53 protein-coding genes and 3 pseudogenes (2 of these 56 only partly in view) are annotated in these 56,777 nt (G+C 68.7%); 39 read left to right on the forward strand and 17 right to left on the reverse strand.

Going from position 1 to position 56,777, the window contains the following annotated elements; genetic code table 11:
• Window positions 1–1,160: the 3' portion of a pentapeptide repeat-containing protein gene (locus IR170_RS16600; protein ID WP_193665924.1), read on the forward strand. Its footprint begins 640 nt before the window's first position; only the last 1,160 of its 1,800 coding nucleotides appear in the window; its start codon lies off the left edge, out of view; it ends in the stop codon at window positions 1,158–1,160.
• Between the two features lie 442 nt (window positions 1,161–1,602).
• On the opposite strand, the gene IR170_RS20060 is transcribed toward IR170_RS16600, so the two are convergent.
• Window positions 1,603–1,731, reverse strand: coding sequence for a hypothetical protein (locus tag IR170_RS20060; RefSeq protein WP_264674844.1), 129 nt, complete (start codon window positions 1,729–1,731; stop codon window positions 1,603–1,605).
• A gap of 174 nt (window positions 1,732–1,905) precedes the next feature.
• Between IR170_RS20060 and IR170_RS16605 the strand changes: the two genes are divergently transcribed.
• From IR170_RS16605 to IR170_RS16650, 10 genes are all read left to right on the forward strand, one after another.
• Window positions 1,906–4,218, forward strand: coding sequence for a P-loop NTPase fold protein (locus IR170_RS16605; protein WP_193665926.1), 2,313 nt, complete (start codon window positions 1,906–1,908; stop codon window positions 4,216–4,218).
• Window positions 4,219–4,803: 585 nt separating this feature from the next.
• Window positions 4,804–6,873 carry a hypothetical protein gene (locus IR170_RS16610; protein ID WP_193665928.1) on the forward strand — a complete coding sequence of 690 codons (2,070 nt, stop codon included), beginning with the start codon at window positions 4,804–4,806 and terminating at the stop codon, window positions 6,871–6,873.
• Window positions 6,874–7,198: 325 nt separating this feature from the next.
• Window positions 7,199–8,218 (forward strand): phosphate ABC transporter permease subunit PstC, encoded by a 1,020-nt coding sequence (pstC, locus tag IR170_RS16615; protein ID WP_319805131.1) that lies wholly within the window; start codon window positions 7,199–7,201, stop codon window positions 8,216–8,218.
• The gene (gene pstA / locus IR170_RS16620; protein ID WP_193665930.1) at window positions 8,218–9,471 is read left to right on the forward strand and encodes a phosphate ABC transporter permease PstA; all 1,254 of its coding nucleotides are present in this window, start codon (window positions 8,218–8,220) and stop codon (window positions 9,469–9,471) included. The genes pstC and pstA overlap by 1 nt, the downstream gene beginning before the upstream one ends.
• A 77-nt stretch (window positions 9,472–9,548) precedes the next feature.
• The gene (locus tag IR170_RS16625; protein WP_193665932.1) at window positions 9,549–11,183 is read left to right on the forward strand and encodes a phosphate ABC transporter substrate-binding protein PstS; all 1,635 of its coding nucleotides are present in this window, start codon (window positions 9,549–9,551) and stop codon (window positions 11,181–11,183) included.
• On the forward strand, window positions 11,180–13,855 hold the full coding sequence (locus IR170_RS20065) for a hypothetical protein (RefSeq protein ID WP_193665934.1): 2,676 nt from the start codon (window positions 11,180–11,182) through the stop codon (window positions 13,853–13,855). The genes IR170_RS16625 and IR170_RS20065 overlap by 4 nt, the downstream gene beginning before the upstream one ends.
• Before the next feature lie 170 nt (window positions 13,856–14,025).
• Window positions 14,026–14,820 (forward strand): sortase domain-containing protein, encoded by a 795-nt coding sequence (locus IR170_RS16635; protein ID WP_193665936.1) that lies wholly within the window; start codon window positions 14,026–14,028, stop codon window positions 14,818–14,820.
• A gap of 135 nt (window positions 14,821–14,955) precedes the next feature.
• Complete coding sequence (locus IR170_RS16640) at window positions 14,956–16,497, forward strand: Ig-like domain repeat protein (protein ID WP_193665938.1); 1,542 nt, start codon at window positions 14,956–14,958, stop codon at window positions 16,495–16,497.
• 123 nt (window positions 16,498–16,620) lie between these two features.
• The gene (locus IR170_RS16645) at window positions 16,621–17,493 is read left to right on the forward strand and encodes a phosphate ABC transporter ATP-binding protein (protein ID WP_227489464.1); all 873 of its coding nucleotides are present in this window, start codon (window positions 16,621–16,623) and stop codon (window positions 17,491–17,493) included.
• 134 nt (window positions 17,494–17,627) lie between these two features.
• Window positions 17,628–18,236 (forward strand): lytic murein transglycosylase, encoded by a 609-nt coding sequence (locus IR170_RS16650; RefSeq protein WP_319805132.1) that lies wholly within the window; start codon window positions 17,628–17,630, stop codon window positions 18,234–18,236.
• Window positions 18,237–19,249: 1,013 nt separating this feature from the next.
• On the opposite strand, the gene IR170_RS20445 is transcribed toward IR170_RS16650, so the two are convergent.
• Window positions 19,250–19,957 carry an Ltp family lipoprotein gene (locus IR170_RS20445; protein ID WP_319805133.1) on the reverse strand — a complete coding sequence of 236 codons (708 nt, stop codon included), beginning with the start codon at window positions 19,955–19,957 and terminating at the stop codon, window positions 19,250–19,252.
• Window positions 19,958–20,059: 102 nt separating this feature from the next.
• A pseudogene (locus IR170_RS20540) lies at window positions 20,060–20,167 on the reverse strand (DUF2510 domain-containing protein); the annotation flags it as partial.
• Between the two features lie 400 nt (window positions 20,168–20,567).
• Here IR170_RS20540 and IR170_RS16660 point away from each other — a divergent pair.
• The 4 genes from IR170_RS16660 (at window position 20,568) to IR170_RS16675 (ending at window position 23,891) form a co-directional block, all read left to right on the forward strand.
• Entirely contained in the window at window positions 20,568–21,068 is a 501-nt protein-coding gene (locus IR170_RS16660; RefSeq protein ID WP_319805134.1) for a SigE family RNA polymerase sigma factor, read from the forward strand.
• Window positions 21,069–21,418: 350 nt separating this feature from the next.
• Window positions 21,419–21,724, forward strand: a complete 306-nt coding sequence (locus tag IR170_RS16665) for a hypothetical protein (protein WP_193665944.1) — start codon at window positions 21,419–21,421, stop codon at window positions 21,722–21,724.
• Window positions 21,725–22,314: 590 nt separating this feature from the next.
• On the forward strand, window positions 22,315–22,809 hold the full coding sequence (locus IR170_RS16670) for a SigE family RNA polymerase sigma factor (protein WP_193665946.1): 495 nt from the start codon (window positions 22,315–22,317) through the stop codon (window positions 22,807–22,809).
• Complete coding sequence (locus IR170_RS16675; protein WP_193665948.1) at window positions 22,806–23,891, forward strand: hypothetical protein; 1,086 nt, start codon at window positions 22,806–22,808, stop codon at window positions 23,889–23,891. Before IR170_RS16670 ends, IR170_RS16675 begins: the two co-directional genes overlap by 4 nt.
• Before the next feature lie 735 nt (window positions 23,892–24,626).
• On the opposite strand, the gene IR170_RS16680 is transcribed toward IR170_RS16675, so the two are convergent.
• From IR170_RS16680 to IR170_RS16690, 3 genes are all read right to left on the reverse strand, one after another.
• On the reverse strand, window positions 24,627–25,115 hold the full coding sequence (locus tag IR170_RS16680; protein ID WP_193665950.1) for a hypothetical protein: 489 nt from the start codon (window positions 25,113–25,115) through the stop codon (window positions 24,627–24,629).
• Between the two features lie 475 nt (window positions 25,116–25,590).
• Window positions 25,591–26,031 (reverse strand): hypothetical protein, encoded by a 441-nt coding sequence (locus tag IR170_RS16685; protein WP_193665952.1) that lies wholly within the window; start codon window positions 26,029–26,031, stop codon window positions 25,591–25,593.
• A gap of 68 nt (window positions 26,032–26,099) precedes the next feature.
• Window positions 26,100–26,366, reverse strand: a complete 267-nt coding sequence (locus IR170_RS16690) for a hypothetical protein (RefSeq protein WP_193665953.1) — start codon at window positions 26,364–26,366, stop codon at window positions 26,100–26,102.
• A gap of 57 nt (window positions 26,367–26,423) precedes the next feature.
• Between IR170_RS16690 and IR170_RS16695 the strand changes: the two genes are divergently transcribed.
• Window positions 26,424–27,068, forward strand: a complete 645-nt coding sequence (locus IR170_RS16695) for a hypothetical protein (RefSeq protein WP_193665954.1) — start codon at window positions 26,424–26,426, stop codon at window positions 27,066–27,068.
• Between the two features lie 122 nt (window positions 27,069–27,190).
• On the opposite strand, the gene IR170_RS16700 is transcribed toward IR170_RS16695, so the two are convergent.
• The 3 genes from IR170_RS16700 to IR170_RS16710 all read right to left on the reverse strand — a co-directional run bounded on the left by IR170_RS16700 (window position 27,191) and on the right by IR170_RS16710 (window position 29,031).
• The gene (locus IR170_RS16700) at window positions 27,191–27,658 is read right to left on the reverse strand and encodes a hypothetical protein (protein ID WP_193665956.1); all 468 of its coding nucleotides are present in this window, start codon (window positions 27,656–27,658) and stop codon (window positions 27,191–27,193) included.
• A gap of 289 nt (window positions 27,659–27,947) precedes the next feature.
• On the reverse strand, window positions 27,948–28,232 hold the full coding sequence (locus IR170_RS16705) for a hypothetical protein (RefSeq protein WP_193665958.1): 285 nt from the start codon (window positions 28,230–28,232) through the stop codon (window positions 27,948–27,950).
• Between the two features lie 127 nt (window positions 28,233–28,359).
• On the reverse strand, window positions 28,360–29,031 hold the full coding sequence (locus IR170_RS16710) for a DUF6226 family protein (protein WP_193665959.1): 672 nt from the start codon (window positions 29,029–29,031) through the stop codon (window positions 28,360–28,362).
• A gap of 212 nt (window positions 29,032–29,243) precedes the next feature.
• Here IR170_RS16710 and IR170_RS16715 point away from each other — a divergent pair, with 212 nt between their 5' ends.
• Window positions 29,244–29,513 (forward strand): hypothetical protein, encoded by a 270-nt coding sequence (locus IR170_RS16715; RefSeq protein ID WP_193665961.1) that lies wholly within the window; start codon window positions 29,244–29,246, stop codon window positions 29,511–29,513.
• Window positions 29,514–29,706: 193 nt separating this feature from the next.
• Here IR170_RS16715 and IR170_RS16720 read toward each other — a convergent pair whose 3' ends face one another.
• Entirely contained in the window at window positions 29,707–29,928 is a 222-nt protein-coding gene (locus IR170_RS16720; RefSeq protein ID WP_193665963.1) for a hypothetical protein, read from the reverse strand.
• Window positions 29,929–30,639: 711 nt separating this feature from the next.
• Window positions 30,640–31,185 carry a hypothetical protein gene (locus tag IR170_RS16725; protein WP_193665965.1) on the reverse strand — a complete coding sequence of 182 codons (546 nt, stop codon included), beginning with the start codon at window positions 31,183–31,185 and terminating at the stop codon, window positions 30,640–30,642.
• 1,400 nt (window positions 31,186–32,585) lie between these two features.
• On the opposite strand from IR170_RS16725, the gene IR170_RS16730 reads away from it, so the two are divergent.
• The 4 genes from IR170_RS16730 (at window position 32,586) to IR170_RS16745 (ending at window position 34,893) form a co-directional block, all read left to right on the forward strand.
• Window positions 32,586–33,266: a DUF2975 domain-containing protein gene (locus IR170_RS16730; RefSeq protein ID WP_193665966.1), complete on the forward strand. Its 681-nt coding sequence runs from the start codon at window positions 32,586–32,588 to the stop codon at window positions 33,264–33,266.
• Window positions 33,263–33,532, forward strand: a complete 270-nt coding sequence (locus IR170_RS16735) for a helix-turn-helix domain-containing protein (RefSeq protein WP_193665968.1) — start codon at window positions 33,263–33,265, stop codon at window positions 33,530–33,532. Before IR170_RS16730 ends, IR170_RS16735 begins: the two co-directional genes overlap by 4 nt.
• Before the next feature lie 599 nt (window positions 33,533–34,131).
• Window positions 34,132–34,335 carry a hypothetical protein gene (locus tag IR170_RS16740; RefSeq protein WP_193665970.1) on the forward strand — a complete coding sequence of 68 codons (204 nt, stop codon included), beginning with the start codon at window positions 34,132–34,134 and terminating at the stop codon, window positions 34,333–34,335.
• Window positions 34,336–34,605: 270 nt separating this feature from the next.
• Window positions 34,606–34,893: a hypothetical protein gene (locus tag IR170_RS16745; RefSeq protein WP_193665972.1), complete on the forward strand. Its 288-nt coding sequence runs from the start codon at window positions 34,606–34,608 to the stop codon at window positions 34,891–34,893.
• A gap of 208 nt (window positions 34,894–35,101) precedes the next feature.
• On the opposite strand, the gene IR170_RS16750 is transcribed toward IR170_RS16745, so the two are convergent.
• Complete coding sequence (locus tag IR170_RS16750) at window positions 35,102–35,629, reverse strand: hypothetical protein (protein WP_193665974.1); 528 nt, start codon at window positions 35,627–35,629, stop codon at window positions 35,102–35,104.
• Window positions 35,630–36,288: 659 nt separating this feature from the next.
• Complete coding sequence (locus IR170_RS16755; RefSeq protein ID WP_193665976.1) at window positions 36,289–36,696, reverse strand: DUF6228 family protein; 408 nt, start codon at window positions 36,694–36,696, stop codon at window positions 36,289–36,291.
• Window positions 36,697–36,809: 113 nt separating this feature from the next.
• On the opposite strand from IR170_RS16755, the pseudogene IR170_RS19660 reads away from it, so the two are divergent.
• The 4 genes and pseudogenes from IR170_RS19660 to IR170_RS16770 all read left to right on the forward strand — a co-directional run.
• Window positions 36,810–36,938, forward strand: a pseudogene (locus IR170_RS19660) (IS3 family transposase); the annotation flags it as partial.
• Window positions 36,939–38,057: 1,119 nt separating this feature from the next.
• Entirely contained in the window at window positions 38,058–38,354 is a 297-nt protein-coding gene (locus IR170_RS16760; protein ID WP_193665978.1) for a transposase, read from the forward strand.
• A complete protein-coding gene (locus tag IR170_RS16765) occupies window positions 38,351–39,217 on the forward strand; it encodes an IS3 family transposase (RefSeq protein WP_193665980.1) in 867 nt (288 codons plus the stop codon). The genes IR170_RS16760 and IR170_RS16765 overlap by 4 nt, the downstream gene beginning before the upstream one ends.
• A 2,177-nt stretch (window positions 39,218–41,394) precedes the next feature.
• Window positions 41,395–41,592 carry a hypothetical protein gene (locus IR170_RS16770; RefSeq protein ID WP_193665982.1) on the forward strand — a complete coding sequence of 66 codons (198 nt, stop codon included), beginning with the start codon at window positions 41,395–41,397 and terminating at the stop codon, window positions 41,590–41,592.
• 886 nt (window positions 41,593–42,478) lie between these two features.
• Here IR170_RS16770 and IR170_RS16775 read toward each other — a convergent pair.
• Window positions 42,479–42,844, reverse strand: coding sequence for a winged helix-turn-helix transcriptional regulator (locus IR170_RS16775; protein ID WP_193665984.1), 366 nt, complete (start codon window positions 42,842–42,844; stop codon window positions 42,479–42,481).
• Between the two features lie 73 nt (window positions 42,845–42,917).
• Between IR170_RS16775 and IR170_RS16780 the strand changes: the two genes are divergently transcribed.
• The 5 genes from IR170_RS16780 (at window position 42,918) to IR170_RS16800 (ending at window position 48,388) form a co-directional block, all read left to right on the forward strand.
• On the forward strand, window positions 42,918–43,328 hold the full coding sequence (locus IR170_RS16780; RefSeq protein WP_193665986.1) for a RidA family protein: 411 nt from the start codon (window positions 42,918–42,920) through the stop codon (window positions 43,326–43,328).
• 104 nt (window positions 43,329–43,432) lie between these two features.
• The gene (locus IR170_RS16785; RefSeq protein ID WP_193665988.1) at window positions 43,433–44,971 is read left to right on the forward strand and encodes an MFS transporter; all 1,539 of its coding nucleotides are present in this window, start codon (window positions 43,433–43,435) and stop codon (window positions 44,969–44,971) included.
• 5 nt (window positions 44,972–44,976) lie between these two features.
• Window positions 44,977–45,603 carry a TetR/AcrR family transcriptional regulator gene (locus IR170_RS16790; protein WP_193665990.1) on the forward strand — a complete coding sequence of 209 codons (627 nt, stop codon included), beginning with the start codon at window positions 44,977–44,979 and terminating at the stop codon, window positions 45,601–45,603.
• Between the two features lie 151 nt (window positions 45,604–45,754).
• Complete coding sequence (fdhA, locus tag IR170_RS16795) at window positions 45,755–46,966, forward strand: formaldehyde dehydrogenase, glutathione-independent (RefSeq protein ID WP_193665992.1); 1,212 nt, start codon at window positions 45,755–45,757, stop codon at window positions 46,964–46,966.
• A gap of 129 nt (window positions 46,967–47,095) precedes the next feature.
• On the forward strand, window positions 47,096–48,388 hold the full coding sequence (locus IR170_RS16800; protein WP_193665994.1) for a DUF3500 domain-containing protein: 1,293 nt from the start codon (window positions 47,096–47,098) through the stop codon (window positions 48,386–48,388).
• Between the two features lie 307 nt (window positions 48,389–48,695).
• Here the strand turns inward: IR170_RS16800 and IR170_RS16805 are convergent, their stop codons facing one another.
• Window positions 48,696–49,493: a MerR family transcriptional regulator gene (locus IR170_RS16805; RefSeq protein WP_193665996.1), complete on the reverse strand. Its 798-nt coding sequence runs from the start codon at window positions 49,491–49,493 to the stop codon at window positions 48,696–48,698.
• 79 nt (window positions 49,494–49,572) lie between these two features.
• Between IR170_RS16805 and IR170_RS16810 the strand changes: the two genes are divergently transcribed.
• The 4 genes and pseudogenes from IR170_RS16810 to IR170_RS19665 form a co-directional block, all read left to right on the forward strand.
• On the forward strand, window positions 49,573–49,914 hold the full coding sequence (locus IR170_RS16810) for a nuclear transport factor 2 family protein (RefSeq protein ID WP_193665998.1): 342 nt from the start codon (window positions 49,573–49,575) through the stop codon (window positions 49,912–49,914).
• Window positions 49,915–50,002: 88 nt separating this feature from the next.
• On the forward strand, window positions 50,003–50,632 hold the full coding sequence (locus IR170_RS16815) for a hypothetical protein (protein WP_193666000.1): 630 nt from the start codon (window positions 50,003–50,005) through the stop codon (window positions 50,630–50,632).
• A 162-nt stretch (window positions 50,633–50,794) separates the two neighbouring features.
• Entirely contained in the window at window positions 50,795–51,853 is a 1,059-nt protein-coding gene (locus tag IR170_RS16820; RefSeq protein WP_227489466.1) for an AMP-binding protein, read from the forward strand.
• 15 nt (window positions 51,854–51,868) lie between these two features.
• Window positions 51,869–52,093: pseudogene (locus IR170_RS19665) on the forward strand (hypothetical protein); the annotation flags it as partial.
• A 25-nt stretch (window positions 52,094–52,118) separates the two neighbouring features.
• Here the strand turns inward: IR170_RS19665 and IR170_RS16825 are convergent.
• Window positions 52,119–52,430 (reverse strand): EthD family reductase, encoded by a 312-nt coding sequence (locus IR170_RS16825; protein ID WP_193666002.1) that lies wholly within the window; start codon window positions 52,428–52,430, stop codon window positions 52,119–52,121.
• Between the two features lie 132 nt (window positions 52,431–52,562).
• On the opposite strand from IR170_RS16825, the gene paaA reads away from it, so the two are divergent.
• From paaA to paaE, 5 genes are read left to right on the forward strand one after another with little or no spacing between them, the layout of a single operon-like run.
• Window positions 52,563–53,525, forward strand: a complete 963-nt coding sequence (gene paaA / locus IR170_RS16830; RefSeq protein WP_193666004.1) for a 1,2-phenylacetyl-CoA epoxidase subunit PaaA — start codon at window positions 52,563–52,565, stop codon at window positions 53,523–53,525.
• Complete coding sequence (paaB, locus tag IR170_RS16835) at window positions 53,522–53,818, forward strand: 1,2-phenylacetyl-CoA epoxidase subunit PaaB (RefSeq protein WP_193666006.1); 297 nt, start codon at window positions 53,522–53,524, stop codon at window positions 53,816–53,818. Before paaA ends, paaB begins: the two co-directional genes overlap by 4 nt.
• A gap of 12 nt (window positions 53,819–53,830) precedes the next feature.
• Window positions 53,831–54,745, forward strand: coding sequence for a 1,2-phenylacetyl-CoA epoxidase subunit PaaC (gene paaC / locus IR170_RS16840; RefSeq protein ID WP_193666008.1), 915 nt, complete (start codon window positions 53,831–53,833; stop codon window positions 54,743–54,745).
• Window positions 54,742–55,257 carry a 1,2-phenylacetyl-CoA epoxidase subunit PaaD gene (gene paaD / locus IR170_RS16845; protein ID WP_082502637.1) on the forward strand — a complete coding sequence of 172 codons (516 nt, stop codon included), beginning with the start codon at window positions 54,742–54,744 and terminating at the stop codon, window positions 55,255–55,257. Before paaC ends, paaD begins: the two co-directional genes overlap by 4 nt.
• A complete protein-coding gene (gene paaE / locus IR170_RS16850) occupies window positions 55,257–56,321 on the forward strand; it encodes a 1,2-phenylacetyl-CoA epoxidase subunit PaaE (RefSeq protein WP_193666010.1) in 1,065 nt (354 codons plus the stop codon). The genes paaD and paaE overlap by 1 nt, the downstream gene beginning before the upstream one ends.
• Here the strand turns inward: paaE and IR170_RS16855 are convergent.
• Window positions 56,279–56,777, reverse strand: the 3' portion of a protein-coding gene (locus IR170_RS16855; protein WP_319805135.1) for a TetR/AcrR family transcriptional regulator. 122 nt of this gene lie beyond the right edge of the window; 499 of the gene's 621 nt are visible here — the last part of the coding sequence; its start codon lies off the right edge, out of view; the stop codon is at window positions 56,279–56,281. The genes paaE and IR170_RS16855 overlap by 43 nt on opposite strands.

The raw sequence follows: 56,777 nt of genomic DNA on the forward strand, positions 1-56,777 counted from the left end.
GGTCGGGATTGAATGCTATGAATCTGGGTCGTTACGATGACGGATGGGATTATCTGCCGCCGCCTCAACCTCTGAGGGGGGAAGAGGTTGGTGGGCCTGATCAAGGACGATGGGCGCGAAAAATGGTAGAGGTTCTACGGCGCTCCGGCATTGGCATCTTCGACGGAACTTTAATCTTACTTACTGCCTCGTTGTTCGCTCTAACCGTACTTTATTACGTGCCGGATCAACTGGTTGCTAACAGCAACCTCACCGCGGCCGATGCCGCGACCGCTCGAACAAACGAACGACGGACGGTTCTGGCCCTGCTTGCGTCCATTGGCGCTGCAATCACCTTGGTTTATACCCACCTTCGTCATCAACTCGATCGAGAGTCGGCCTCCAACGCGCGATTTGCCGACGGCGTCGCACAACTCGCTACAGAGACATTGAGCACTCGGCTTGGCGGGCTCTATGCGCTTGCCCAGATCGCGCGCGAGTCCCCGCGAGACGCGAATAACGTTGTACAGATCCTCGCTGCTTATGCGCAGGAATCGACCCGAGTGCGAGCTGAGGCCCCTGAGGAGACGCCTCTTACGCAAGTCACGACAGCCGCGCTAGCCGTGTTGAGCGAGACGCCATCGACGGCGATGGGGCCAAATCTTCGTGGGCTGATTCTCAGTCAGTTAGTAATGGACGAGACCCTCCGCTTTCGGCCGTGGACCGACCTGCAGGACTCAGATTTTCGGGGCAGCACGCTAACCCGCGGTGTCTTGCGTCGAGTGTCCCTTGTTCGGGCCAAACTCCAAGAGAGCCATTGGTTGGACTCCGACCTATCCGACTCTGATATGCGTTTGGCGGATTGCTCGCACGCGACATTTCGCGACAGCGTCTTGCGTAATACCTCGTTTAGCGACAGTAATTGCGAGTGGTCGCGATTCCGAAACGTCACCTTCGATGGTGCGACATTTGACGGTTCGAGCCTGAGGGGGGCTCAATTTGTTGACTGCAGTTTCCGCGGTGCGTCCTTTTTCCGATGCGACCTCCGAGGTGCTGATCTGTCATCGTCCGACCTGTCTGAGGTAAACTTCATCGACGTAGGTTTCGACGCAGGCACCCGATGGCCGCGTGGCTTTGATCCGTCGAGCATTGGCCGAACGAGAAGGCGACCTAGGCAATAGCGAAGTGATGTACAAGAAATCCCGAACTCCTGCTTAGGCGTCCTGCCGACCTTCAGTTAACGGGATGAACTGAGTGCCTGAACCGTGTTCGAGCAGACGTCCAGTTTTCGGTGGGCCAACTAGGGGCGTAGGCGCCGGCGGTGCGCGACTCTTTGCCTATGAGTGGAGGCGACTTCGCCCGAGTATTGACAGCGTGTTCGGTCACGATCGCGTTGACGTCGCTCGCGTGGGCGGTGACGTCCTGGTGTTGGGCCGGATCGTCGCTGCGTTTCCACTGCGTCATGTATCGAGACGCTCTGGTGATCCGTGTCTTCGACGCGGGGCGGGTCGCGGTTACAGTGGAGTAATTTGAGCTTGGGCACAGTGATCGGTCGCCGCTGACCCAACTTGCGAAGGATGTCGCGTTCGACCTTGAGATCGGCGACTTCCTTGCGCAGCCGCTTCAACTCGAGACGCTCATGCCCGCTGGGCCGCTCGGCAGGGCGTCGAGCGTCTTCTGCTCGCGTTCCCTGCGGACCCAGGCACCGAGGATCTTGTAGTTGATGCCGAGGTCGCGAGCGACCTCGGCCACCGGCTCTCTCGGAGGCTCTCATGTGTCCTGCCGATCGTGGCAACGACCGCGCGACGTGTTCCCGGTCGTCTTGCTTGATGGAGTCGGCGGATCAGCGAACTGTCAAGGAGTCTTGGGAACACAGGTGGAACACGCGGCGTGCTAGCAGGGTCGTCGATCGCGGACAATGAAGGCGTGACGACGACCTGGGCGGACGAACCACTGATCTCATCGTGTGCGGACACTCTTGACCGCAAGCAGTACGCCGGACAGGCCGCAGAACTCATCGCCTCGACCCACTCGCCCGACTCGAGCGTCGTCTTCGGCCTGGCTGGCGCATGGGGTAGTGGCAAGACTTCCGTGGTCAACATGCTGGTTGAGCACTTGAAGAAGCACCACAAGCAATGGGTGGTCGCCCGGTTCACGCCGTGGGCGACCAGCGACATCACCGGCCTACTGTCCGAGTTCCACGCGGCCGTTTCCGAAGCACTTCCGAAGAAGCGCGGCAAAGCGTTCACCAGAGCACTCGCGACCACCGCAGGGCTGGCTGCGCCGGTAGCGAACGTCATCCCCGTCGCTGGTGCGGCGGCGGCCGACGTAGTCAAAGCCGGTGCTGAACGCCTAACGCGGGACCCGTCATGGCAAAAGGCCTTCAACGACGCCGCGAGCGAACTGCGCAAGCTCCGCATCCCGGTCCTGGTCGTAGTCGACGACATCGACCGCCTGCACGGCGACGAACTCGCGGCACTCCTCAAGGTCGTCCGGTTGCTGGGCCGGTTCGACGGGATGTCCTACCTGCTGGCCTACGACGAAGACACCCTCCTGCGGACGGTCGTCGGCGGCCACTTCGCCGGACCAGGGGCAGGGGTGGCCGGACCGGTCGCCGGATCAGTGACCTGGGGCGGCTCTCGGGCAGAAAGCGACGCAGCCGCCACATTGTTCCTCGAAAAGATCGTCCAGTACCCCCTAACAGTGCCGCCACTTCTGAAGCACCAAGCAGTCGTACGCCTCAACGCCGGTCTGGCGCCGATCCTCACTGCGCGTGGCGGAACGAGACGGTCGAGCGACCCCGGACGTTTGCCTGCGATGGTTGAGTGCTTCACCGACCTGTTGCGCACACCCCGAGCGATCGATAGGTACGTCGCGCAAGTCCGCCATCACCTGCCGCTGCTCGACGTCGGCGAGATCGACGACGACGACGTCCAACTGCTTCTGCTACTCCGTGTCGCCGTACCGCAGCTCTACCACCAACTACCCCGATACAAAGACCGGCTCGTCTCCGGCGGCACCGGGCAACTAGAATTTGAATCACCTGACCTCGCGATGCAGAAGTTCAACCCGGCCCCTTTGCTGGAACGCGTGCCCGCGGACCAACAGCAATCGGCGCGACTCGTCCTCGGATCACTGTTCCCGAAGGTCACGTTCACCGGCCACTACGGCACCTACGCCTCCGAGACGGGCGTCGGTGTTCGTGTGGAGGATTACTTCGACCGGTACTTCGCCATGGGGATCGTGACCCATGATGTGCGGGACTCCGACGCGCGCGAGGCGGTGCAGGCTGCTGCGGCCGGCGACGCGAGTCCGCTGGTGCGGTTGCTGACGGGGCAGGCCCCAGATGCGACTCCGTCGCCGGGCGGTCCAGCGATAACAACTACGCCCCCAAGCGGGCCAATTGACCCGAGCCGGCAGATGCTCGCCCTGAGAAAGTGCATGCACCGCGCGAATCAACCGTCCACCGACCCCGGTCAGGTCCTCGACAAAGCCAGGATACGGCTCGCTTCATCGATCGTCACGACGATAGCGCTGGTCCCCGAGGAACACGGATCCATGTTCAGCGCACACTCGCAACTGCTGCGTTGGCTGGCCTCGACAATCGCAGGCCTAGACGACAATCAACCGGCCGTCGACATCATCGCGCTGGCCGAGCCTTTGGACGTCAGCACTCGCATGCGCCTGTGGCGCGATACCGAGCAGGCCATGCCTGAAGTCAGGCGCAATAACACCGCCCCATCATGGGCCGGCGCCGTCGAGACTGACATCCTCGACCGCGCCGTCGCCGCAATTATCGACAACCTCACCGACGGCGACTACGCCCCGGAGGCCCTCGGCATCGGATTCGTCCTCCACTCTGCCCTGTCCAGGAACCGCGTGGGTGAGCTCCGTCAGAAGATCCAGGCGGTCATCGCGACGGGCGCAGTCACGTTGGAGACCCTCGCGTCACGACTGGTCGGGATCCACGGCTCCGTCGGGGTCACGACCACCTGGTACCTCGCGACCGACGAATTCGACCAGAGCATCTACGACCAGCTTGCACCGCCAGGAGACGACCCCTGGTACCACCAAGAAGTGGTCGACGTCGACGCGTCCGACCTGACCTGGTCAAATCGTCGCGCCTTCGTGCGAGGAAGAGTCACGCCACCGCCGAACGCCACCACCGCGCCTGAGAGCGAACCTGATGACGGCCAGCGCGTCGAGCCGTCAGGACCGGCCCAAGGCGATGAGGGCTGACGAACCCGACTTCCGATGGTGGGTGCGGCGACCCTCATCCGAAGAATTCGTCGAGTGTCGGGCGAAGGTCGGGGGCGTCTTGGCTGGAGCACCGCTGCCCGCGGGGTCGCCGGTGGTGGCCCGGGACCGGGCGGGGTGCGCGTCAGCGCGACGACTCCGGCTCGTATGTAAGGAGGCCTCGCTTCGCTCGGCTGGTCCGGATCGGGTCTGCTCGTCGTCGGAATCGTGGGGTCTGCGTCGTGACCGGATCGTCCCTGCTCGTGTGCGTCATGGTGCTTGTCGCAGTGGTCTTGCAGTTGGGGGGTCCGACTTCAACGTTGGCTGTGACTGAACCACTGCATGACCTGCGACGTAGGAGCAGGCCCCCCACCTCCGAGTGGCTCCTACAAGGTGACAAAGCAGCCGTGTGTCCTGGGGGGAGTGCGCGTCAGGGGCTATGTCATGCCGATTTCCCAAGGGACATAGGCGTGCGGGACAAGGCGACATTGGCGCCGAATTTCGGCGGGGTCGTCGATTTTCGCCCCGCAGATCCACCCCCGGAATCTGCGAAGTCGGCCCTCCCTGACGCAGCGGCACAGCCCCTGCATGACCCAGCCCTTCGGCAACGCCATCCACGACCCCCACATGATCCGACCTCGCGCAGCTCGCACGGTGGCGGCTCGACAACGGGCCGAGACCCTCGCCGACATCGAGGCTGACCCCGCCCACCTGCACAACGTCGTCCGGAACGTGTGCGAGCGCCGGGAGTTCCGGTATCTGACGAGCCTCACCCTCGTCGACGTGCTCCGTGCGTCAGGGGTGAGCCCGAGCCGAAGTCGCAGGCTCGTCCGCAAGCTCTGCCGCATTCTCGGAGAGCCGGAAGCAGCGGTGGAGACCCTCACCCTGGGCTGGCTGCGGGACGGTCGTTCACGAGGCCGCCGGCTCCAGATCTGGAACGAGCTCCACGCGACCCTCGACGACATCCCCACCACCTTTCCGTTCTCGCATCACCCCCATCACGAACCGCCAACGAGCCCGCTCTCGCACGAGCCCCTAGCGGAAGGAAGGTGGATGGCCAACGCAGTCGGGCCAGGAACTGCAGCGGGCATGAGTCGTTCCCAGGCCCTCGGCCTGTTGAGGGAGAGCGAGGTCTGCGACCTCGCGATAGCCGGGGCTCAGTGGAGCGAGATCGAGTGGTCGCCCGCCGCTTCTCGCCGCGACCCGTACTACCGATTCGGCCTGCTCCGCGGCTCCTCGACGTCCGTGCGACCGCACCCCCCTCTGCCGAGCCGGGACCGTCGCCGCCCCACAGCGGAGGGTGAGCTCGGCACGCCGCAGGACCGCCGCATGCTGCTTGGTTCGCTCGAGCTCATGCAGCGCGTGCTCGGTGTCGTGCACTCCTTCCGCGCTGTCACGGAGGAGCAGTTGCTGGCGCTGGTCGGGCCCGGCACCGAACCCCGCGCCCTGCGTGAGGTTTTGCAGGCCGCCTGGAGCGCAGGTGTGCTTGCCCTCAGCGTCGATGACGGCATCTATCTCGGACCCCGCATCATCGCTCCGGGGCAGAACGGAGCGGAGTTCATCGCCTCGTTCTGCACGCCGGCCGCCGAGCTGGCCATCCTCGGCAAGACCCCCTGGACGGGCGACGCCCGGCACCACCACCACAGCATCCTGGCCGCCGAGCTCCTGCTCCGCATCGGAGAGCTCTGCGACGCCGTCGCGCTCATCGGCGAGCAGCACTGCGCCCTGGGCAACCTGACTCGGAGGTCTCCGTCGCCTCTCGACGCACGGTGGGCCGAGAAGAGGGCCGACGGCGCCGTCGTGCGAAGCGACGGACTCCCCATCGCCATCGAGATGACCCGTAACGTCAACCGCAACGTCATCGACAAAGTCGACGCGTGGGTCGACTACCTCGAGAGAGTCCAGCCCTCGGCGGGCGGAGCCACCGTCCTCTTCGTGGCAGCACCTGATCCGTACCACGGGCATCGACAGCGCTCGCACGACATGACCAAGCGTCTGCAGAGGATCATCGCCGGAAAGGCGCGTGCGCTGTCGCCGAGCAATGCCGCACGCCTGTGCGTCGTCTCCTGGGCCGACTGGTTCCCGACAGCGGACCAATGCCGGTGGGAAGCCTTCGAAGGACTTCGGGCCCTCTGCCCTGATGGCGAGGGGAGGTGGAACGTCGTCGAGCTCCTCGAGCAGACCTACTCCTGGCCGTCCGATAACGCAGCGGCCTACGACATCGTCGCCAACGCCAGCATGCTCGGCCAGACCCCTCCCGCCCTCGCTCGGCGCGGCTTTGAGAGAACCAGCGTCCCGCGCGACACCGCCCCAGGGAGTGACCCGTTGAACCGTCCCTGGCGCAGCGTCCCCGTCGTGCTGGCCGGCCGCACCGACCGACCCACTCTCGGGGCGGGAGCCGTGGTACAGCGCAACGTCACCGTCCCTGGAGCCGCCGGCATCGCGTGCGGTGCGGAGCTCTGCGGCGGCCCCGCCCTACCACGCAAGCCCGCGCCCGCGGACAACAGACTCGGCCCTCCCGATGCTCCGAACGTACAGGCGCGAATCACCCCGGTCGCGCGGTCGGTGGGGGCTCCCCCGAGAACCGGAGCACCGGCGACCTCGCCGGTTCCTGTGGTCGCGCGCCGACGACCGGCTGCTGCCGGCCGGGAGAGCTAGGTCGACATCGGTGACCCAGCCGACTGGTTCGACCGCACAAGCTGTGGACGGTCTGTAAACGTCCAGCCAGCCGCTGCTTCGGGGGAGGCCGCTCGCACGTCCTGATTCTGCGCGGTCAGTGGATGTGCCATATGGACTATTCCGGAGCGGGTCGGCCTAGTCCGTCGTGACTACGTCCTTTGCTTCCTGATGGCCTGTTGGGTGAAGCCAGCCCGGGCGTTCCCAGATCGTTCACTCAAGTCGCCGTTCCTCGTTCCCGTGGCCTCCCGATGCTTACGTCGCTCCGCCACCCCGGGGCCCTGACCAGTGAGGAAACGGCTCGACGGTGACTACCCTGCCCACGTTCGACCGCCCGACCATCGAGGGCGACGTCAGACCACGACGTGTTTCCCGCACACCTCGCGGGGCCGACGCCGTCTTCGCCCACGCGATGCGGGCCGTGGGGGCCTCCGTGCTGGTGATCACCGGTGGCGTCGGACTGTTCCTGGGCTGGCAGGCCTTCCCGACCCTCCAGCGCTACGGCCTGTCCTTCTTCACCACCGAGGTCTGGGAGCCTGACACCGACGTGGTCGGCATCGCCGGCATCCTCGCCGGCACGGTCTCGGTGGCCGCGGTGGCGATGGTGATCGCCTTCCCGCTGTCGCTGCTGACCGCGCTCTACATCAGCGAGTACGCCCCCGCCCGCATCAGGCCCACGCTGGTGTCGCTGGTCGACCTGATGGCGGCCGTCCCCTCGATCGTCTACGGCCTGTGGGGGTTCTTCCTGGTCATGCCCCACGCCGCCGAGCTCGCGTTGTGGCTGCAGCGCAACCTCGGTTGGCTGCCGTTCTTCCAGGTCCGCGACACCGACCCCGACGCCGCGGTCTGGGACACCAGCCGCTACGTCGGCAGCGCCTTCTGCGCCGGGATCGCGGTCTCGATGATGGTGATGCCGATGGCGTGCGCGGTGATGCGTCAGGTCTTCTCGCAGACCCCGGTGGGGGAGAAGGAGGCGGCGCTGGCCCTCGGGGCGACCCGCTGGGGCGTGGTGCGGTCGGTCGTGCTCCCCTTCGGACGCGGCGGCATCATCGGCGGCACCATGCTCGGCCTGGGGCGCGCCCTGGGCGAGACCATCGCCGTCGTCCTCATCATCTCGGTGGCTTTCGAGGTCAAGCCCAACCTCGTCGAGATCGGCACCGCCACCGTGAGCTCGACCATCGCCGGCCGCTTCGGCGAGGCCGGCCCGGCCCAGCTCTCTGCGCTGCTGGCCGCCGGCTTCGTCCTGTTCCTCATCACCCTGGCCGTCAACACCGTGGCCGCGGTGGTGGTCAACCGCGGGCGGTCCGGCGCCGGGGTGGAGGCCTGATGACGACGACCCACGACACCGCGCCCGCCCACGACGTCACGGTGCGCCTCACCGCGGTCGGCACGACCCGGTTGCCGGGAGAGCGCGCCGACCTCGACGCCGCGCCCGCGCTCCCGCGACCCGGTCTCGGACGTCCTACGCCTGCGGAGCGCTTCCTGCGCTGGGCGCCGTGGCTCTCCGGGCTCGGGGCGGCGTGGCTGGTGACGCAGCGCCTCCTGCCGCTCTCGGGCGTCCCGTGGTTCCTGATCGCCTGGTTCGTGGCCGGGGTGCTCCTCACCGCCGTGGTGACCGCGATGACCACGGGTGTCACCGACATGCGCGACCGCGTCGCGGAGTCTGTCGTCACCGGTGCGGCCCTCCTCGTGGGCGCGGCCCTGCTGAGCACGGTGCTCTTCGTGGTCGTCCGGGGCTGGCAGCCCCTCACGCACCTCAATTTCTTCGTCGACGACATGAGCGGCGTCGGCCCGAAGGAGTCCCTCGACCGGGGTGGGGTGCTGCACGCGATCGTCGGCTCGTTGATCCAGCTCGGGATCGCGCTGCTGATCACCCTGCCGCTGGGCATCGGCACGGCGGTCTTCATGACCGAGGTGGGTGGTCGCTTCGCCCGCGTGGTGCGCACGGTGGTGGAGGCGATGACGGCGCTGCCCTCGATCGTGGCCGGACTCTTCGTCTACACCGTGTGGATCGTGGCGCTGGGCCGCGACCGCTCGGGACTCGCCGCAGCCTTCGCCATCGCGGTGATGATGCTGCCCATCATCGCCCGTGCCGCCGACGTCGTGCTGCGGGTGGTGCCCGGGGGGCTCCGCGAGGCAAGCCTCGCCCTCGGCGCCAGCCGGTGGCGCACCGTGTGGCACGTCGTCCTGCCGACCGCTCGTCCCGGCCTGGCCACGGCGGTCATCCTCGGAGTCGCTCGCGGCGTCGGTGAGACCAGCCCCGTGCTGCTGACCTCGGGCGCGGCTCCGTTCTTGGTGAAGGGGCCGACCGACGGGGTGATGAACTCGCTCCCGCTCTTTATCTACACCAATGTGCGCAGCGGCGAGCCCACCGCGATCAACCGCGCCTTCGGGGCCGCCACGGTCCTGCTCCTGCTCGTGCTGCTCCTCTTCGTCCTCGCCCGCCTTCTGGCGCGCCCCAAGCGGGCCCGCTCGCGCCCCGGCCTGCGCCGCTCGATGGGCGCGTCGGTGCGCGCCCTGGTGCCCAGGCGCACCCCCGCCCCGCCTGCCCCGCCCGTCCCGTCCGAGGAGAACCGGTGATCCCCGCCGCCCGCCCGTCCCGCCCCGCCGTCCGAGGCCTCCGTCGTACGCCGCACCGGGCTCCGCTCGGCCTCGTCATGCTGGTCGCAGCGGCGCTCGCCGCCGTGCTCGCTCCGGCCACGACGTCCTCCGCCGCCGGTGGCGATCTCGGCGACCCTGCCGCGCGCGTGGCCTATGCCCAGATCGAGGGCACCGGCTCCACGTGGTCGGAGCTGATCGTGCAGCAGTGGATCGCCGACGTCGACGCCAACGGACTCAAGGTCGTCTACACCGGAGGCGGGTCCTCGAAGGGTCGCAAGGACTTCGCCCAGGGCTCCACCGACTTCGCCATCTCCGAGATCCCCTACCAGGGCACCGACGAGACCGGTCAGGCCGACACCAGCAACGGTCGCGACTTCGCCTACCTGCCGATCGTGGCCGGAGGCACGGCCTTCACCTACCAGCTCAAGGTGGGTGACGAGCTCGTGCGCAACCTGAGGCTCTCGGGCGAGACGCTGACCAGGATCTTCACCAACCAGATCACCAACTGGAACGACCCGGCCATCACGAAGGACAACAACGGGCGCGCCTTCCCGTCGCTGCCCATCACGCCCGTGGTGCGCTCCGACGGCTCCGGCACGACGGCCCAGCTGACGTCGTGGATGGACCGGGAGTACCCCTCGATCTGGCGTCCGTTCTTCGGTCGGTCAGGGCTGACGTCCTACTACCCGCGAGAAGGTCGGGCGATCAGCCAGGCGGGCTCCGACCAGGTCATGAACACCATCGCCAGCTTCGCCGGCAACGGGACCATCGGCTATGTCGAGTACTCCTACCCCGTCAACAAGGACTACCCGGTGGTCAAGGTGCTGAACCGGGCCGGCTACTTCGTGGAGCCGACGCAGTACAACGTGGCGGTCGCCCTGACGAAGGCGTCGATCAACCCGCAGACCCTCACCCAGGAGCTCGGCGGGGTCTACGCCAACAGCGACCCGCGCGCCTACCCGATCTCGTCGTACTCCTACATGATCCTGCCGACCGGCGCGAAGGACCCGCGCATGACCACCGCCAAGCGGCAGACGGTGGCCGACTTCCTCTACTACTCCTTGTGCGCCGGACAGGCCAAGGCCGGTCCCTACGGCTACTCGCCGCTGCCGCTCAACCTCGTCCAGGCCGGCTTCGACCAGGTAGCCAAGCTCAAGAAGGCCGATCCCGCCGTCGACCTCACCGACCGCGACGTGCGCTCGTGCAACAACCCCACCTTCGACGGCAAGAACCTCAGCAAGAACAAGCTGGCCGAGATCGCCCCGCAGCCCGCGTCCTGCGACAAGGTCGGCGAGGGTCCGTGCGGCACCGCCACCGGCACCAACCAGCCCTCCACCGACGAGGCGACCGACGGTGGCGCCGGAGCGGCGCCGGCGAGCACGTCGGGTAACGGCGCCGACGGCGGGGGAGGCGGTGAGGGTGCAGGCGCTGGTGTGCCGAGCTCCGGGGGCGTCCCCGGTGCGGGAGCGGGGGGTCTCGACCCGGTGACCGGTGAGCCGGTCTCTGCCGCGGCGGCGACCACCGGCGACGCGCTTTACGCCGATCCGAGCACCGTGCTCAGCGCTGACCGCCCCGGTGACCGACGCGCCTTCGGGTGGCTCTCGGGGCTGCTCCTACTCGCCCTGGTCACCGTGCCTGGCGTCTACGTCACGGCGGTGCGTCGCCGTCGCTCGAACGGAGGCCTGCGATGACCCGGCGCCACGGGGCGTCCTGCGGTGCCCCACTCCGCGGCCTCACCCGTCTCCGAGCCCGCGACCCGCGACCGCTGCTGGTCGCCGCGCTCGCCCTGGCGCTGGCCGGGGTGGTGCTCGTGAGCTCGCCCGCCACTGCCGACCCGACGGTCACGGCGCGGCCGAAGCCGGCCTTCAGCCAGACCAAGACCCTGCAGCGGGTCTTCGACAACGGCGACGGCACGACGTACGCCTTCCCCGAGCGGCAGGTGACGGTGACTGCGGACCAGACGCAGGACCTGCGTGGTCGTCAGCGCGTGGAGATCTCCTGGTCGGGGGCACAGCCCTCCGGGGGACGGGCCAGCAACCCCTACGGCGAGAACGGGCTCCAGCAGGAGTACCCCGTCGTCGTCATGCAGTGCCGTGGCGTCGACGACCCGTCGCTCCCGGCCGCGCAGCAGGTGGCACCGTCGACGTGCTGGACGACCTCGGTCGCGCAGCGCTCCCAGGTCAGCCGCACCCCGGCCGAGGCGACCTGGACCCGCGACCTGCTCGCCGCCGACGCCGACCGCGAGCGGGTCTCCGGGGTCACACCGTTCCCGACCGCCGACACCTGCCCCACCGCCGACATCGCCCCCTTCTTCACGCGGCTCACACCCTTCGTCGCACGCGACCGCACCGTCCACCTGGCCTGCGACGCCGCGCACATGCCGCCGGAGGCGGCGGTCGGGGCGGCGTTCCCGCCACACGAGCTCGCGGCCTTCACCGACGCCGACGGCACCGGCTCGGTGCAGTTCGAGGTGCGCAGCGAGGCCGAGAACGAGTCGCTGGGCTGCAACGAGCGCATCGCCTGCTCGATCGTCGTCATCCCCATCATGGGCCTCAGCTGCGCGGCCCCGGCGACGCCGCCGACCCCTGCTGACGCGGCCTGCCGCAAGGGCGGGCGGTTCCTGCCCGGATCGAGCAACTTCGCCGCGGAGGGCGTGGACCAGGCGGTCTCCCCGTCGCTGTGGTGGTCGGCCTCGAACTGGGACAACCGCTTCACCATCCCGATCACCTTCGGTCTGCCGCCCGACGCCTGCGACGTGCTCGACGACCGGGCGCCCACCGGGTTCTACGGTTCCGAGCTGCTCGCGCAAGCCGCGCTCCAGTGGTCGCCCGCCTACTGCCTCGACGAGTCGCGCTTCAAGTTCCAGCTCAACCAGATGTCCGACGACGCGGGGTGGAACCTCATGGAGGCCGGCGAGGGCGCCGCGGCCGAGGTCTCCTCCGAGCACGAGCGTCGGGGCAGCGACCCCGTCGGCTACGCCCCCACCGCGGTCACCGGCTTCGGCATCGGCTACGTCATCGACCGACCCGACAACCAGGGCGAGTACGACGACCTGCGCCTCAACGCCCGCTTGGTCGCCAAGCTGCTGACCCAGTCCTACCTCGGCTCCGACCTGGGACGCGGCCACCCGGGCATCGGGGAGAACCCGCTGTCGATCATGACCGACCCCGAGTTCCAGCGCCTGAACCCCGGGCTGAGCACAACCAGCCAAGAGGCGGGCGCCGCGCTCCTGCAGCTGTCGAGCTCCTCCGACGTGGTCGAGCAGCTCACCGGCTGGATCGCCCAGGACCCGCAGGCCGTGGCCTTCGTCAGCGGCGAGTCCGACCCGTGGGGGATGCGCGTCAACCCGGCGTACGAGGACATCTCGCTGCCCCGCGCCGAGTGGCCGCTGCTCGACACCTTCGTGCCCCAGACGCAGAACACCTGCCGCCAGGAGAACCCCGCGGTCTACTTCACCCAAGTGGCGGCGCCGGTCACCACGCTGCGCAAGGTCGCCGAGGCGCTGCTCGACGGCTGGCCCAACGTGCAGACGCGCTGCGAGTTCGACCAGTCCACCCAGCAGTACAAGCTCGGCCGCATCGACCGGCAGTCCTTTGGTTCACGCTTCGTGCTCGGGCTGGTCAGCCTCGGCGACCTCGAGCGTTACGGCCTGCGCGCCGCAGCACTCGAAACGGCCAAGAACCGCTACGTCGAGCCCGACGACGCCTCCCTCGCCGCGGCTGTGGCGCTGGGGGAGCAGGCTGAGAAGCTCGGTCCCTTCGTGCTCGACCAGGCCGACGTGCGCCGCAGCACGCGGGCCTACCCGGGCACCATGGTCGTCTACACCGCGGCCAAGACCTCCGGCCTCGACCAGCCCACCGCCGACAAGGTGGCGCAGTTCGTGCGGGTCTCCACGACCGAGGGGCAGGTGCCCGGCTCGGGCAACGGGGAGCTGCCCGCGGGGTACCTGCCCATCAGGCGCACCGGCGTGACCGCAGCGCTCTTCGACTCGGCGCAGCGGGTGGCGGCAGCCATCGAGGCCCAGGCTCCCGCGTCGTCACCGGCGCCTCCGCCGGGCGGCGACGCCGGCGGGGGAGGGACCGCCGGCGGCGGCGCGGGTCTCCCGGGCCCGTCGGGGGACGACGCGGGCGGGGTCCCGGACTCCGAGGAGCCGACCGGCGGCAAGGCGGCTCCGTCGACCGAGCGGGCCGACGCCGCCACCCAGGCGGTGGCCATGCCCGCAACGACCGCGATCTCCTCGCGATGGTCCGGCGGGGTCCTGCCGAGCCTGCTGCTGATCGGGCTGCTAGGCGTCGCGGTGGCGAGCATCCTGCGCTTCTTCCTGCAGCCCGTCCGCGGCGCCACGACGGGGGCCGTCCGATGAGCGTGACCGAGGCCCCGGACCAGCCGACGGTGGAGCCACCGCGCCCGGGGCAGGGCCGAGAGTGGCCGCGTCGCGGACTCCGGGGCCGTCCGGGTAGCCGACGCACCGCACCGCCGAGACCACGACGGACCCAGGACCCCACGGCGGCGGCGATCTCCTCGGCGTTCGGGATGCTGGCCCTGGTCTGCCTGTGGCCGGCGGTGCAGCTGCTCCTGCTGGGCTCGCTGTCCCAGGACCGGGCCCAGGAGCTGCTCTACGACGACTTCCGCACGGCCGTCGCCTCCGGCACCGCACCCCTCGGACCCGTGACGCCGGTCGGCACGCCCGTGGCCCTGGTGACCGCGCCGTCCATCGACCTCGAGCAGGTGGTGGTCGAAGGCAGCGCCTCCGGCGACACGCTGGTCGGACCCGGGCACCTGCGGAGCACGGTGCTCCCGGGGCAGGAGGGCACCTCGGTGGTCCTCGGGCGCGCCACGACCTACGGCTCCCCCTTCGCCGATCTCACCGACCTCCGAGTGGGCGACCCCATCGACGTGGTGGTCGCCCAGGGCGCCACGCGCTTCACGGTGCTCGGCGTCCGACGCACCGGCGACCCCTACCCCCAGCCGCGTCGGGAGGGGGCCGCACGGTTGACCCTGGTCACCGCCGAGGGGGTGGGTCGGCTGGCGGCGCTCCGGCCCTCGCAGGCCGTGTACGTCGACGCCGAGGCGGCCGAGGCGCTGCCCGCTCCGCCGGGTCTGCCCACCGCGGTGCCCGAGGCGGAGGAGGTCATGGCCGGCGACCCCGCGGCCCTGCCGCTCCTCGCCCTGTGCCTGGCCCTGCTGCTCGCACTGACGCTGGCCGTGATGGCTGCCCGGCAGCGGTGGTCCACCGCCGTCGTGTGGGTCCTCGCCTGCCCGTTGGCCCTCGCGCTGTCGTGGGCCGCCACCGACGTCGTGATGCGACTCCTGCCCAACGTCATGTGACCACCTCGTCCCCACGATCCCCGGGAGCCCCAGCGCGCCCGGACCACCGCCACACCCCTGCACCATCCCGCACCGCCCGCTCGCCGCTCCGCCCCGTCGCACCACCCATCCGAGAAGGAAAGAGAAGAACCCGAGATGTTCTCCCGCACCTCCCTGCGCGGCCTGCTGGTCGCCACCCTGGCCGGATCCTCGCTCGCCCTCGCCGCGGCTCCTTCGCAGGCGGCCGTCGACCCCGACGACACCACCTTCACCCCGGTCGCCGGTGACCTGATCGGCGTCGGCTCCGACACCAGCCAGCACGCGCTCAAACTGCTGGCCGACGGCTTCAACGGCGGTCGCACCTCGGGCCGCCTGTCCTCGTTCGCCGCCACCGGCGGCGGCGACATCGCCCTGCCCAGCGGCTCGATCGCGCGACCCAACGGCTCCGGTGCCGGCAAGGCCCTGCTCTACGGCGCGGGCAACAACCCCGACATCGACTACGCCCGCTCCTCCTCGGGACCGAGCACCACCGAGGTGCAGGCCGGCCTGCAGAGCTTCCCCTTCGCCCTCGACACCCTGAAGATGGCCGTCTCGGGTAACACCCGGAGCAACGCCCCGACCAGCCTGACCGCCAAGAACATCGTCGACATCTACAGCGGCGCGGTGACGAACTGGTCGCAGCTCGGCGGCACGCCGGGCGTCATCGCGCCCAAGATCCCCCAGGCGGGCTCCGGCACCCGCAGCTTCTTCGTCGCCCAGCTCAAGGCGGCCAACAACGGCGTCGACGTCGTCCTGGCCAGCTCCGTGGCCGAGGTGCAGGAGCACGACGACACGCTCGTCAAGAACGACCCCAACGCGGTGGTGCCCTTCTCCGAGGGTCGCGCCGGGCTCCTCGGCTCGACCCTGACCCTCGAGGGCGGCTTCAAGGCCGACCGGGCCCTCTATAACGTCGTGCGCGGCACCGACGTCGGCTCGGCCCCGGTCCTCGCGGTCTTCGGGGAGGACGGCTTTGTCTGCTCCACCGAGGCTCGCGAACTGATCGAGGCTGCCGGGTTCAAGCAGCTGGCCACCTCCGCCCGCGGCGGGGTCTGCGGCAGCCCGACGCAGACGGCCACCAGCAACTTCACCCTTAACCAGGCCGTCGCCACCACCACCGCCCTCAGCGCCTCCACCGCCAAGGCCAACGCGGTCACCCTCACCGCCGTCGTCAGCGGCTCGACCGCGCCGTCGGGCACGGTGACCTTCCGCGAGGGCGCCACCGTGCTCGCCGCCAACGTGCCGCTCACCTCGGGCCAGGCCGTGACGACCATCCCCGCCACGCCGGGCGCCCACACCTACACCGCCGAGTTCTTCCCCGCCGCGGGCTCGCAGTTCGAGGGCAGCAGCGACCAGGCCACCGCGACTGTGCGCGACCTCGCCACCTCCACGATCAGCGAGTCCTTCCCCAGCACGGTCAAGGCTGGAAAGAAGGCGACCGGCACCGTCACCGTGAAGCTGTCGGCCGGCACCGCCTCCGGCCCGGTCAAGATCAAGGAGGGAGCCAAGACCCTGGCCACGAAGACCCTCTCCGGGGGCAAAGCCACCCTCACCCTGCCCAAGCTGAAGGCCGGCAAGCACACGCTGAAGGTGGTCTGGGCCGGCAGCGCCTCGGCGTCGGGTTCATCGACATCGTTCACGATCAAGCAGCTCAAGCGCTGACCCACCCCTGACGCGGGGCGGGCGGCTCACCGCTGCGCCGTCCGCCCCGCCCGGAGGCCGGGGGAGCCACCGACTCCCGCGCCTGCGCACCGCACCACCCGACACGCGAACCGAGAGAGAACCATGGACACCGACGCGACCTCCGTCCTCCCCGCCGTGCCCGCTGCGCCGAGCACGCCCGTGGCGCGGCCCACGACGCCCGGCGTGGACACCGCCGCGCCCCTCGCCGAGCTGGTCGCGCGCGACATCACCGCCTGGTTCGGTCAACGCAAGGTCCTCGACCGGGTCTCGCTCACCATGCCCGCAGGCGGGGTCACCGCCCTCATCGGGCCCTCCGGCTGCGGGAAGTCGACCTTCCTGCGCATCCTGAACCGCATGCACGAGCTGGTGCCCTCTGCCCAGCTCGCGGGCGAGGTGTGGCTCGACGGTGAGGACATCTACGACCCGGCAAAGCGTCTCATCGACGCCCGTCGCGCCATCGGCATGGTGTTCCAGAAGCCCAATCCCTTTCCCGCGATGTCGATCCGGGAGAACGTGCTGGCCGGCCTGCGGCTGACGGGCACCCGCGCGTCGAGGTCGGCGAAGGAGGAGCTGGTCGAGTCGTGCCTGACCAAGGGCGGGCTGTGGCACGAGGTCAAGGACCGTCTCGACGCCCCCGGTGGCGGGCTGTCCGGCGGGCAGCAGCAGCGGCTGTGCATCGCCCGGTCGCTGGCGATCAAGCCCCGCGTCCTGCTCATGGACGAGCCCTGCTCGGCGCTCGACCCGACCTCGACGCGGGTCATCGAGGAGACGATGCTCGAGCTGGCCCGGGAGGTCACCATCGTCATCGTCACCCACAACATGCAGCAGGCCGCGCGGGTGTCCTCCCAGTGCGCCTTCTTCCTCGCCGCCCACGGCACGCCCGGCGTGATCGTCGAGCACGGCGACACCCGGGCGATGTTCGAGGCTCCGCGCGACGAGCGCACGAGCGACTACGTCAACGGCCGCTTCGGGTGACCGCCGGCCCGCGCGTGGCGTCCGCCGGCGCCCTGGTGCTGGTGCTGGGTGTCGGCGGGATGGCCGGTCTGGCGCAACTGTCCACACCGGGGCGCGAGCTGCTCCCCGCACCGGTCTCCGCCCCGGTCCCGCCGGTGTCCGCTGCAGGGACCGAGCCCGCCAGCGGCGCCGACCCCGCCCCCGCGCCGACGGTCGACCCCACCTGGGTGAGCCGCACCTCCGCCGCGACCGGTGTGCCGGCTCCCGCCGTACGGGCCTATGGGCAGGCGCAGCTGTCGGGGATCGCTGGCTGCGACCTCGGCTGGACGACCCTGGCCGGTATCGGGTGGATCGAGTCGCAGCACGGGACACTCGGCGGTCGGACCCTCGGTGAGGACGGTCGCTCCTCCAGCCCGATCCTCGGTCCGGCCCTCGACGGCACGGGTGACGTGGCTGCGATCCGCTCCACGCCTGCCTCCGCCGCCTGGCACGGGGACCGCCGTTGGGAGCACGCGATCGGCCCCATGCAGTTCCTCGCGTCGACCTGGGATCGGTGGGCCACCGACGGCGACGGGGACGGCTCGGCGGACCCCCTCGACCTCGACGACGCCGCAGCGGCCGCCGCCCGCTACCTGTGCGCGTCGGGGACCGATCTCGTCACCGGCCCGGCCTGGAGCGCCGCCGTGCTCTCCTACAACCCCTCGCGCGAGTACGTCGACTCGGTGCGCAGGGCCGCCCAGGTCTACGTTGATCGCCTTGACTGAGGTCTCGTCACCGGTTCTGCGGTTCACCAGCGTGGTCTATGGTCCCGAGAGTGCTGACGCCAGGACCACTAGGACAGTCGCAGCACCGGGCGCACCGCTGGGTGGAGGACCGCTGCGCTGCTTGTTCGCTCACCCGCGCCGAGATGCTCCTGCTGGATGACCTGGACCGAGTGGTGACTGCTGTCGTCTTCACGGTGCACGGCGCAGCGATCAGACTTCTGCTGTTCCCGCCGATGAGAGGCACGGCAGATGGCAGCCGCGTTGCTGCAGCCCGCGAGGCCTACCCCGAGGTCGCTCGTGGAGGTGAGCCCGGGTGCCCTGGGGAGCCCGGCCGGGTGGGTCGGCGTAGGAAGAGCTACCTGAGGCGGCGCAGCCGCGTCCCACCCCTGCCGCCGGCCACGTCTTCGTCCGCTCCACTGGGGCATCTCGACTGTCGGCCCCATCGGAGCAGGGATCGAGGTCGTGAGGTTCTGAGGACGGGAGCCGGTGGACCGGGTCCATCGACTCGGTGACACGTCGGGGCCGATCGCCGTCGACGCCCAGTACTCGCGCGCGCGGAATACTGGGCGCCCCCACGAGACAGTGGACCACCCCGACAGGCACGGTGTCTCGTCCTGGCTAAGACCTCAGCCGGTTCGGACCATACTCAACTTCGGCAGGCTCCAATCGCTCCACATGCGGCCTCGTCACCACCCGGATCGAACGTCTTCCATGAGGGCGCAGTAGACGGATCGTCGAACTCGACAGCCCTAAGTTGCGGAGCCCCGAGTTGCTTGCGAGGGGCCTCGTTCTGCGCCGGCGACGTCGAGACGGGCGATGAGCCCCGAGCGACGTGCAGTCGGTCGCGTGGCCACGCTAGGCGGCCCGCAATGACGAATTTGCGCCGAACGACCTGGACCTGGACTCCACTCAAGAAGAGCGAGATCACCTGGCGGCGGACGCTGGAGTAGAGCTCCCCGATAGTCGGAGGGATGCCCGGACGAGGCCGCTGGCCACAGCTGGTTGCAGGGGGCCTAGTAGGCCTTCTTGGCTCCGTAGGCCGCCTGGTCGTAGGTGAAGCCTTCGAACTGCAGCTGCTCGATGAGTCCGGAGAGCGAGAAGCTGGTGTAGCCAAGGTAGGACTTCGCCGACTTGAAGGCTTGCTCGTTCCAGTTGACCTTCAGGTAGTCGACAGCAAATGTCGCGTCGGCCGTCTTGTACCCCTCGAATTGCAGCTGCTCGATCAGACCCGTACGCGAGAACGCGGTGTAGTCGAGGTACGACTCAGCCGCGCTGATGGCGTTCTGCATCGCCGTGGTGATCTTGGATCGCGTGGGGTCGGCGGGGAAGTCATCTTCTGAGTCCGCGACCGCGTCTCCGTCGGAGTCCTTGCTGTACCGCTCGTTCTTCGGGAAGTCATCGATTGGGTCAGCGACGCCGTCTCCGTCGGAGTCCTTGCTGTACTTCGCGTTCTCGGGGAAGGCGTCCTCGAAGTCCGGGATGCCGTCCTTGTCGGTGTCGACGTCGTCCCGGGTCTGGACCTTAGGGTCTTCGGGTCGGTGGTCCTCGGCATCATTGACGCCGTCACCGTCGGTGTCCACGGGTTCCGGCTCGACCGCTGGCTCAGCCTCAGCAGATGTGGTCGGGGAGACGGCCGCCGGCTCGGTCGCAGCGGCCTCCGGCGCATCCTCGTCCGGCAATAGGCTGCCCACAACCGCCAGTGCGAGGACAACGGCCGCCACGATCGCCCACCAACGGAGGTACCAGGGCTTCGTGGCCGCCGACCCGGTCGTCGCACCCTCTCCCGCCGGAAACGAGGGTCGCGGAGCCTGGGCCGCCGAAGGGGGACGGGGCTGGGTGTGGTCTGTCCAAGCCTGGCCGTCCCACCAGCGCATTTGGTGGCTGTTCGTCTGATCGGGGAACCATCCCGGACCGGGCGCGTCAGTGGGCATGGGATGTTCCCCCGAGTGGTGCGTGTCGATTGCAGATGAGCCGCAGAAGATTCGGCCTCAGCAGGATGTCATCGACAGAGCCAGCCTGTTCGGAGAATGGCAAAGGAGTTGTCACGACGAACCCCTCAGGTGGTAACTGAGGGCGGGGCTGGGAGCGCTCAGTTGCCGAGTCTCGATTCAGTCAGAGCAGTTTGCGCATGGGGGCCCGGTGCCCGGGTGAGCGGTCTCGCAACCTGTCACCTGATGGTGCATCACACCCGCCGGTGTTGCATCGACTGGTTGAACCCGGTCAGGTCACGCGCTCTATGGACCGGCGACGCGTCGGGTCGCTCCAGAACTTTCCTCGTGACGGATGGAACCGGTGCGGGGGGCTGGATGGTCTTGAAGGACAGTGATGACCGTGAGCAGTAGTGACTTCGAAGAGTTCGTGGAGGCGAGATGGCCGGCGCTGGTGCGTGCAGCTTGCCTTTTGGGATGTTCTGTCCCCGAGGCAGAGGACTTGGTGCAGTCGACGCTGGCGAAGTGCTATGTCCACTGGGGAAGGGTTTCGCGAGCTGGCAACCCCGATAAGTACGTCTATACGGCGCTGCTCAATCAGCTGCGCACGAGCCGACGACGCCGCTGGTGGTCGGAAAGACCCACCGACGAAGTACCCGAAGAGGTGCAGCCCGGTGCCGCTGATCTAGATCGAGCGCTTCTCGTCCAAGACGCGCTGGGGCGGCTGAGTACTGCCCAACGCAGCGTGGTCATCGCACGCCACATCCTCGACTTCAGCGAGTCCGAAACCGCAGAGATCCTCGGCGTCGCCCCTGGCACTGTCAAGAGTCGCCTCTCGCGAGCTCTCGCGCTCCTTGCGAACGACCCCGACATCCTCAGCATCAACAGAACGGAAACATCGTGAACGAGTCCGAAGCCACACAGGCAATGAAGGCTGGGTCGACCGCTCTGCGCATAGGTCCGCCACCAACTCGACAGATCGTTCAGCAAGGGGTTCGCCGACGCCGTCGGCGAAACGCTGCTGTCGGCGCGATCGCCGCCGTCGTCCTGAGCAGCGGCAGCGCGGCCTTGGCTACCTCCACCCTCGATGACAGCAACTCGACTCCCGTGGCTAGCGGGGAAGAATCGAGCTCGGCGACTCCCAGCTCGCCCCCCGGCACCGCCGATCCCTCTGCCGCGCCACAGTCAGACCTGAGCCGCAGCGACCTCACCCAGTACCTCGCGGACCTACCTGGCGTTCCCCTGGCACTTCCTGTGGATCTGCCTGCCGAGTACCGATGGGTCGGACCTTCGACCTATGAGAAGGGCGAGGGGGACGAAGTCACGGTGCGCAGCTCGACCTTCACCGGTTCGTCGAACCGCGCTGAGATGCCTTCAGTCGAGGTCTGTGTACACGACCCCGATGGCCACAGCTGCCCTCAGGGCGCCGAGAGGATCGAACGCCACGTCGAGGGCACCGCGATCACCATCAGCTTCTCGCAGGCGCCCACGGTCGACCAGCGCGAATTCTGGACGGACGCCACCATGTCTTTCGACATGACTACGAACTGGTTGCGCTGACCCGAACGACGAGGAACCAGGGGTCTGTTGAAGAGACGGGGGACTTCCAGATCGGCTTGGACGAGGGTTCTGGCTAGAAGGATGTCCACTGTGGCTGGCAGGTACCCAAGGAGCTTGAGGAAGACGTGATCCGGGTGGCCCGAGATCCTGGACCTCGTTCTCCTGCTCCAGCAGCTTGATCCGATGTTCGACTCACGCAGCGCATCGGACTCGTTCGCCGCCCGAGCGGCGGGTGACGGGTTCACAGAGTTTCGGTCGTCGATCGTGAGCCACCGCTTCAGGCGCGACGGCGAGATCCCGTAGTCCTTCGCGACCTGCGGGATGGAGGAGCCCGAGGTCTTGAAGACCCGGATCACGTCCTCGCGGAACTGCCGGGGAACGCCTTCGGCATGGTGCACATCCTCCCAGCGCCGACACACATCGACGCAGATCAGATGTCACCGATCAGTGCAGCAGACCCGTCCTTGATGGTGCGCGGGCAGCGGCTGTCTCAGCGCTCCGAGACGCGCGTCGCTAGCGTTTCAGAGAGCTTCTCTCTGACGTGACAACCGACGTTGAGACTCAGGTCGTCTTGTGTGTGTGATGGACCGGTGAGCGGCACGGACGCGAGGCCTTCCTTCGAGGAGTACGTCGCTGCTCGCGGCGCTTCGCTGTGGCGCAGCGCGTGGCTCCTGACCGGTGACGCACATCGGGCGGAGGATCTCGTGCAGGCGACATTGCTGAAGTGCTGGCGTCGGTGGCGCCACATCGATAGCGGTGCGGCACTCGACTCCTACGTGCGGCGTGTCATGGTCACGACGTACACCGACTGGTGGCGTCGTCGCTGGCGCGGCGAGGTGCCGACCGAGGTCCTCCCGGAAGAGACGTCGCCTGATGCGACAACCGCTCTCAGTCGCGACGTCCTCGCAGCGCTCGCTGCCCTCCCACGCGGGCAGCGTGCCGTGGTGGTGCTGCGGTTCTACGACGACCTGAGCGTGGAGCAGACCGCGGCCGCGCTCGGTGTCAGCACGGGCACCGTCAAGAGCCAGACCTCTCGGGCCCTGGCTTCCCTCCGACTTTCAGCCCACCTGCAGGAGATGCCGTGAGCGATGTCCATGGGGCCGGTGACGACGGCGAGACCCGCCGCGGCGAGGTCCTCCGGGTGATGCTGCGCGACGCGGTACCGGACGCTCCCGTCACGGTCTCGCGAGCTGCGCCGCTGGTGGCCACCGCCGAACGCCGACGGCGCCGTCGGCGCGCGATAGGCACTGGTCTGTTGGCAGCCGTAGTGGTGGTGGCTGTGATGGCAGGGCCGGTCCTCATCGGCGACTCGCTGCGGCAGGCTCCCGCCCCGGCTGCGCCGGCGGGAGCGGACCGGGAGGGGGCTGCGCCCGAACGGGCCGATCCGTGCCCGGCCGTCATCGACCCCGACCTCGACGTGGTGGAGCTGACCTCCGAGCAGTTGGCTACGGCGTCCTCGGTCCGGCTGTGCGCCGGTCGTGGTCCCGCGTCGCTGGTGCCTGCGGATGCTCTGGTCTCCGCGCTTCCTCGCTTCGCTCAGGATGTCGCTGCCGCTTCGCAGGACCCGGTCGACGGCGCCGGCGAGTGTGGGCCGGCCGTCGGTGTGTGGGACGAGAGAGCCGCGTTGGTCGTCACCTTGGCGGACGGTGCAGCAGTCACTCTTCCGGCGGTCGGAGCCTGTGGCGTGCTCGAGATCGACGGCGAGGCCGTGTCTCCGCTCCGGGTGGGGTCGACTTGGCTGGAGGCATTGGCGGCGCAACGCGAGTCGCTCCCCGCACCCTCGGGTACTCGAGGGAGTTCCTCGGCTGCGCGGTGCAGGGCACCTGCCACGATCGCGCCGATCGACCCCACCGCGGACGAGATCCTGCTGGCGAGGCTCTGTGACGGTGACGGCCCTGGTCAGGGAACTGGGCTCGACGCCGTCGACATCGCAGCCCTGGACAGCGCCTGGGGACTCGCGCGGCAGCGAAGTTGGTCCGGTGTTTCGGGCGACCGCCTCTGCGGGACAGCGGCCGGCGAGAAGCGACACCTCGTCGCGGTCACCGCACGCGGGGAGGTTGTGCGCTTGATGGTCAGCACGTGCGGTGATCTGAGTTGGTCCGGGTGGCGAGGTGAGCAGGCCATCCCGACGACACTCGCTGCGCTGAGATCGACTCGGACGAGATAGATCCGCCATGAGCGGTCCCCAGGCTCCGGGGACCACGGTCAGGAAGACATCCGAGACCAGTCCTCGAAGCGTTGGGCCGATGAGTCTGCTGCACGAATGGTGGAAGGTCAGGACTGTCACCCGTTTGAGCAGCAGGCCCCGGCGACGGTGACGACCGCAGCATCGCTGTGGGTTCTGACCAGACCCGCGTGATGGTGTTCCAGAAGCCCGCGACGACGTCTTGAAGGTTCACCTTCCTGCTCTAATCAAACGACGGGTTGACCTGGGTCTTCATCATGGGAGCGCACTGCGACACGTTCGTTTCGGTCTCGTCCCACGGGGGTTTGGCATGGAGGAGGAGTCGCCCAGCCTTCGGAGGGCACAACATGAAGGGTTTTGGGTCAAGCTGGGGCGGGCCACCAACTGGGCCATGTTCCTCTATGTCGTCGGGCCTATCGCTGCAGCGTTGATTCTTGTCGTGTACTTCGGCGTGCGATCCCTGTCCTGACCGCAGCGAGTCACGATGAGGAGCCTCCCGACACGAAATTGAACTCACAGGTAGGTCAGGTCAGCGGCGCTGCCGCCTTGTCTGTTCGTCGCAGGGCTGAGCGAGGGCGCGATCTGGGAGCGACTTGCCGCTTCTCATGGTGCTGGGACGCCCTGGTGCAATGCGTACGTCGCGAGCATCGTTGGTACCACCGGTCTCGATCGAGACCCCAACTCCGTGCCGAAGGTGGTGCGCTTCGTCTTGGGGGTTCAAAACGCGATCTGCGGTGGCAGATTCGGTCGGGCCTGGACGGTGACCTGAATGCGGGGGCCGGTTGGGGCTACGTCTCTTACGGAGTCGGCGGTCTCGCGTGCGCGCGAGACATCTGCTCGACTGACGGTCCAGCGGATGCCGACCGTTTCTGTAGTGAGGCTGACCTCGATGGCCGAGTCCTCGATGGCGGGCGCGGCAGCCTTTAGCAATGCCGCGACGCTCGACAGATCCGCTTCAGTCACCGTGGCGGCGTGCAACTTGACCTCGAGACCTGACCGCGCGACGAGGTGCTTCACGTCGGCGGGCAGCGGTCCGACCCACCAGAGGTCGAGTGTCGTGGGTTGTCCTGTCGCGTATTCGAATCCGGTGTAGCCCTCGAGGTGGTGGGTCGCGATGAGCTCCTGCAGTTCCGTGATGAAGGGCAGCCGATGATCGACCCCGGAATGGAGCTCGGCGGGCGGGGGGAGTGAGTCGTCGGGCTTCATCTGTCCGAGGGTCCCACGTATCTGACCGGAGAGTAGGAGGCAGGAGCCGCGGCCCTCTCACGCCCGTCAACGACGACGTCATCCGTGCGGGTTTCGTTTGAGCCTCTGGGTCACGTCAAGATGCGCACGCCGGAGGCGAGGAACGCCGAGGTCGCCATGAGCTGCGTGACGAGGATGCGCTGCACCTGCTTAGCGGTCCGTTCGGGCGCCGTGGTCGTGGTGGTGATGATGGGCGTGCTCCTGCGCAGAGAGTCGGATCGTCTGCGGAGGGGCGCCCGGCACATCCGATCCCGCTCCCGAGAAGCCCACCCCCGGTGGCGGTCCCTACGGGTGCGACTCTCCCGGCCTGGCCCGGCTAGTACCGGGACCGAGAAAGCACTCACACCCAAGAAGGAATGCGCCGGCCGCGGCCGTGACCAAACCTGTAGTGCCGACGCGTCATTGTCGGGCGCCCCCCCGCAATGTCGCGCTGACGTCAGGAACTGCCGGGGCGGGCTGCACTTTGATCTGTGCCTCTGACGCGCCTGCCAGCCGACGCAGAGGTAACCGCTAGACCAAGCACCATGATCGTGAAGGGAACTGAGCGAGCATCGAAGTCGCCTCTGGTTGCGTCGATCACCTCGAAGACGACGTAAACCAGAGCGAAGACGCCAAAGCCTGCTGCGGAGACGAGCCAATACCGCCCGTCCTTCGCCACGTCGTTGTCCTTGATCAAGACCACCAATCGCCACGTGAGCCAGCCCCAGAAAGCGAGGCCCACGACGGCAGCAACCTGCCGGTCCGGCTCACCGCTCGCCAAGCCGATCCCTGCACGCGGCACCGTGAAGACGGCAAATCCTCCGATGAGCAAGACAAGCATCGAGCGGCTGAGCAGCCTGCTCGCCGGATCGTCGGAGGGGCGCTCAGCGCTGGTCACGTGATGCAGCCTCTCAGGGCGGTCAGTCCTTTTGCTCGCGCGGTGGAAGATATACGAGTCAGACGCGTCTACCGCCGAGATGACTCGACAGCGCTGCGCTCGCGCCGAACCAGCCACCAGAACACGACCCACAGCACCAGCCCTACAGTGAAGGTCGCCGCTAAGGCCGTTCGCATGACGTCGAACCAGGTGTCCTGCGGGTCGAGGGTGGACTTGATGACGTTGGCGATGATCGCGAGCGCGAACCCTGCGCGGGTCACCTGGCCCCAGAATCGGCGCCGCCGGAGCAGGGGGGAGAGCCCGTCGTCTTCGTGACTCAGGCTCTCGCCGTTCATGGCGGTGACGGTAGTAGGCCCCCAGAACGCTCGGGACGGCGATCGTCGCCAACGGAGATGGGTGATCTCGTTGTCGCCGCTGCTTTGGCGGTGCTGCATGTGCGGATGGAAAGTCAGGCCGACGTGGAGGCGGCGAGCACCAGCAGCACGTCTGCCCAGAGGCGGCGCGTCACGATCGTCCTCTCGGTCGTGGTTGCGGCACTGCTGGTGGCCGCAGTGTCCGTGGGTTGGCATCGGTGGACGCACCCGTCGATCTTCACCGGCCTGGGCGACACCTACGCCTCTCCTCCGCTGCCGGTCGGGAAGGCGTCGATCTTGACGACGGTGATCTTTCCGAGGGTCGACGGTGAGGGCGAGGAGGTGACGATCGAGGGGCTCAGTGCTGATTTCTCGAGCAACAGCGCGGAAGCGGAGGTGTTGTTCGGGGTGTGTCACATGAACGCGGCTGCGGACCCGATCGGGGCGGTCCGCGATCCGCGACCGTTCTGCGAAGACATCGAGGCCTTCGAGCCCCCGATGAGCTTCGACTACGGCGTGGCACCGCGCAGCGACTACCTCTTCGTCACGATCACGCCCACCCGGCCCGGCGAAGGGCACCTCGCGTCGGTGACCGTGGACTACCGGCGCTCAGCGGCTCACCTGGGCCAGCACGGCACCCAGACGCTGCGGGTCGTGCGGGAGATCAACGTGCGCGAGCGCTGACTGCCGCGATCCGGATTGAACGAATCGCGCGCTTCCTCCGCCCTTCGCCTCGCTACCCCTGGGCCGCCTGCGCCGGAGGTCAGGAGGGGGGAAGGCCCCGTCCCTCGTCTCGCGCCGTTGGACTAGGTCGGTTCCAGCGGAGTGAGCTCATCTTCGACGTAGAAGACGTCGCGGTCTGCGATGCATGGTTGCCCGGTCGCTCTAGAGGTTCCGCCGCCAGCTTCCAGCAGACTCCCCGATCGCACGACGGTGCCGCCCTGTGGGTCGAGGATGACGAGGCCCTGGTCGGTCTGCTCAGCAGTGAACCCTGCGGGCCACACGACGTCGACCCGGCTCCCGTCCTCGGTCCGGAGGATGACGCAACCGTCGCTGTCGGCAGTGAGCTGTACGCCGGCCACCCGCAACAGCGCCTCGCGCCGCGGGTCGAGGGGGGTCCAGTCCGACGTAGCGATCTGCAGGCGCTTCGACACCTCCGCCGATGTGGTGATGCGGGGCCCAGAGGTGGCGGGTGCGACGGGGTCTGTGTCTGCGCATCCCAGGAGGGGCAGGCCCAGTGCCACGGTGACTGAGACGGTGGCGATGCGCATCATGGGTGATCTGACGCCGGGCGGTGCGGCCTGGTTCCTGCTAAGACTCCGTCCGGTGCGTCCCGTGAGCGGGCGGGGCTGCCGTGGTGATGCTCGACCTCACGGTCAGCCAGAGGCATCGGAGCCCACGTCCGCCCTCCGCCAACACACGATGCTCGCGGCCGCCGCACCTACGGCGAGCACCAAGGCGAAGACGGCGAACGGCACCGACTCAGCAACAAACAAGTTGACCCCGGCTGCGACGGAAAGCAGTGCAGCGACGACTGCCGCATTGATCGCTGCGAGCCTCATCTCAGTTCTCCCACCATGCGTAGACGACGATGGCAAGTGCGATGACGATGAACACCGACCCGCCGACCACGATGCTGATGTAGTTGCCGCCTGGCTTCCGCCGGTACCCCAGGGCGGATGCTGCGTCGGCCCCGACCAGTATCTCAATGGTGCGACCGAAAGGACGGTTGGACAAGATTATGAACAACCCGAAGATCCCTAATAGCAGCGCCGCGCCCAGCTGATCGTCGGTCACGGGAATTCCCTTCGGGTCGGACGTGCCTGCGGGTAGCCACTTGGCGGTCATTCAGGCGTTTGAGCCTAGAGGCCAAAGTGCGAACTCATCGATACGTCGTCCGCCTGCTGGCTCGTGCGGCAACGAGCCCGACGGTGAGCAGGCCCGTGCACTGCCCGAGGCGGGCGACCCCAAGCGGTCAGGAGCCAACAGACGGTTCCCAGGGGCGTCCGGCCCACCGTCGGACGTCGGGAGGCGCGGGCTGCTCGGGGTCGAGCCAGGCTTCGTCGTGGTCGCCGGAGCTGGCCCAGCCGGTGGCTTCGCGAGTGATGAATCCCGAGGGGCCGAGGGCGTGGATGACGCCGCCGGAGGCGATGGTGCGGATGGTGTCGTCGAGCTCGGTGAGGAGGGCTGCGGATCCGTCGTCGCAGGCGTCGCATCCGCAGAAGGGCAGCCCGGAGAGGAACGCATCTCCGTGGTCAGGGTCGGTAACAGCGAGGTCGATGCCGAACCGCGACCCGTCGGTGGTGCGGTGGCCCACGAGCAGAGCGAGCGCTCCCGGTGCGGTCGGGGTGAGCTGGTGGACGGAGTCGTGCTGCACGTCGGGCGTCGGCCATTGCCGGGGGTCGACGTCTTGCGTGGTGACGATGCCCCGGGTGGTCAGTACCTGCTGCCAGGCGGTGAGGCGGGCGTCGAGGATGGCGTACTTGCCGGGGTCGGTGTAGCGGGAGTACTCGGCCTCAGCGGGCGGCTGGCCGAAGGGGCGGGGATCGGGCCAGGCGGGCGTGTGGCGCCCGGTCTCGATGAAGGTCTGGTCGACTTCGGCCAGGACCGCAGCGAACCAGGCGGGCGCGGTCACGACGATGCTCACCCCTCCACCTTGCCGCATCTGAAGCCGTCGACGGTTCAGGCCCTGAGGACGTGGGCTGGTTGCGACTGGCGCGGCTGCGGTGCTCCGTCGGTGAAAGGTCTCGAGCCGGCTTCGTCCCTCACTGGGGGTGAGGGTCACACGGGTGTTCGACGGTGGTGAGGCGGGTCGCTGTGTTCAGGACGGGAGTGAGTCTGTCGCACTAGGATGCGAGCATGTCCCGGTCGAGTCGCCGACGCGCTGCTGCGCAGGTCCGCCGCGAGGGGCCGGTTGAGATGTACATGGTGGACCTCGGGGGAATGAAGAACCGGTCCGATGTGCCCGCGTCGGGGGATGAGCCCCGCATGCTGACCAGCGACGAATTCCGTTTCGCGACGGCGGAGTGCCTCCGCACGCAGACACGGGTCCCCTTCTTCCTGCGTCCCATCCTGACGCGGATGATGGTCCGCAGCTTCGAGCAGGGCCAGAAGCACGTCGGGCAGTAGCCGGGCGGCGCGTGTGTAGTGGTCGTGGTGCTCGGTCACCTTCATGCGTCAGCGGCCCGCTTCACGTTGATCGAGTTGCCTGGCGCTGGGGTCGGCGCGGTTGGCGTGCGGGCTGACGACGCCCTTCACCAGGTCGCCCCGTACCAACTCGTCGACGAACTCGTGGCGTTGCCTCGCCTGAGTGGCGGGGACGCTAACGACGGAGACGGGAAACCGCCAACGCGCCGGCATGGAGCACCAGCAGCGCCGGGGAGGCGAGGGTCATCACGCCGAGCGAGGCGAGGAAGAACCCGTCGTCATCGGCGGCATCTACCGGCTCGACGTACCACAGGTCGTTCGGCGCGGTCGACAGAAGAGCGATGAAGAGCATCGCCATGATAGTCGCGAAGAGGGCGACGTGGCCGATCGCTTGCATAGACAATCCAGCCCCTCACCTTGATGCTTCGAGCTGAACGAGAGGCTGATTCAAGCAGACGCAGCCTGCCGCAGTTCAGCGCTTCGTACGGCAGCTCGTGGGAAGGGCGTGCCGCCGATGGGGACAAGGGCAGGCTGCGGGTCTGGGCGCCGCGATGGAGGTGGCGACCTGACCTACACCGACGACAACATGTCGCGCACCGCCACTGTCGCCGACGCCCGCAACGTGCGCACCACGTACCGCTACGACGGCCTCGACCACGTCGTCTCCGAGTCCATGGTCGACCTCGACAACAACTAGCAGCAGAACGCCGGATACAAGTACGACCTGACAGGTGCTCACCAACGCGGCACCTGTGCCATCGGCAGGCGGCACACCTCTTCGCCCGTCGGCGCAGTTCGACTTCGATGAACTCAACCGTCTAGTCGGCGAATACGCCCAGCAGTTTCTCCGGTCGGACCACGTACCTCGACGACCCGGCCGGCAACCTGAGCGCTACCACCGACGAGGGCCAGGTCGTCGCAGAAGCCAACTACCCCGAGGCCACCCGCTACGCCTACGGCGCCGCAAACCGCGCAACCGCAGTAGACGACCCTCGGGGCGAACCCAACGCCGCCGGCAGCGTCACGCCGCCAAACCTGAACCCGATGATCCGGTTCGACTACAACCCTCAGAACAACCGGACCCGCATCCGGTTCGACTCAGCAATCCTTAAGGAATGTCTATCAGGAACGTTTCTACTTCACTTTGCGAGTGCATCTTGTTGACGAGCCTTTTGCAGCCCCCAATCACGGTCCACGGGGAGTCCTTGTCGCAGTTCAAGGACCAGGAATAATCGGCACCGATGATCCATTCCGGATAACTGGGAACTGCGCTTACGCTGTAAGCGGCCGCAACCTTGTCTAACGAGACCTCCGCGACGGAGTACGACTCGCCACCTACTTCGACGTCGTGCCACGACGTCTGGCTGCGGGGCACATTGCCACGGCGTCCTTTCCAGTACGCGGCAATGACGGGCTCAGTTTGGACTGTCGCGCTCAAGACGTCCCGGATGGCACGTTCAACCGTGACCGACGGGAGACCCTCGTCTGGATATTCATAGCGGCGACCATTCAACCAGGCGCCTGCTCGCCAGTTCAGCACGGAGGTAGGCACGTTGGGAGCGGCCAGCTCAAGTTGGTTAACGCCTTGCGCGCCCGCGATCTCGCTCCACGTCGCACTGACGGCACCCGGGTCGCCGAACCACGGGTTGAACACGCGTAGGTACGACTCGTAACCAACTGGCAGCCCTAGATGGCGGTCAATACTCATGGTCCAGCGACCCAGGTGCTTTAGCCCCTGTCCTTGCGGTTGCATTGTGTCCTTTCGCGGCGAGTTCACCTCGCCGCATGGGGTCGCTTGTCTTCATCTGTGCGGACGCAAATCGAAACCGAACACAATTGTTGGCCTTTGTCGGACTGAGGTTCGGTGCGTCGATTCTGTGACCACAATCCGTCTCGAGCGGCGGGCTCCCCGCGATCCGCTCTGACGTGGCCAGCTAATTAGGCCGCCCGCTTGCGAGGAGCAAGCGTTCGCGTGCTCCGTCCCTCGCGTCTCGGAGGACCTGCCCCTAGCGTTCTTGCATGCCGTCGCCCCGGGGAGGCTGAGCTCGCCGCTCCACCCTCCGGTAGATCACCACTGCTGCCACGAACCCGACAACTGCAGCCACGAGCAATGCAACCATGATGGGGGCGGCGCCCGTGACAGCCAGCACGATGCCGCTCGTAGCTCCGATGAAGAAGCCACCTTGAACCGCTGATCGTCCAGCGCGACGTTCTTGGCTCATCGTTGAACGACCTTCACATAGAAGGCGAGACTCGCCATGATGAAGAAGGCGAAAGCCACTTGCTGCAACGGACCCACGTGGGACTCCCGATCCTGACTGCCAGATGTCTTGGCGGTCGCCTCAATCGTCTCCAGAGCAGGTGCCTCCGGTTTCACTGATGCGGCGCGCTGCCGTTGCGGTCGAAGACCCACTCCATGCTGAAGCGCGGCGACCTCAACCTATCCGTCGTCCGACGGAACTTGCGGCGGAGCCAGCTGGTCGAGCGCGGTCCCTTCCTCCGGCGGCGCCGTCCGTCGAAAAGCGAAGCGCGCGACCGCGCTGTCCCTGAGCTCAACAGAAACTCAACAGAAAGTCCGGGATCCGCCCCTCCCATCGATGACGCAACGTGAGCCACGAGGTGGGCCCGTGACACGTTTGCGCAGGTCAGAGCGCTGCATGCGGTCTCCGTTGGCGGTGCAGTCCGCCACTATCCGACAGGAGAAGGTCGTCGGTTCGATTCCGACAGGCGGCTCCACCTCAAGCCCCTGACCTGCAGTGATGCGGTCGGGGGCTTCGTCGTTCCGGGCCCGCGAGGGGTCAAGTCAGCAGAAACTCAACAGAAACTCCGCGGAGTCCCTGCCCGCCACGTGTCCGTGAGGCCGACCGGCTGCAGGACCGTTGCCCGTCCCTGTGGTTGCGCGTCGACGGCCTCCTGAAGGGGCTCGCGACGCGCGTCTCGTGCCTCGCTCCGGTGTAGCGGGACCCGGAGAAGTCGGTGTCCGGGATGTTGACCCTCACGGACCAGCAGGATGTATCGTTTAACGACAATATCGTTTGACGACATGGAGGCTCGATGAGCCACAGCACCCCCGTACAGCCCTCCCGGCGCGACCCCCTCGGTCCACTCGATGCGCTGACGACCGCGGCGCTCAGCCTCTTCGCGGTGGCGCTGCTGGCGTTCGTGACCTTCTCCACGGTGGCTGTGGTGAGAGGGGTGGACAGTCCGGTCACCCTCATGGGACTCGGGCAGTCGGAGGCCTGTGTCGAAGCAGAGGTCGGTCGTGCGGATCTGCCGGCCGGCGACGGTGGGCGTCCCGTGGTGGACATCGACCGGGGCGAGGCCGAGGTATTCGCCGAGACTGCAAGCGTGTGCCTCAACGACCCGAACGGCGCGGAGGTGGCTGCAGCCGCGGTGCCCACGGTCGGCACCACGGCGCTTGCGGTCGGTGCGCTTGTGCTCGTCCGAAGGGTCATCCGCCGAGCTCGCCGCCATGGAGCGTTCACACTCCCGGTGGCCGCGGCCGTACGTCACCTGGCGTGGCTGCTGCTTGTCCAGGCGCTGGTGTGGCCGTTCGTTTCGGCTGCGGCCAGGGGCACGGTCCTGGACGGGGCCACCGGTGGGGACTGGCACGCCTCGCTGCTCTCGCCGGGACTGAACTGGCTGCTTGTCATTGTGGCGGTGGGAGTGCTGACAGTGGGGCGGGTCCTACGGCTGAGTGTCGCGCTCCAAGACGAAGTCGACCACCTCGTATGAGCCGCTCGAAGAGTTCCGACAGGTCATCCAGCGACACCTCGGGCGAGGGGCACCGGGTCGTTCTGCACCTGGACTCCATGCTCCTCGATCGGGGAATGACCTTGACCGAGCTCGCCGATCGGGTCGGGATCACGGTGGTGAACCTGTCGATCCTGAAGAACGGCCGCGCGCGGTCGGTTCGATTCAGCACGCTGACCGCGATCTGCGACGTGCTCGGATGTCAGCCCGGAGACCTGCTCGAGGTGGCCCCGAAGGACCGATCGTAGCGGCTCTTCACGAGGGGCCCGGAGACAGCGACACGGGCGACAAGCCAGACCATAACTATGGGCGCCCAGCCGAAACGTCGGACAGCTGCCATGCGCGGGAGCGCTAGCCTTCGCGCATGCATTGGGATGAGGTCTCGAAACAGTCGGTCGCCACGCCGAGAAGGCGTAACTTTCCCGTTCTTGCTCTCCTGGGCGTCCTGGCCTGTGGGGTCTTTGCCATGATCGTGCTCACCTCGCCCGCTGCGTTCGTCGCTGGCGGGCTGTGCTGCGGACTTGCCGTTTTCGGGGCCTCGTTGTGGCGGCGGCACGAGCTCCGAACTGACGCATCTGAGGCCTCCACGAGGGCAAAGTGATCGGACCGTCGAACCCGGTAGCTCTATGTCGGAGGGCCGCGAGTTGCTTGCGAGGGGCCCCGTTCTGCGCCGACGAGATGCCGACGAGGTGCTGACGGTGGCGCTGGATCCTGAGCGACAGGCAGTTGGTCGCGGGGCCATGAGGGGTTCCCCGCGATGGCTGAGTGCGCCGAACAAGGCAGTCCTGGTGGCGGGAGTTCTGTACTGCTTTCCGATATTATCATAATTGGTACGGAGGTCGAGAATATGAACAAGAAGCCCCAGTCAGCGTTTCTCTATATGCAATTGTTCTTTGCGGCCATTGTTGCCATGGTGGTGATAGCAATCGTGTGGGGTCAAGTTTCAGATGGATCGTCCACCCAGGGCTCCGTGATTTTCGGTCTCACATTGGTTGTGGCGGTTGCTGTCGCTGCTGTTCTTGTCCGTAGGGCTACTCGTCGGCGAGAGTGATGGACGGCCTGAATGCGATGCAGGTGCATTCTCGGTAGGTTTTTGCGTTCTTGAGTGGCTACATCAACGAAGTTCATGATCGTCAGCAGTTCGCCGCGCGCCCCTGCTTCGCTTCGGATGTTCGCCCCGGTGTTGCCGATCACTACAGGAACTCAAATTGCACCCCTGAGTACCGCTGGCGGAGCGCTTGGCGTGCATTACTGAGTTCCATATCATCAATCTTCACAAGAGCGTTGAGGGAGCTTCCGCTGTGACATTGGATCAAATCTGATGAGCATTTGGGCCGCAGCGATCTGCGGGATTGCGGGCCTGCTCGTGGCGTTCGCCCCGAACTTTCGGGCAAGCCATGTCCCCGTGATAGAAGGCGACGAGATTAAGCGGCGTGCACAACTGTCGACGTTGCGGCTGTGGAAGGTGACCACTTCTGCGCTCGCGCTTCTCGCAGCAGTTCTTCTCGTTTTCGATGAACTTTGGTTCGGGTCGTTGATGGCGTCGACCACGCTCTTCGGTCTGTCAATGGTGGCCTTCGTCAAACACAAGTTGACCAATGGTGCGTAGGTCCGCTACCGGCATGCCCACAATTGACCCGTGCTAGCTCGCTCGCTTGCGGCGCTCGGTCCCAGAAGTTTCCTGGCCAGCACGCCGATGTGGTGAGAGCCGGAGTTTCCCTCGCCGTACTCCAGGAAAAAAGCTTCCCTCGCACACAAAGGCTGCACCCACCACCGGGTTGAACAACCCGGCTTGGCATCACACACGGGCCGTTGCGTCAGAGCTCCGGCAGTGCGATGTGGGTGGCGCCGAGCAGGGCTCGATTGTTGCCGGAGTTCAGACGCCGGATGATGGTGAGGTGCCACGAGTGTTCGCCGGTGGTTCCCGATGCCTGGAGGATGATGCGGCTTTCGGGGTCCCGGGTGACCGCGCCGCTGACACAGTCGTGTGCGCCAAGGATGTGGATGGTGCCGCTCAAGTCGATCGATGTGATTGTGTCGGCGTTCACGGTGTCGACGAGGTCTCGCAGGGAGCGCACAGCCATCGCGTCCACGTACCTGTTGCCGCCGGGGTAGGGGCTCCATCGGTCCTGGACAGCGATCTCGCCATGTTGAGGGAAGCGGGCAGTTGTCTCGTCGACGTACCAGCACAGATCACCGGTCGTGAGCCGGACCGTCGCGCGGTTGTCGTCCCATGTGACGAGGAGCGGATCAGCGGGAACTCCGTAGAAGCCTCGAAACTGCGCGACGACCGCGCGCGCGGCTCCCAAGGGCACGGGCCTCGGGCGCCACTCCTCATAGGGCAAGGGTGGCGAATTCTGGCTGGCTCCGTCGTCCCACTCGAGAGTCCATGTGTCCATCGTTGGGAAGATGCCTTTCCACCCAACGCGGGTGCACGTCATGCAGAAAATCGGCATGGCTTCTAGGGGTGGATAGCGTCTGCAGCACGATCGGGTGACGGGTCACCCCTGTGACCGGATGGTGAAGCAGATCCGTAGGGCTGCTGCACGGATAGATGACATCTTGAAGTCCCTGCGGCTTGATTGGCCGGTTTATGCAACAGCCCGATCCAAACTCGCGTCGCGTGCGAGGTCCGATGACGGGTCTTGCGTGTCCCCGCCGCCTATTTCTCCGAGTTTGGCGAACTCCGTCCGAGACAGCGATGGCTTACAGCATGTCGTGATCATGCCGCGGCCGCTGATCGAGACGACTCCCGATCGCGCTTCCTGCCGGCGGCGCTGCGGGCGAGCTCCAAGTGGCTTGAACCGTCAGGGCGCTCACCGCTCGGCGCTGGTTCCGGGCGTCACTGAACCCAGGGGTGACGGCACCGTTCGAGTCGGTCCAGACGCCAGGGACGACCGCCCGCCTCGGTCGGTCGGTCGTCCCAAAAACGGCCTGTCAGACGCTCGACTCAGCGTGCCCGACCTTTGGCCGGACCGCGCACTCTTGGCGGCATAGGCGTGCGCTAGTCCGATCTGGCCCTAACGAGGTGAGCGATGTCAGCGGCAGCGGCATTGAGTGCTTCCCCCGCGTCCAGGCGGAGTTCGGCTTCCACACACCAACCGGTAGGCACCGCCGGCTCCCGGAGCAGCACTCTGAGATTCACATGGCCGTCGTGTGTGGCCTGAATGCGAAGGTCACCCTCGATGGATTCGTAGCACCGACTGCCGTTCCATCCTCGCCAGTCGGTGGCCAGTTCGTTGAAGTAGCGGGCCAGACTCGTGAACCCCTCGTACACCCGCCTTGTTGCGCGGAGATCCAGACCTTCCAGGGTGACGGTCAGGTATTGGGCCGGAACTGTCATCACCGGGTCCGAGTCCGGGACAGAGAAAATCATCTTCATCGGCCCCTCAGCCAAGACAACAGCGTCCATCCAAACAGCATGCCTGAGGGTTCTCGCTCATCGGTAGACGAGCGCGGTTCGAGGCACGCGCCGACGCGGTAATTCGGGCCAGGTCTGGTGACACCGCCTCGTGCAGCAGCCCCCTACGTCTGGCCATCGCGGTGTGGATCGAGCGGAGGTACCACCGCCAGCGCCCCCAGGACTCACTCGACGGGTTGACCCCCATCGAGTACGAGCACAAGATCACCACCAAGACCGCAGCTGCGGCCTAACCGAACCTGACACCAACGGCTGCATCACGCCCCTTGGCGGCAGCAAGATGCACTGAAACCACCCTGGGGGTCACCGTGACAACACAGCCAAGAGTGACACTCGACGGCGTTGAGTTTGACGCCGGTTGCTTGTCCCTCGACGGCCGGCAGTTCCCGACCCAGTTTCGAGGTCGGCCCATCTCACGCGTGGACGGCCCGCCCGACGCATCAAGGGGTGCGGCTCCGAGCCACAGCTGGCGGCTGTTGAGCACGAACGCGCCGGGTGAAGCGGAGGCTGCCGCGTTCGGGGCTCCTGCAGAAGACGGGTCGGGCGATTGGTGGCTATTGCACCTCGTAAGACAGGGCGAGAGTTGGCGCGGGGTGATCGGGTGGCCTGAGGCTCCGCGGCTGGACCCAACGGCAGTAGGGCAACTGCTGAAGCTTGATCTGCTGATCCCTCGTCGAGAACGAGCCGTTGCTGATTTGCAGTCGGCAACCGCTGTGCTAACGCGCTACGACGGGGGCCCGGTCAGCCGTGCGGAGCTTGAGAAGACCCACGTGTTAGGCAGAGTGGCCCGCGAGGCAGACGGCTCCGGCTCGCCGGTCCATGCCCGAGTTGTCCTCAGTGGCTTCGGCCCGCAGCTGACTATCGACAAGTCAGGCGCGGGCCACTTGCCGGTTCAGTGGCTCGATGATATCGACAATCTAGAACCGGGTCGATACGAGGCGTCCGCCGAGCTCGTTGGCTATAATCTGCAAAGCGCGCTAGTGCCTTTTGAGATTGGGTAGTTCCTTCGAGATTGCCGGACTATTCGAGATGCGGGGCGTCCGTTCGAGCCAGCTGCTGGTCACCGACCAGCGTGCCCGCCTGCGACGTGGTTAGTGAGCAGTTGCTAACTGTCGTGACGAACCGCCTGAGGTTCACGCCCAGTCTGGTCTTCACGCCCGCGCCTTCGAGTCCGCCTTGGCACATTGCCACGGCGGACTCGAAGCCTGTGGGCTGCTCGCGCTGTCCAGGGTGTGGGCCACTCTGCCCAGGTGACGCCACCCGGGCTGGCGGTTCGGACCCGCGCGGGTTGGACTTGACCCGCTCTGATGGACACCAGATTGTGAGCCGCAGGCTCACGAAGGAAGTCCGTTATGGGCCGTCCATGGAAGTACCCAGCTGAGTTCCAGAGCGAGGCTGTTGGTCTGGTCTTGACCACCGATAAGCCGATGGCCGAGGTCGCTCGCGACCTCGGGATCAACTACAAGACCCTCGGCGCCTGGGTCCGCAAGGAACGCGAGCAGAAGACGCTCGACGCCCTGCCGGGCGCGCTCAGCGAACATGAGCGTCTCGAGTTGAAGCGGCTGCGCAAGGAGGTCGCCGACCTCAAGGTCGAACGCGACATCCTGCGCAAGGCAGCCGCCTATTTCGCCAAGGAGACGACCAGGTGAGCCGCTTCCGGTTCGTCTCCGAACACCACGAGTCCTACGGGATCAAGCGGCTCTGCCAGGTGCTCGGCGTGAGCCGATCGGGGTTCTACGCCTGGACCACTCGCGGCCCGTCCACGCACGCTCAGCGCGACGCCGAGTTGGCAGCGGTGGTCGTTGAGGTTCACAGCCGTTCGCGGCGCACCTACGGCTCACCGCGGGTGCATGCCGAACTCGGTCGGCTTGGGCACCGCACCGGCCGCAAGCGGGTCGCGCGTCTGATGCGTGAGCACGGCCTGGTCGGCGCGCACTCCCGCCGAAGGTGGCGCACCGGGAAGCCGAACACCGCCTGGGCACCCGACCTCGTCGAACGCGACTTCAACCCCGCCCGCCGCGACCAGCTCTGGGCCGCCGATGTCACCCAGTTCCGCACCGACGAAGGCTGGCTCCACTTCGCCGGCGTCATCGACCTCCACTCACGTCGCGTCGTGGGCTGGGCCATGGGCACCACGCCAGACGCCGACCTCGTCATCGACGCGCTCGTGATGGCATTCGAACGACGGCGACCCGACCAGCGGATCATCCACCACGCCGACCGCGGCGCGGCCTACACAAGCCTCGCCTTCGGCCAGCAGCTCGAACGGCTCGGGATCGCCGCCTCGTTCGGCTCCACCGGCAACGCCTTCGGCAACGCCGCGGTCGAGTCGACCTGGTCAGTCGTCAAGCGGGAACTGGCCTGGATCCACGGCCAGCACACCTGGCGAAGCCGGTACCTGCTGCGCTCGGCGATCTTCGACTACGTCGAGGGCTTCTACAACACCACCCGCATCAAGCAGCGGCTCGGATACCGTTCACCCGCACAGTTCGAAGAGCAGGCCTCGGCCTGAAAATCCGTGTCCACCGGAGCCGGTCAAGTCCAATCTTCGCGTAGATGGCGATGGCGAGACTCGCGATGATGAAGATGGCGAAAGCCACCTGCTGCAAAGGGCGCACGTGAGACCCCCATGTCATTGCTCGATGTCGCCTCTGTGGGCCCCGATGCCATCGATGCAATCTAGCCGCGTGCAGCACCGACCGCGTCATGCAGTGCTGTCTCCGGCGGTTGAAGCAAGAAATACGGACCGAATCCCGTGGAGCTTGGCAGGCGTCGGCGACCGACCGCGTGGCATGACCGACAGAGCGCACCCTGCTGCTGCCACGTCTACGAGGGGAAAGATGAATCCTCGCGCGCGCATCTTGAGGGCCGGCTCAACCGTCAGACTTGCTACCTAACGGTGGATGCGGCGCGCGCACTACGCTGCGACTGTGGTCCATCCGAGTCGACGCCCTCGCGCCTGGATCCGGCGCGCAGGGGAGACTCGAATTGCTTCGGCGGAGTACCTGTGGTTCGGGGACGGATTTCTGTCACGCGGCGTCGGATCTGGACGTGTGGTCCCTTCTGCGCGCGGCATGGGCGGGCGATGCGTTCGCAAGCGGCCGAGTCGAAGACCCGGGTGGCAACACCCGTGGAGACTGTGAGGTCAACTCTTGCGACCTTCGCGTGGCGAGGTGAAGCGGTCGCGATGATGCGAGCAATGCCGGGGTGTCGTCTTTGGCCAGGCGCATGGGAGTCGCCCAGTGGCTGCTGAAGACGATCGGATCGCGTCGCGGGAGTTGGTTCTTGGCGCTGTCGAGGGGACGGAACCTACTGGCGAAGTCCTCCTGAAGAGCGCTATCAGCGTGGCGTGGCTTTCAATGAACGCCGACTCCCGCATCATCGATGCCTTCCGTGAGGCATGGAAACCTCTCGCCGAGCAATCCGAGTGGCGCCGATGGAGTGCGGACAATTTGCAATCGCGAGGTGCAGTGCTCATCTTGTCTGTGCGTGATGACTTGGACTCGCGGAAATTCCGGAAGACGCGCGACGGCGTCTCTGCTCATGTTCCGTTTTCGGAAGTTGCGGCGGCTGACGGTCGAGGCGAGCTTCACGGTTTCTATCGCGAGCTGATTCGGGCAGTCTACGTAAAGTGGGCGGAGGGCCGCGCGTTGCCCGAGCCGCCGAAGCTTCCGAAACCATAGGGTGGGAGGTGTCAACTAAGTTAGGGGTAGTCCCCAAACTCGATCTGGCGCCAAATCGAGACAACTAGACAGTTCGCCTAATGTGCCGTCGAGTCACCTCCGGACCGTTATGGCGTGTTTGCACTCACGCGAACCCGACTTGGTTGCGACCTTGCCTCGGATGGTCAGCGACTTCGTGCCACGACTGATGAGGCGACCGCTGGCCCATTCTCCGTCCTCGGCTCTTTGCGAGGACTCGATCGAGGCCGATGCCCCAGTGTCTGAGACCATCGTGAGTCGATAGGTCCACAACGCGTCGTGAGGTAGGTCAAGCCCCTTGATCCACGCAGCGACCCGGGCATCCCCTTGAACCTTCGTTACCAGGACGAGCCTGCCAGGTCCGTCACACTGCATCGCAACTGTTCGACGCGCCGCCCGGGGGCTCACTTCGTCGGGCATCGCGCCTACAGCTGTGCCGGTCGACGCGGTTGCAATGAGAACGGAAGCCACGACGACGGCCCTCCAGGTGGGCATCCGCGTCATTTTCTGCATCGAAACTCCAAGGAATACTTCGAGTTTGGGGTCGCTGCGAGATGACCCATTGCCGCGTGTGACGCTTCCCGGCGTGTTCGGGAGGGCTTGGCGTCATCCGGCAGGTGCCGGTGCGCTCTGGTGAATGTAGTGCAGCGCGTCGGCCCTGGCTGGGACGAGGGTGTCGCCTGACTCGAAATCGTTCGGGTTCGACCCAGTCGACCCACGACATGTTCAATTTCGACCTGCTCGACATTGCGTGGGGTCGCCTATTTCGCCAGATCAGGCTCATCCTTGCAAGTCCCGACAGGGACTTGATCAGGACGTCGCCATCGACGTCGCCCATTGACCTAACCGGGGGGTCGACGCCGGCCTCGACGAGTTGGGCAGTCGACAAGACCGAGGTTCAAAGGCTGCGGGCGAGGCGCCGCGTTTCGGACCTGCTCGGCGCGGCAAACCCTGGCCCTAGCCGTCGAACCCCAGCACAATGGCTCTCATGTCCGTGGTCGTCGCCCTGCTCGGGTCGGTGGCTCTCGTCGTCGTCGCGGCCCTCGTGGTCCTGACGAGCGCCGGCAGTCGCCGGCGGGGGGCCGGTTGGTCGGCGACGCTGGCCAGCGGCTTGCTGTTCCCGCTGGCCTGGGTGGTCTGGTACGTCCGGGACGAGCGTCCTCTCGCGCACTACCGCGGCCGGTAGCGCTGCTTGCCGCTCACGGCAGGTACGGGTTGGCGTTCACTCGACTACCAGGGCGGGCCAGCCTGACGACGCGGATCGCGCGCGGTTGCGCCGCCCTGGCGGCGCGGGCTGCCGCGTGCTCCCGCCAGGTCAACCAGGAGGCGAGTTCGTCCCAGGCGGGGTCGCTGGTGCGGCTCGCCAGCGTGGCCGTTGCCTCGGCGCGGGCCAGATCGAGGCCGTGGGTCGAGGCGAGGTCCTCGCAGACCAGCCGGGCCAGGCGCGGGTCGTGGAGGTGCTAGCCGTCGGCGTGGGCCAGGTGCTTGGCTGCGGTGGTGATGGTGTCGTGCTCGGCGGACCAGGCCACGACCAGCCAGACCATGTGGGCCACGCAGCGGGGTCGGTCCAGTCGAAGTAGACGCGCTTGGGGTGCGAGCCCCGCCGATGCGGTCGAGCAGCCGGTCCTTGATGTGGCCTTGTCCAGCCGTCGGCGTTGACCGAGCGTGGCGATGCGGGTGATGGGCTGGTAGAACCGGTCTCGGGGGCATCCGGCCTCGTCGCGGCAGTCTGGGCACGCCTGGGCGCCATAGCACGTGCAGGCGGCGGTGTTCTCGACCGTGGCCCAGGCTGGCGCTGGGCTCGGCCCAGTTGGCGTGCAGGCTGGTGACGCTCTTTGCCAGGTCGCCCCGTACCCGGGGGTCGTCGAGGAACTCGTGGCGTTGCCTCGCCTGAGCGGCGGGGACGCTGACGACGAAGACGGGTAACCGCCAGCGCGCCGGCATGGAGCACCAGCAGCGCCGGGCAGGCGAGGGTCATCACGCCGAGCGATGCGAGGAAGAACCCGTCGTCATCGGCGGCATCGCCCCCGCGGGGAGCGGCTTCCCCGGCGGTTGTGGGCCCGCCGTCGGAGTCAGTCGTCGGCGGCGTCGTCGAAGTGGGTCCGCGCCTGGGCGACCGCCTCGCGGTGCTCGACCGTCCACCGCAGGAGGGCCTCGATCGGCTCGCGGAGGGTCTTGCCCAGGGGAGTGATGTGGTAGCGGACCGCGACGGGACGGCTGCGCATCACCTCCCGGTCGACGATGCCGTTGCGCTCCAGTCGACGCAGGGTCGCCGTGAGCGACTTCTGGGTGACGGGGATCAGGCGCCGCAGTTCGTTGAAGCGCCGGGGTGCCTCGCACAGCTCCTCGAGCACCAGCACGGACCACGTGTCGAGCACCTGACCCAGCAGCTCGCGGTGCTCCGCGGTGACGACGAGCCGGTCGGAGGTATCACTCACGACACCTAGGCTAGTTGAAGTGCCCTTTCGCTACCAGGTATCACTGCGATACCTACTAGCCAGGAGCGCCACCATGACAGTCAGACTTCTCGACCCCCGCGGAATGATGGAGCAGGAGGCCTACCACCACGTGGCCGTCGCTCGCGGCACCACGTGGGTCACCGTGGCGGGCCAGGTGGGTCGGCGCGGCGGTGAGGGGTCGGCGGAGGTGGGGGACCTCGCGACCCAGGTCGGGCAGGCGCTGCGCAACGTCGGTCTCGGCCTCGCCGGTGCCGGCGCCGGCTTCTCGGACGTGGTCAGGCTGACGTTCTACGTCACCCGGTGGTCCCCCGAGGACCTCCCCGCCTTCATGGGCGGGGTGCAGTCGGTCGCCGAGGAGCTCGGGTTGCCGATGCCGATGCCGCCGGCCTCGCTCATCGGGGTCGAGACGCTCTACGAGCCCGACGTCAGGGTCGAGGTCGAGGCGACCGCGGTGCTCGACTGAACGGTCTCGCCCAGGGTGGCGGGTGGACCCCGGCAATGTTGATCTTGACGCCGTCAACATGGAGCGTCACGATGATGTTGCCACTGTCCACACGAGGAGCCGCCATGACCCGTCGACACCTGACGCTGCTGACCGTCTGCCTTGCCGCGCTGACGATCAACGCCAACACCACGGTGGTCAACATCGCGCTGCCGACGCTCGCCGAGGAGCTCGACGCCGGCACCCGGTCGCTGCTGTGGATCGTCGACGGCTACAACCTCTCCTTCGCCGCCCTGGTGCTCGCGATGGGCAGCCTGTCGGACCGCTTCGGGCGCCGGCCGGCACTGGTGCTCGGGCTGCTCGGCTTCGCGGTCGCCAACGCGGCCGCGGCCATGGTCGACAGCAGCGAGGCGCTCGTCGCGCTGCGCTTCGTCACGGGGGTCAGCGCCGCGGTGATCTTCCCGACGACCCTGTCGATCATCGCCAACGCCTTCACCGACCGGCGTGAGCGCGCGTCGGCCCTGGGAGCGTGGGGCGCCTCGGTCGGGGTCGGCGTGGCGGCGGGGCCGGTGATCGGCGGGGCGCTGCTGGAGCACTTCTCCTGGCACAGCGTCTTCTGGGCCCAGGTTCCGCTCGCCCTGGTGACCGCCGCGATGGCCCTCGTGCTCGTGCCCGAGTCGCGCGACACCGGCGTACCCCGCATCGACAAGCCGGGCCTCGTCGTCTCGGTGGCCGCGCTCGGCACCCTGACGTGGACGATCATCGAGGCCCCCGAGCACGGCTGGTCGAGCCTGGAGACGGTCCTCGGGCTGGCCCTCGCCGTGGTCCTCGTGCTCGCGTTCGTCCTGGTGGAGCGGCGCGTCGAGCACCCCATGATCGACGTGACGCTCTTCCTCGACCGCCGCTTCAGCGCCGCGTGCGGCGCGGTGACGATCGCCTTCTTCGCGATGTTCGGGTTCATCTTCCTCATCACCCAGTACTTCCAGTTCATCCAGGAGTACTCCCCGCTGCAGACGGGGGTGCGGTTCCTGCCCGTGGCGGTCTCGCTGGCCCTGGCCTCGGTCGCCGGGGGGCTGCTGGCGCCGCGCCTCGGCACCAGGCTCGTCGTCACCCCGGGCCTGGTGATGCTGGGCTCGGCGTTCCTGTGGATCTCGACCATCGGCGCCGACGCGCCCTACGCCAGCGTGGTCGTGCCGCAGATGCTGCTGCTCGGGTCGGGCATCGGGCTCATCAGCACCCCCGCCACGGAGTCGATCCTGCGCGTCCTGCCGCCCGCGCGCGCCGGGGTGGGCTCGGCGGTCAACGACGCGACCCGCGAGCTCGGCGGCACCCTCGGGGTCGCGGTCGTCGGGTCGCTCTTCGCCTCGCAGTACGGCGACCGCCTGGTCGCGCTGGCCCAGGGGCGGCTGCCCGACGGCGTCCTGGCCGAGGCCTCCGACTCGGTCGGCTTCGCCTACGGCGTCGCCCAGCAGGCGCCGCCGTTCCGAGCCGCCCTCGACGCCGCCTTCCTCGACGGGCTCGCCTTCGGCTGCGTGGTGGTCGGCGTGCTCTGCCTCCTCGGTGCGGCCGCCGCCCTGGTCGCGCTGCCCGGTGACCGCTACGACCCGAGCGTGGACCCGACGCTCGTCGAGGAGGAGCAGGGCGTGGCCACGTCGCTACGGTGAGCGGCATGTCGCGCACCGCCTACCACCACGGCAACCTGCGGGAAGCCCTCGTCGCCGAGGCCGTCAGCGCCGTCCGCGCCGACGGCGCGGAGGCCCTCTCGCTGCGCGAGCTCGCCCGGCGCGTCGGGGTCTCCCACAACGCGGCCTACCGCCACTTCGCCCACCGCGACGACCTCGTGGCCGTCGTGGCCGAGCGGACCATGACGGCCCTGGGCGAGGCCATGGAGCGTGAGCTGGGCGGGGTCGACGAGGCCGACCCGGTGCTGCGGGCCCGGCTCAGGCTGGCCGGGGTGGGGCGCGCCTACGTCGAGTACGCCCTGGCCGAGCGGGGGCTCTTCCAGGTCGCGTTCGGGTCACGGGCCGGCGAGAACGCCGACCAGGTGCTCAAGGAGACGCCGTACGTGCTGCTCGGCCAGGCGCTCGACGACCTGGTGGCGGTCGGCTTCCTCTCGACCGAGGCCCGCGTCGGGGCCGAGGAGCTGTGCTGGTCGACCGTGCACGGGTTCGCCTCGCTCGTGCTCGCCGGGCACGTCCAGGTGGCCGACCTCGCCGACCACCTCGACCGTCTGCTGGGAGCCGTCGACCGCTCGCTCGGCGCCAGCACCGACCGGGCCGACCAGGCCGCCACCTGAGCGACGCCCCGCCGCGCCGCCGCCGGAGCGTCTCACCCCGATCGGCCTGGTGCGCGTCAGGGTCCGGGTGGTTGTGTGGAGGGACGGCCGTGACGTGCGTTACAGGACATGTCCGTGTGGGGCCGTGCCGTGTACCAGGTGAGGAGTGAAGATGTCCGGAAACAGGATCGTCGTCTACAAGGGTCCCGGAGAGGTCGCCGTCGAGTCGATCGACTACCCCAAGCTCGAGATCCCGGGAGAGGTCTCGAGGTCCATGGGGATCAAGCAGCAGGCACCGCACGCGGTGATCCTCAAGCTCGTGACCACCAACATCTGCGGCAGCGACCAGCACATGGTCCGCGGCCGCACCACGGCCCCCGTGGGTCAGACCCTCGGCCACGAGATCACCGGCGAGGTCGTCGAGGTCGGCGACGACGTCCTCTTCGTCAAGGAGGGCGACATCTGCTCGGTGCCCTTCAACATCGCCTGCGGTCGCTGCCGCATGTGCAACGAAGGCAAGACCGGCATCTGCCTCAACGTCAACCCGGCCCGCGCTGGAGCGGCGTACGGCTACGTCGACATGGGCGGGTGGCACGGCGGCCAGGCGGAGTACGTGATGATCCCCTTCGCCGACTTCAACCTGCTGAAGTTCCCCGACCGGGACGCCGCGCTGGAGAAGATCCTCGACCTGACGATGCTCTCCGACATCTTCCCCACCGGCTACCACGGCGCCTACACCGCCGGTGTCACCACCGGCTCCACCGTGTACGTCGCGGGCGCCGGACCCGTCGGGCTCGCGGCCGCCTTCTCCGCGCAGCTGCTGGGTGCCTCCGCGGTGATCGTGGGCGACATGAACGCCGACCGTCTCGCGCAGGCGGCGAGCTTCGGCTGCGAGACCGTCGACCTGAGCAAGGGCGACGACCTGGCCGACCTGATCGAGCAGGTGCTGGGCGAGCGCGAGGTCGACGCCGCCGTCGACGCCGTCGGCTTCGAGGCCCGCGGCCACGGCGAGGGAGCGGCCGAGGCGCCGGCCACGGTGCTCAACGACATCATGACCGTCTCGCGGGCGGGAGCCTCGCTGGGCATCCCGGGCCTCTACGTCACCGGCGACCCCGGCGCCGTCGATGACGCCGCGAAGGAGGGCCAGATCGGGGTGAAGCTCGGGCTGGGCTGGGCGAAGTCGCACGCCTTCGTCACCGGTCAGTGCCCGGTGAAGAAGTACAACCGCCAGCTGATGAACATGATCCTGGCCGACAAGGCCCACATCGCGAAGGCGGTCAACGCCACCACGATCAGCCTCGACGACGCCCCCCGGGGCTACCAGGAGTTCGACGCCGGGTCGGCCAAGAAGTACGTCATCGACCCGCACGGCATGGTCGCCTGACACAGCACGGCAGCGGTGGTCGCCCTGCGCGGCGACCGCCGCTGCCGGCGCGCGGTGCCGCTCGCGAGTCGTCGAGACGGCACAGAGAGGACACAAGACCGCCACAGGCGGGGAGCCGAGACTCGCGTCATGACGATCTCGACCTCCACGTCCCCCCGCCGTCGCCGGCTCGCCGGCATCGCCTCGATGGCGCTGGTCAGCGTGTTGGCGCTCGGTGGGTGCGCGACCTCCACCGACTCCACAGCCGCCGACTCCGCCTCCTCCACCTCGACGTCCGCCAGCGCCTCTTCGGGGTCGGTCAGCCCGGTCTCCACGGCGAGCACCACCCAGGACGCCACCACGACCGCCGACACGATCTCCGACACCGCGGCCGCCGCCCAGGCGTTCCTCGACACCCTGAGCGAGGAGCAGCAGGACGCGGTCCTGTACGCCTACGACGACGAGACCAAGACGACGTCGTGGTCGAACTTCCCGGTCACCTTCGTCCAGCGCGCCGGGCTCGACCTCGCCGACCTCACCGACGAGCAGCAGGCCGCCGCGCTGGAGGTGCTGGAGAGCCTGCTCAGCGACGAGGCCTACGAGACGGTCACCGGCATCATGAACGGTGACGTCTACCTCCACGAGAACAGCTCCTCGACCGAGGCGTCCTTGGGGCAGTACTACATCGCGTTCTTCGGCGACCCCTCCGACACCAGCGCCTTCGAGGTGCAGTTCGGTGGTCACCACCTCGGCATCAACGCCACCCTCGACGGGTCCGCCGACGACGGCACGGGCGCCATCACCTTCGCCCCCACCCACCTCGGCGTGCAGCCTGCGGTCTACACCGACGAGGACGGCGACGAGGTCCAGCCCTTCGACGGCATCTACACCGATGCCTTCGCGTTCTTCGACAGCCTCACCGACGAGCAGCAGGCCACCCTGACCTCCGGGGACGTCAGCATGTGCGCGCCCGGCGACACCTGCGACTTCGCCACGGGCGAGGGTCTCGCCGGCGCCGACCTGACCGACGAGCAGAAGGACCTGCTGCTCGACCTCATCGCCAACTGGGCCGGCATGGCCGACGAGCAGACCACCACCACCGAGCTCGCCGAGATCGAGGCCACGCTCGACGACACCGTGATCGCCTGGTCCGGCGAGACGACCTACGACATGTCCACCGGTGACGGCATCGACTTCTCCATCTCCGGACCCGACGTCTACGTCGCCTTCCAGGCCCAGCAGGGCTCGGCCGGCGCCGACGTCGAGGGCGTCAGCACCTCCGGGTGGGGCCACGTGCACACCATCTACCGCGACCCCACCGACGACTACGCCGGCAGCGTCACCCAGCAGGCCGCGAGCGGCCCGGGCGGCGGAGACATGGGAGGGACGCCCCCGGGCGACGGCGGTACGCCGCCCGCCGACGCCTCGTCGAGCGCAGGCTGAGATCGCAGCCGGCCCGGGCCGCCCCGCGGCCAGGCTCAGCAGTGCCGACACCCGTACGACGTCGACGGCGAGGGTGCGACCGGGGCCCCCGCACCCAGGGTGCCCGGTCCTCGGCTCGTCCTGGTGCGGTCCATGTGCCCATCCGGACCCGGCGAGGGCGACCGCGACACCGTCGTAGGACGTGCACCGGGGGTTCCAGGTCATGCGCTGCACCCTGCGGCCCCACGGCGGGCGCGCGGATGCCGGCGGACGACCTGGGACCGCCCGGGCACTGGAGGCCTCGTGACTCGCGCACGGACCGCCGCGCTCAGCCCGCCCCGACCCGGAAGACGGGCCAGCCGATCTCGGTGCGCCAGGCGGTGGGGTCCGAGCTGTCGGCGGGGCCGACCAGGTAGGTCTCGCGGACCGGGCCGGCGACCGTGAGGGCGTTGGCGACCAGCCAGGCGCCCACCTCGCCGTAGGTGACGTCGATGTCGTCGTGGGGGCCGGCGTGGGTGGCGACGGCGAGCTCGACGGCCGGCAGGGTCACCGGGTGGATCCGCCCGACCGTGGGGGGGCGCGCCGTCGGTCGGTGGACCAGGACGCGCCCCCGGCCGGTCTCGAACAGCGCGTTGTCGTAGAGCCCGCCGAGCGGGCCGGTCGGCTCGCGCACCGCCGCGGCGAGCTCGGCCGCGGCTCCGGCGTACCACGACAGGACGTCGTCGAGGTCGACCTCGGCCTCGACGGCCGCGACGACGGCGGGACCGACCGAGCGCAGCTCCACCGCCACCGGGGCCGGGTCGGGGCGCAGCAGCCGCCGCAGCGACACGACGGCGGCGCGCGTGCGGGCCAGCTCGGCCTCGAGGCGACGGAGGTGGTCGCCGACGAGGGCGGCGCGGTCGCCGGGGTCGGGGCAGGCCACGATGCGGTGGACGTCGGCGAGTGGTACGTCGAGCTCGCGCAGCCGGTGGATGACCTGCGCGGTCGGGATCTGCTCGGCGGTGTAGCGGCGGTGACCGGTCGTCGTGTCGACCGAGGCGGGCAGCAGCAGCCCCGCCTCGTGGTAGCGCCGCAGGGTGCGCACGCTCAGGTGCGTCAGGCGCGAGAACTCACCGATCGTCAGCACCCCGGCAGTGTGCCCCCTCTCCCTGGGGGAGGTGCCAGCCCTTGCCCCTCGCCCGGGCGGAGCGCTCAGGGTGGTCCCCATGACGACGACCCCGAGCGACCTGCCCGCCGTGATCCGGACCTACCTCGCCGCGCACACCTCCGGCGAGGTCGACGCCGCCGCCCGCACCTTCGCACCCGACGCCGAGGTGACCGACCAGGACGAGGTCTTCACCGGCGCCGAGCGCGTCCGCGACTTCCTGGAGGGGGCCGGCTCGGAATTCACCTACACCACGCGGGTGCGCGGCGCGGAGCGCCACGACGCGGGACGCTGGGTGGTCCTGGTGCGGCTGGAGGGCGACTTCCCCGGCGGCGTCGCCGACCTGCGCTACCGCTTCCTGCTGTCGGGCGACCTCATCGCCCGGCTGGACATCGCTCCCTGACCCGCCCCGGCTTCGGGTCCCGGGGTGAGGCGGCGGGGTGGGTGCTGCGGTTGGCTGGAGCCATGAACCCCCACAGCGTCGGTCCCTGATGGCCCTGGTCGACCGCACGGCCGGGCTGCTCGTGACCGCCGCGCCCGGCACCGGGAGCACGGCCCTGCGCGCGGCCCTCCTCGCCCGGCCCGGGGTCGAGGAGGTGCCGGCGGCCGGGGAGGTGCGCCGGCACGGCGTCGACGTCAAGCACGGCACGGTCGGCGAGCTCGTCGCCGCCGGGCTGCTGCCCGCCGACCACGGCCTGCGGGTGGTCACCACGACCCGCAACCCCTTCGACTTCTACGTCGCAGAGCACGAGCGCACCCGCACCCGCTGGGTCCACGAGCTCCGCGACCCCTCGTCGTGGGTGCACCAGACCCCCGGCGCGGTGGACCGCATCGTCGACGCGGTCACCACGGACTTCGGCGCCTGGGTCACCGCGGCGATCGGGCGGGACGCGACGCCCCGTCGGATCAACGAGGGCCACGTGCGCGAGGCCGACGTCGTGCTGCGCATGGAGCACCTCGAGCGCGACCTGCGCGAGCTGGTGGGCCTCGAGCTGGCGGTGCCGCCCACCAACGTCACCGACCGCGAGCGCGCCTACTGGCGCTCCTACGACGTGACCACACGCCGCCTGGTCGAGACGGCCCACGCCGCGGACCTCGAGCGCTTCGCCTACCGGTTCTGAGACTCGCCCGGGTCGGGCACGACGTCGACCGACAGGAGCACCCAGCCGCTCGGCACCGCCGCCATGAGGTCGGTCAGCACCGACGCGTCGTCGTCGCCGACGAGGACGTAGCAGTCAGCGGGCCGGTCCGCTCCGAGCGGACCGGCGGTGGCGTGGATCTCGATGCGACGTCTCCTGGGCGGGTGGGGCGTGCCGCACGACCGGCGCTCCCGCGGCGCGTGCACCCTGCAGACCGAGCGGCTGCGCCGCAGCGTGCGCCACGCCTGGACCCACGTGCCCCACTACCGCGCCGCACTCGACGGCGCCGGCGTCCACCCCGACGACGTCCGCGACCTCGGCGACCTCGCCCGGCTGCCCTTCACCACCAAGGCCGACCTGCGCGAGAACTACCCGTGGGGGATGTTCGCGGTGCCGCGCGAGCAGGTCGTGCGGGTGCACGCCTCCTCCGGCACGACCGGCAGGCCCACGGTGGTCGGCTACACCCGCGACGACGTCGACACCTGGGCCGCGGTGATGGCGCGCAGCATCCGCGCCGCGGGCGGCCGACCGGGCCACGTGCTGCACAACGCCTACGGCTACGGCCTCTTCACCGGCGGCCTCGGTGCCCACTACGGCGCCGAGCGGCTGGGGTGCACCGTCGTGCCGGTCTCGGGCGGGATGACCGAGCGCCAGGTGCAGCTGATCGTCGACTTCCGCCCCGACCTCATCATGGTCACCCCCTCCTACATGCTCGCCATCGTCGAGGAGATGGAGCGCCAGGGCGTCGACCCCCGGTCGACCTCGCTGCGGGTCGGCATCTTCGGCGCCGAGCCGTGGACCGACGACATGCGCCGCGAGATCGAGGAGCGTCTCGACATGCACGCCGTCGACATCTACGGGCTCTCGGAGGTGATCGGGCCCGGCGTGGCCAGCGAGTGCGTCGAGACCAAGGACGGTCTGACGGTCTGGGAGGACCACTTCTACCCCGAGGTGATCGACCCCGTGACCGGTGACGTGCTGCCCGACGGCGAGGAGGGCGAGCTCGTGCTCACCTCGCTGACCAAGCAGGCCATGCCGGTGCTGTGCTACCGCACCCGCGACCTGACCCGGCTCCTGCCCGGCACCGCGCGCACGATGCGGCGCATGGAGAAGGTCACCGGACGCACCGACGACATGATCATCCTGCGCGGCGTCAACCTCTTCCCGACTCAGGTGGAGGAGCTGGTGCTCACCACCGCGTAGCTCTCACCGCACTTCCAGTGCGTGCTCGAGCGTGCCGGCACCCTCGACACGATGCGGGTGGTCGTGGAGCGGCGCGAGGCGGCCGACCCGGCGGCGGCCATCGAGGCCGGCCGCCGCGTCGAGCACCTGGTGAAGAGCCGGATCGGGGTGAGCGTCGAGGTCGACGTCGTCGACCCCGGCAGCGTGGAGCGCTCGGTGGGCAAGATGCGGCGCCTGGTCGACCGCCGCCCCGTCCGCTGAGCCCCGTCCGCTGAGGAGGGGCGGGTCAGCCGAGCTCGGGGACGACCTCGCCCGCGAACATCGTGCGCGGCACGCCGATCTCGTCGGCGTCGGCGCCCGCGGCGGCCATCTCGGGCGACGACAGCGCCGCCGTCATCGCCTCGCGGTCGTCGAAGTCGAGCTGGGCCACCATGTAGGGCCCGGCGGCCGGGTCGCCGCCCATCGGTCGGACCTTCGACCACGTGAAGGAGCGCAGGCCCGGCACCGGCAGCACGAGCGGCACGTGGCCCTCGGCGTAGCGGCGGTCGAACGCCTCGGGGTCCTCGGGCACGGCGTACTGGATGGTCACGCGGTACATGCGCTCTCCTGCGGGTCGGGGTGCGGGTCTGGAGGGGTGCGGTCAGGCCCGTTGCACGGCGTCGGGCCGCGTGCCAGACTATTCCTGACCGGTCGGTCTGTAAATCAGTCGGTCTGTGAACCAGGAGGTCCCATGACGACGGCACCCGCGCAGGCCGAGGAGGCCTCCTTCGAGGCGACCCTGGCCCGCCACGACCGCATCGAGCCGCGCGACTGGATGCCTGAGCGCTACCGCGCCACACTCGTGCGCCAGATCGCGCAGCACGCCCACTCCGAGATCATCGGCATGCAGCCCGAGGGCGCCTGGATCACCCGCGCCCCCTCGCTGCGGCGCAAGGCGATCCTGCTGGCCAAGGTGCAGGACGAGGCCGGCCACGGGCTCTACCTCTACTCCGCCTGCGAGACCCTCGGCGTCTCCCGTCAGGAGCTGACGGAGAAGCTGATCGAGGGCAAGCAGAAGTACTCCTCGATCTTCAACTACCCCACGCTGTCCTACGCCGACGTCGGCACCATCGGCTGGCTGGTCGACGGCGCGGCCATCTGCAACCAGGTGCCGCTGTGCCGCACCTCCTACGGCCCCTACGGCCGCGCGATGATCCGCGTGTGCAAGGAGGAGTCCTTCCACCAGCGCCAGGGCTTCGAGCTGCTGGCCACGATGATGCGCGGCACCGACGCGCAACGCGCGATGGTGCAGGAGTCGGTCGACCGCTTCTGGTGGCCGGCGCTCATGATGTTCGGCCCGCCCGACGCCGACTCCTCCCACACCGCGCAGTCGATGGCCTGGGGCATCAAGCGTGACACCAACGACGAGCTGCGCCAGAAGTTCGTCGACATGACCGTGCCGCAGGCGCGGGCCCTCGGCGTCACCCTGCCCGACCCCGACCTGGTGTGGAACGACGAGAAGGGCGGCCACGACTTCACCCAGCCCGACTGGGCGGAGTTCCGCGACGTCGTCAGCGGGTCGGGGCCGTGCAACGCCCAGCGGGTCGCGCACCGCCGCCGAGCCCACGAGGACGGCGCCTGGGTCCGCGAGGCCGCGAGCGCCTTCGCCCGGCGCCAGCAGCAGGAGCCGCAGCAGCAGGAGGCGGTCTCGTGAGCGGGGCGCCGCAGGGGGAGTGGCCGCTCTACGAGGTGTTCGTGCGCGGCAAGCGCGGCCTCAACCACGTGCACGTCGGCTCGCTGCACGCCGCCGACGACCGGATGGCCGTGCACAACGCCCGCGACGTCTACACCCGCCGCAACGAGGGCGTGAGCATCTGGGTCGTGCGCGCCGACGCGATCACCGCGTCGAGCCCCGACGAGAAGGACCCGCTCTTCGCCCCCGCCGGCGACAAGGTCTACCGCCACCCGACCTTCTACGACATCCCCGACGACGTCCCCCACATGTAGGAGGCGGCCCCCATGACCGACCACACCAGCGCCTACGACGGGCTGCTCGGCGACGACAGCGCGCAGTGGGCCTTCGGCCAGGACTTCGAGGACCCGCTCGCGGGCGTCGACACCACGCTGGCCGCCGGCGTCGACGGTGCAGCGCTCGCGGCCTACTGCCTCATGCTCGGCGATGACGCGCTCGTCCACTCCCACCGGCTCTCGCAGTGGGCCAGCAACGCCCCCGACCTGGAGGAGGACATCGCGCTGGCCAACATCGCCCTCGACCTCCTCGGCCAGGCGCGGCTGCTGCTGGCGCGCGCGGCGGCCGCCGACCCGTCGGTGGTGCCGGCGCTGCCCGCGGGGTCGCCGGTGCCGCCCGAGGACGCGCTCGCCTTCTTCCGCGACGACGCGGACTTCCGCAACGTGCGCCTGGTCGAGGGGGAGAACGGCGACTTCGCGGTCACCACCGCACGCCTGCTGCTCTTCTCCACCCACCGCCTGGCGCTGCTCGAGCGGCTGCGCGACAGCGTCGACCCCGTGCTCGCCGCGATCGCCGCGAAGGGGGTTAAGGAGGTCGCCTACCACCGCGACCACGCCGCCCGCTGGTGCGTCACGCTGGCCCGCGGCACCGAGGAGTCGCGCCGACGGATGCGCGCCGGCCTCGACGTGGTCTGGCCGCTGCACCACGAGCTCTTCCGCACCCACCCGGTGGAGGCGACCGCGGCCGAGCAGGGCTTCGGGGTCGACCCCGCCGGGCTGGCCGCCGACGTCGACGTGCTGCTCGAGCAGGTGCTGTCGGTGGGCGGGCTCGACCGGCCCACCGTGCCCCCGACCGGGCCGCTGGGGCGCGGCGCCGGCCGCGACGGGCGCCACACCGAGGCCCTCGGCCGGATGCTCGCCGAGATGCAGGTCGTCGCCCGGGCCCACCCCACGGGGCGCTGGTGAGCGCCGTGGTCGACGCGGACGCCGTGACGCTCGCCCGCCGGGCCGCGGAGGAGGTCACCGACCCCGAGATGCCGATGCTCACCCTCGCCGACCTCGGCGTGCTGCGCGACGTCGCGCTCGAGGGCGCGACGGTGGTGCTCACCGTGACCCCGACCTACTCCGGCTGCCCGGCCCTGGCCACCATGCGCGACGACCTGGTGCACCGTCTGCGCGAGCGCGGCTTCGCCGACGTCGACGTGCGGGTGCGGCTCGCCCCGGCCTGGAGCAGCGACTGGATCACCGAGCGCGGCCGCGCCGCGCTGCGCGCGCACGGGATCTCCCCGCCCGGCGCGGCCCCGGCCACCGAGGGCCCCACCGTGCTGCGGCTGCTGCCGACGCGCCGGCAGGTCGCCTGCCCGCGCTGCGGGTCGGGACGCACGGCGCTGACCTCGGAGTTCGGCGCGACGGCCTGCAAGGCGATGTACCGCTGCGAGGAGTGCCTCGAGCCCTTCGACCACGTGAAGGAGATCTGATGGCGCGCGCCCGCTTCCACGAGCTGAGGGTCGCCGCCGTCGACCCGCTGACCGACGACTCCGCGGCCATCACCTTCGCCGTGCCCGAGCCGCTGCGCGCGGCGTACGACTTCGCGGCGGGGCAGGCGCTCACGCTGCGCCGCACGGTCGACGGCGAGGAGCACCGCCGCAGCTACTCGATCTGCGCGCCGGCGGGAGCGGCGCCGCGGGTGGGCGTGCGCGAGATCCCCGGCGGGCTCTTCTCCACCTGGCTGGTGCGCGAGGTCGCGGTCGGCGACGTCGTCGAGGTGCAGACCCCCACCGGAGCCCTGCGCGCCGACCCCGCCCACCCGGCCCGGCACCTGTGCCTCGCCGCCGGCTCGGGCATCACCCCGATGCTCTCGATCGCCGCGACCGTGCTCGCCGACCCCGACGCGCGCGTCACCCTGGTCTACGCCAACCGCCGCGCGAGCACCGTGATGTTCGCCGAGGAGCTCGCCGACCTCAAGGACCGGTACGCCGCACGCCTCGACGTCGTCCACGTGCTCAGCCGCGAGCCCCGCGAGGTGGAGCTGCTCTCGGGGCGCCTCGACGCCGACCGGCTCCGGAGGCTGCTGCGGGCGCTCGTGCCGGTGGAGGCGCTCGACCACGTCTGGCTGTGCGGTCCCTTCGGGCTGGTCACCGACGCCCGCGCGGTGCTCGCCGAGCTCGGCGTCGGCGCCGACCGGGTGCACGTGGAGCTCTTCCACGTCGACGAGCCGCCGCCCGAGGTCGTGCGCGAGGAGGCCGGGCCGGCCGCCGACGGGGAGACCAGCGAGGTCACGATCGTGCTCGACGGGCGCACCACCACCGCGCCCCAGCGACGCGGCCAGAGCATCCTCGACGGCGCTGCGGCCACCCGCAGCGACCTGCCCTTCGCCTGCAAGGGCGGGGTGTGCGGCACGTGCCGGGCCCACGTGGCCGCCGGTGAGGTGGACCTGCGCCGCAACTACGCCCTCGACGACGACGAGCTGGCCCGCGGCTACGTGCTCACCTGCCAGGGCTACCCGGTGGGCGACGCGGTGACGGTCGACTTCGACGCCTGACCCGCGGGGCCCTCCGGCAGGGGCGACGCGGGGCCGCGCAGCCCGTCGAAGGCGATGGCGCCGACGGCGCGGGCCAGGGCGTCGGTGTCGAGCGGACCACCGGGGCGATACCACTCCACCAGGGAGTTGACGAGACCGAAGAGCAGCCGGCTCAGCAGCTCGGGGGGGAGGTCGGCGCGCACCGAGCCCTCCTCGGCGGCGGCGGCCACGAGTCCGGCCAGCCGGTCGTCGAGCACGCGGCGGCGGGCGAGGGCGGCCTGCTCGACCTCGCTGTTGCCCCGCACCCGCAGCAGCAGGGTCACGGCGGGCAAGTGGTCGACGAGGATGCGCACCGAGCGGTGCACCACGTCGTGGAGGCGCTGGGTGGCCGTGGTGCCGGCGCTCGCGTCGGCGGCCTCCTCGATCGCCGCGGTGAGCTCGCCCAGCGCCTCGTCGAGCGCAGCGCTGAGCAGGTGC

It is taken from the genome of Nocardioides kribbensis (assembly GCF_015070375.1).
GTDB lineage: Bacteria > Actinomycetota > Actinomycetes > Propionibacteriales > Nocardioidaceae > Nocardioides > Nocardioides kribbensis.

What these genes read in the sequence shown, in the direction of transcription:
- IR170_RS16690 (WP_193665953.1), bottom strand. Translation starts at nt 26,366, where the DNA reads ATGAACGGCGAGAGCCTGAGTCACGAAGACGACGGGCTCTCCCCCCTG.
- IR170_RS16695 (WP_193665954.1), top strand. Translation starts at nt 26,424, where the DNA reads ATGGGTGATCTCGTTGTCGCCGCTGCTTTGGCGGTGCTGCATGTGCGG.
- IR170_RS16720 (WP_193665963.1), bottom strand. Translation starts at nt 29,928, where the DNA reads ATGCAAGCGATCGGCCACGTCGCCCTCTTCGCGACTATCATGGCGATG.
- IR170_RS16780 (WP_193665986.1), top strand. Translation starts at nt 42,918, where the DNA reads ATGACAGTCAGACTTCTCGACCCCCGCGGAATGATGGAGCAGGAGGCC.
- IR170_RS16790 (WP_193665990.1), top strand. Translation starts at nt 44,977, where the DNA reads ATGTCGCGCACCGCCTACCACCACGGCAACCTGCGGGAAGCCCTCGTC.
- IR170_RS16825 (WP_193666002.1), bottom strand. Translation starts at nt 52,430, where the DNA reads ATGTACCGCGTGACCATCCAGTACGCCGTGCCCGAGGACCCCGAGGCG.
- paaC (WP_193666008.1), top strand. Translation starts at nt 53,831, where the DNA reads ATGACCGACCACACCAGCGCCTACGACGGGCTGCTCGGCGACGACAGC.
- fdhA (WP_193665992.1), top strand. Translation starts at nt 45,755, where the DNA reads ATGTCCGGAAACAGGATCGTCGTCTACAAGGGTCCCGGAGAGGTCGCC.
- IR170_RS16740 (WP_193665970.1), top strand. Translation starts at nt 34,132, where the DNA reads ATGAACAAGAAGCCCCAGTCAGCGTTTCTCTATATGCAATTGTTCTTT.
- IR170_RS16785 (WP_193665988.1), top strand. Translation starts at nt 43,433, where the DNA reads ATGACCCGTCGACACCTGACGCTGCTGACCGTCTGCCTTGCCGCGCTG.
- IR170_RS16815 (WP_193666000.1), top strand. Translation starts at nt 50,003, where the DNA reads ATGGCCCTGGTCGACCGCACGGCCGGGCTGCTCGTGACCGCCGCGCCC.
- IR170_RS16635 (WP_193665936.1), top strand. Translation starts at nt 14,026, where the DNA reads ATGCTGGCCCTGGTCTGCCTGTGGCCGGCGGTGCAGCTGCTCCTGCTG.
- IR170_RS16770 (WP_193665982.1), top strand. Translation starts at nt 41,395, where the DNA reads ATGTCCGTGGTCGTCGCCCTGCTCGGGTCGGTGGCTCTCGTCGTCGTC.
- IR170_RS16730 (WP_193665966.1), top strand. Translation starts at nt 32,586, where the DNA reads ATGAGCCACAGCACCCCCGTACAGCCCTCCCGGCGCGACCCCCTCGGT.
- IR170_RS16680 (WP_193665950.1), bottom strand. Translation starts at nt 25,115, where the DNA reads ATGAAGCCCGACGACTCACTCCCCCCGCCCGCCGAGCTCCATTCCGGG.
- IR170_RS16735 (WP_193665968.1), top strand. Translation starts at nt 33,263, where the DNA reads ATGAGCCGCTCGAAGAGTTCCGACAGGTCATCCAGCGACACCTCGGGC.
- paaE (WP_193666010.1), top strand. Translation starts at nt 55,257, where the DNA reads ATGGCGCGCGCCCGCTTCCACGAGCTGAGGGTCGCCGCCGTCGACCCG.
- IR170_RS20065 (WP_193665934.1), top strand. Translation starts at nt 11,180, where the DNA reads ATGACCCGGCGCCACGGGGCGTCCTGCGGTGCCCCACTCCGCGGCCTC.
- IR170_RS16625 (WP_193665932.1), top strand. Translation starts at nt 9,549, where the DNA reads ATGCTGGTCGCAGCGGCGCTCGCCGCCGTGCTCGCTCCGGCCACGACG.
- IR170_RS16755 (WP_193665976.1), bottom strand. Translation starts at nt 36,696, where the DNA reads ATGGACGCTGTTGTCTTGGCTGAGGGGCCGATGAAGATGATTTTCTCT.
- IR170_RS16745 (WP_193665972.1), top strand. Translation starts at nt 34,606, where the DNA reads ATGAGCATTTGGGCCGCAGCGATCTGCGGGATTGCGGGCCTGCTCGTG.
- IR170_RS16705 (WP_193665958.1), bottom strand. Translation starts at nt 28,232, where the DNA reads ATGACCGCCAAGTGGCTACCCGCAGGCACGTCCGACCCGAAGGGAATT.
- IR170_RS16610 (WP_193665928.1), top strand. Translation starts at nt 4,804, where the DNA reads ATGACCCAGCCCTTCGGCAACGCCATCCACGACCCCCACATGATCCGA.
- pstA (WP_193665930.1), top strand. Translation starts at nt 8,218, where the DNA reads ATGACGACGACCCACGACACCGCGCCCGCCCACGACGTCACGGTGCGC.
- IR170_RS16810 (WP_193665998.1), top strand. Translation starts at nt 49,573, where the DNA reads ATGACGACGACCCCGAGCGACCTGCCCGCCGTGATCCGGACCTACCTC.
- IR170_RS16640 (WP_193665938.1), top strand. Translation starts at nt 14,956, where the DNA reads ATGTTCTCCCGCACCTCCCTGCGCGGCCTGCTGGTCGCCACCCTGGCC.
- IR170_RS16760 (WP_193665978.1), top strand. Translation starts at nt 38,058, where the DNA reads ATGGGCCGTCCATGGAAGTACCCAGCTGAGTTCCAGAGCGAGGCTGTT.
- IR170_RS16800 (WP_193665994.1), top strand. Translation starts at nt 47,096, where the DNA reads ATGACGATCTCGACCTCCACGTCCCCCCGCCGTCGCCGGCTCGCCGGC.
- paaA (WP_193666004.1), top strand. Translation starts at nt 52,563, where the DNA reads ATGACGACGGCACCCGCGCAGGCCGAGGAGGCCTCCTTCGAGGCGACC.
- IR170_RS16700 (WP_193665956.1), bottom strand. Translation starts at nt 27,658, where the DNA reads ATGATGCGCATCGCCACCGTCTCAGTCACCGTGGCACTGGGCCTGCCC.
- IR170_RS16820 (WP_227489466.1), top strand. Translation starts at nt 50,795, where the DNA reads ATGCGACGTCTCCTGGGCGGGTGGGGCGTGCCGCACGACCGGCGCTCC.
- IR170_RS16645 (WP_227489464.1), top strand. Translation starts at nt 16,621, where the DNA reads ATGGACACCGACGCGACCTCCGTCCTCCCCGCCGTGCCCGCTGCGCCG.
- IR170_RS16715 (WP_193665961.1), top strand. Translation starts at nt 29,244, where the DNA reads ATGTCCCGGTCGAGTCGCCGACGCGCTGCTGCGCAGGTCCGCCGCGAG.